Source organism: Streptomyces sp. NPDC059785 (assembly GCF_042732375.1).
Classification (GTDB): Bacteria; Actinomycetota; Actinomycetes; order Streptomycetales; family Streptomycetaceae; genus Streptomyces.
This window is the reverse complement of sequence record NZ_JBHWHV010000025.1, coordinates 1-54,640: the sequence shown is the minus strand read 5'-3', so window position 1 is coordinate 54,640 and position 54,640 is coordinate 1. Positions and strand designations below refer to the sequence as shown.

60 protein-coding genes and 5 pseudogenes (1 of these 65 cut by a window edge) are annotated in these 54,640 nt (G+C 69.3%); 37 read left to right on the top strand and 28 right to left on the bottom strand.

The genetic code is table 11. The features are described from left to right. From ACFV6E_RS20340 to ACFV6E_RS20330, 3 genes are all read right to left on the bottom strand, one after another. Positions 1–106, bottom strand: the 5' end (the start) of a protein-coding gene (locus ACFV6E_RS20340; RefSeq protein WP_385463272.1) for a hypothetical protein. Its footprint begins 3,161 nt before the window's first position; only the first 106 of its 3,267 coding nucleotides appear in the window; its start codon is at positions 104–106; its stop codon lies off the left edge, out of view. Next, positions 97–1,389: a hypothetical protein gene (locus ACFV6E_RS20335; protein ID WP_385463269.1), complete on the bottom strand. Its 1,293-nt coding sequence runs from the start codon at positions 1,387–1,389 to the stop codon at positions 97–99. The genes ACFV6E_RS20340 and ACFV6E_RS20335 overlap by 10 nt, the downstream gene beginning before the upstream one ends. Positions 1,390–1,454: 65 nt before the next feature. Continuing rightward, positions 1,455–2,162: a hypothetical protein gene (locus ACFV6E_RS20330; protein WP_385463267.1), complete on the bottom strand. Its 708-nt coding sequence runs from the start codon at positions 2,160–2,162 to the stop codon at positions 1,455–1,457. Positions 2,163–2,529: 367 nt separating this feature from the next. On the opposite strand from ACFV6E_RS20330, the gene ACFV6E_RS20325 reads away from it, so the two are divergent. Next, positions 2,530–3,465 (top strand): DUF5655 domain-containing protein, encoded by a 936-nt coding sequence (locus ACFV6E_RS20325; protein ID WP_385463264.1) that lies wholly within the window; start codon positions 2,530–2,532, stop codon positions 3,463–3,465. A gap of 96 nt (positions 3,466–3,561) precedes the next feature. Here the strand turns inward: ACFV6E_RS20325 and ACFV6E_RS20320 are convergent, their stop codons facing one another. Continuing rightward, a complete protein-coding gene (locus ACFV6E_RS20320) occupies positions 3,562–4,308 on the bottom strand; it encodes a DNA-methyltransferase (protein ID WP_385463261.1) in 747 nt (248 codons plus the stop codon). A gap of 579 nt (positions 4,309–4,887) precedes the next feature. On the opposite strand from ACFV6E_RS20320, the gene ACFV6E_RS20315 reads away from it, so the two are divergent. From ACFV6E_RS20315 to ACFV6E_RS20185, 27 genes and pseudogenes are all read left to right on the top strand, one after another. Next, positions 4,888–6,033 carry a C40 family peptidase gene (locus ACFV6E_RS20315; protein WP_385463258.1) on the top strand — a complete coding sequence of 382 codons (1,146 nt, stop codon included), beginning with the start codon at positions 4,888–4,890 and terminating at the stop codon, positions 6,031–6,033. Positions 6,034–6,119: 86 nt separating this feature from the next. Next, entirely contained in the window at positions 6,120–6,428 is a 309-nt protein-coding gene (locus ACFV6E_RS20310) for a DUF6112 family protein (protein WP_346158718.1), read from the top strand. Next, positions 6,428–7,108 (top strand): hypothetical protein, encoded by a 681-nt coding sequence (locus tag ACFV6E_RS20305; protein ID WP_385463255.1) that lies wholly within the window; start codon positions 6,428–6,430, stop codon positions 7,106–7,108. The genes ACFV6E_RS20310 and ACFV6E_RS20305 overlap by 1 nt, the downstream gene beginning before the upstream one ends. A 28-nt stretch (positions 7,109–7,136) precedes the next feature. Further along, entirely contained in the window at positions 7,137–8,546 is a 1,410-nt protein-coding gene (locus ACFV6E_RS20300) for an ATP-binding protein (protein WP_385463252.1), read from the top strand. A gap of 131 nt (positions 8,547–8,677) precedes the next feature. Continuing rightward, positions 8,678–10,144, top strand: a complete 1,467-nt coding sequence (locus ACFV6E_RS20295) for an SCO6880 family protein (RefSeq protein ID WP_385463249.1) — start codon at positions 8,678–8,680, stop codon at positions 10,142–10,144. A 25-nt stretch (positions 10,145–10,169) separates the two neighbouring features. Further along, positions 10,170–10,622, top strand: a complete 453-nt coding sequence (locus ACFV6E_RS20290; protein ID WP_151510112.1) for a DUF6238 family protein — start codon at positions 10,170–10,172, stop codon at positions 10,620–10,622. 26 nt (positions 10,623–10,648) lie between these two features. Continuing rightward, complete coding sequence (locus ACFV6E_RS20285; protein WP_385463246.1) at positions 10,649–12,154, top strand: ATP-binding protein; 1,506 nt, start codon at positions 10,649–10,651, stop codon at positions 12,152–12,154. Between the two features lie 32 nt (positions 12,155–12,186). After that, positions 12,187–12,882, top strand: a complete 696-nt coding sequence (locus ACFV6E_RS20280; RefSeq protein WP_385463243.1) for a hypothetical protein — start codon at positions 12,187–12,189, stop codon at positions 12,880–12,882. A gap of 118 nt (positions 12,883–13,000) precedes the next feature. Further along, positions 13,001–13,564 carry a hypothetical protein gene (locus ACFV6E_RS20275; protein ID WP_385463240.1) on the top strand — a complete coding sequence of 188 codons (564 nt, stop codon included), beginning with the start codon at positions 13,001–13,003 and terminating at the stop codon, positions 13,562–13,564. A gap of 97 nt (positions 13,565–13,661) precedes the next feature. Further along, positions 13,662–14,423 (top strand): hypothetical protein, encoded by a 762-nt coding sequence (locus tag ACFV6E_RS20270; protein ID WP_385463237.1) that lies wholly within the window; start codon positions 13,662–13,664, stop codon positions 14,421–14,423. A 288-nt stretch (positions 14,424–14,711) separates the two neighbouring features. Further along, positions 14,712–15,605 (top strand): HNH endonuclease signature motif containing protein, encoded by an 894-nt coding sequence (locus ACFV6E_RS20265; RefSeq protein WP_194546413.1) that lies wholly within the window; start codon positions 14,712–14,714, stop codon positions 15,603–15,605. Positions 15,606–15,832: 227 nt separating this feature from the next. Continuing rightward, positions 15,833–16,591 carry a HEPN domain-containing protein gene (locus ACFV6E_RS20260; protein WP_385463234.1) on the top strand — a complete coding sequence of 253 codons (759 nt, stop codon included), beginning with the start codon at positions 15,833–15,835 and terminating at the stop codon, positions 16,589–16,591. A gap of 121 nt (positions 16,592–16,712) precedes the next feature. After that, complete coding sequence (locus ACFV6E_RS20255; RefSeq protein WP_385463232.1) at positions 16,713–17,150, top strand: hypothetical protein; 438 nt, start codon at positions 16,713–16,715, stop codon at positions 17,148–17,150. A gap of 158 nt (positions 17,151–17,308) precedes the next feature. Then, entirely contained in the window at positions 17,309–18,034 is a 726-nt protein-coding gene (locus tag ACFV6E_RS20250) for a hypothetical protein (RefSeq protein WP_385463230.1), read from the top strand. 91 nt (positions 18,035–18,125) lie between these two features. After that, positions 18,126–18,791 carry a hypothetical protein gene (locus tag ACFV6E_RS20245; RefSeq protein WP_385463227.1) on the top strand — a complete coding sequence of 222 codons (666 nt, stop codon included), beginning with the start codon at positions 18,126–18,128 and terminating at the stop codon, positions 18,789–18,791. Between the two features lie 95 nt (positions 18,792–18,886). After that, positions 18,887–19,327 (top strand): hypothetical protein, encoded by a 441-nt coding sequence (locus ACFV6E_RS20240; protein WP_385463224.1) that lies wholly within the window; start codon positions 18,887–18,889, stop codon positions 19,325–19,327. 79 nt (positions 19,328–19,406) lie between these two features. Next, on the top strand, positions 19,407–20,675 hold the full coding sequence (locus ACFV6E_RS20235; protein WP_385463221.1) for a type IV secretory system conjugative DNA transfer family protein: 1,269 nt from the start codon (positions 19,407–19,409) through the stop codon (positions 20,673–20,675). Then, the gene (locus ACFV6E_RS20230) at positions 20,672–20,902 is read left to right on the top strand and encodes a hypothetical protein (protein WP_385463218.1); all 231 of its coding nucleotides are present in this window, start codon (positions 20,672–20,674) and stop codon (positions 20,900–20,902) included. Before ACFV6E_RS20235 ends, ACFV6E_RS20230 begins: the two co-directional genes overlap by 4 nt. Continuing rightward, positions 20,899–22,071, top strand: a complete 1,173-nt coding sequence (locus tag ACFV6E_RS20225; protein WP_385463215.1) for a DnaB-like helicase N-terminal domain-containing protein — start codon at positions 20,899–20,901, stop codon at positions 22,069–22,071. Before ACFV6E_RS20230 ends, ACFV6E_RS20225 begins: the two co-directional genes overlap by 4 nt. A gap of 53 nt (positions 22,072–22,124) precedes the next feature. Then, positions 22,125–22,334, top strand: a pseudogene (locus ACFV6E_RS20220) (hypothetical protein); the annotation flags it as partial. Between the two features lie 121 nt (positions 22,335–22,455). Beyond that, positions 22,456–22,689 (top strand): annotated as a pseudogene (locus ACFV6E_RS20215) (DNA cytosine methyltransferase); the annotation flags it as partial. Positions 22,690–23,444: 755 nt separating this feature from the next. Next, positions 23,445–24,044, top strand: a complete 600-nt coding sequence (locus tag ACFV6E_RS20210; RefSeq protein ID WP_385463212.1) for a DUF4913 domain-containing protein — start codon at positions 23,445–23,447, stop codon at positions 24,042–24,044. Then, on the top strand, positions 24,041–24,811 hold the full coding sequence (locus tag ACFV6E_RS20205; RefSeq protein ID WP_385463209.1) for a glycosyl hydrolase: 771 nt from the start codon (positions 24,041–24,043) through the stop codon (positions 24,809–24,811). Before ACFV6E_RS20210 ends, ACFV6E_RS20205 begins: the two co-directional genes overlap by 4 nt. Beyond that, positions 24,808–25,284, top strand: coding sequence for a hypothetical protein (locus tag ACFV6E_RS20200; protein WP_385463206.1), 477 nt, complete (start codon positions 24,808–24,810; stop codon positions 25,282–25,284). Before ACFV6E_RS20205 ends, ACFV6E_RS20200 begins: the two co-directional genes overlap by 4 nt. Then, entirely contained in the window at positions 25,281–25,946 is a 666-nt protein-coding gene (locus ACFV6E_RS20195) for a hypothetical protein (protein ID WP_385463203.1), read from the top strand. Before ACFV6E_RS20200 ends, ACFV6E_RS20195 begins: the two co-directional genes overlap by 4 nt. Beyond that, positions 25,943–26,770, top strand: coding sequence for a large ATP-binding protein (locus ACFV6E_RS20190; RefSeq protein WP_385463201.1), 828 nt, complete (start codon positions 25,943–25,945; stop codon positions 26,768–26,770). The genes ACFV6E_RS20195 and ACFV6E_RS20190 overlap by 4 nt, the downstream gene beginning before the upstream one ends. A 230-nt stretch (positions 26,771–27,000) precedes the next feature. After that, complete coding sequence (locus ACFV6E_RS20185; protein WP_385463198.1) at positions 27,001–27,645, top strand: winged helix-turn-helix transcriptional regulator; 645 nt, start codon at positions 27,001–27,003, stop codon at positions 27,643–27,645. Between the two features lie 118 nt (positions 27,646–27,763). Here ACFV6E_RS20185 and ACFV6E_RS20180 read toward each other — a convergent pair whose 3' ends face one another. Then, positions 27,764–28,078: a hypothetical protein gene (locus ACFV6E_RS20180; RefSeq protein ID WP_385463340.1), complete on the bottom strand. Its 315-nt coding sequence runs from the start codon at positions 28,076–28,078 to the stop codon at positions 27,764–27,766. Here ACFV6E_RS20180 and ACFV6E_RS20175 point away from each other — a divergent pair. The 4 genes and pseudogenes from ACFV6E_RS20175 (at position 27,969) to ACFV6E_RS20160 (ending at position 31,708) form a co-directional block, all read left to right on the top strand. Continuing rightward, a pseudogene (locus tag ACFV6E_RS20175) lies at positions 27,969–29,106 on the top strand (Cmx/CmrA family chloramphenicol efflux MFS transporter). The gene ACFV6E_RS20180 and the pseudogene ACFV6E_RS20175 overlap by 110 nt on opposite strands. After that, positions 29,103–30,113: an IS481 family transposase gene (locus tag ACFV6E_RS20170; RefSeq protein ID WP_385463195.1), complete on the top strand. Its 1,011-nt coding sequence runs from the start codon at positions 29,103–29,105 to the stop codon at positions 30,111–30,113. Before ACFV6E_RS20175 ends, ACFV6E_RS20170 begins: the two are co-directional and overlap by 4 nt. 99 nt (positions 30,114–30,212) lie before the next feature. After that, positions 30,213–31,162 (top strand): annotated as a pseudogene (locus tag ACFV6E_RS20165) (DUF317 domain-containing protein). 57 nt (positions 31,163–31,219) lie between these two features. After that, on the top strand, positions 31,220–31,708 hold the full coding sequence (locus ACFV6E_RS20160; RefSeq protein WP_385463192.1) for a hypothetical protein: 489 nt from the start codon (positions 31,220–31,222) through the stop codon (positions 31,706–31,708). Between the two features lie 4 nt (positions 31,709–31,712). Here ACFV6E_RS20160 and ACFV6E_RS20155 read toward each other — a convergent pair whose 3' ends face one another. Next, a complete protein-coding gene (locus ACFV6E_RS20155) occupies positions 31,713–31,976 on the bottom strand; it encodes a hypothetical protein (protein WP_385463189.1) in 264 nt (87 codons plus the stop codon). Between the two features lie 601 nt (positions 31,977–32,577). Here ACFV6E_RS20155 and ACFV6E_RS20150 point away from each other — a divergent pair. Both ACFV6E_RS20150 and ACFV6E_RS20145 read left to right on the top strand, forming a co-directional pair. Then, positions 32,578–32,790 (top strand): hypothetical protein, encoded by a 213-nt coding sequence (locus tag ACFV6E_RS20150; protein WP_385463186.1) that lies wholly within the window; start codon positions 32,578–32,580, stop codon positions 32,788–32,790. A gap of 273 nt (positions 32,791–33,063) precedes the next feature. Then, positions 33,064–33,207, top strand: coding sequence for a hypothetical protein (locus ACFV6E_RS20145; protein WP_385463183.1), 144 nt, complete (start codon positions 33,064–33,066; stop codon positions 33,205–33,207). Positions 33,208–33,547: 340 nt separating this feature from the next. Here ACFV6E_RS20145 and ACFV6E_RS20140 read toward each other — a convergent pair whose 3' ends face one another. Further along, complete coding sequence (locus ACFV6E_RS20140) at positions 33,548–33,904, bottom strand: hypothetical protein (RefSeq protein ID WP_385463180.1); 357 nt, start codon at positions 33,902–33,904, stop codon at positions 33,548–33,550. 317 nt (positions 33,905–34,221) lie between these two features. Between ACFV6E_RS20140 and ACFV6E_RS20135 the strand changes: the two genes are divergently transcribed. Continuing rightward, complete coding sequence (locus tag ACFV6E_RS20135; RefSeq protein ID WP_385463177.1) at positions 34,222–35,553, top strand: hypothetical protein; 1,332 nt, start codon at positions 34,222–34,224, stop codon at positions 35,551–35,553. Positions 35,554–35,610: 57 nt separating this feature from the next. Here ACFV6E_RS20135 and ACFV6E_RS20130 read toward each other — a convergent pair. Next, positions 35,611–35,808, bottom strand: a pseudogene (locus ACFV6E_RS20130) (GNAT family N-acetyltransferase); the annotation flags it as partial. Between the two features lie 73 nt (positions 35,809–35,881). Between ACFV6E_RS20130 and ACFV6E_RS20125 the strand changes: the two are divergent. After that, positions 35,882–36,166: a hypothetical protein gene (locus ACFV6E_RS20125; RefSeq protein ID WP_385463175.1), complete on the top strand. Its 285-nt coding sequence runs from the start codon at positions 35,882–35,884 to the stop codon at positions 36,164–36,166. On the opposite strand, the gene ACFV6E_RS20120 is transcribed toward ACFV6E_RS20125, so the two are convergent. The 9 genes from ACFV6E_RS20120 to ACFV6E_RS20080 form a co-directional block, all read right to left on the bottom strand. Continuing rightward, positions 36,154–36,558 (bottom strand): hypothetical protein, encoded by a 405-nt coding sequence (locus ACFV6E_RS20120; RefSeq protein WP_385463173.1) that lies wholly within the window; start codon positions 36,556–36,558, stop codon positions 36,154–36,156. The genes ACFV6E_RS20125 and ACFV6E_RS20120 overlap by 13 nt on opposite strands. A gap of 106 nt (positions 36,559–36,664) precedes the next feature. Further along, positions 36,665–38,425: a relaxase/mobilization nuclease domain-containing protein gene (locus tag ACFV6E_RS20115; RefSeq protein WP_385463337.1), complete on the bottom strand. Its 1,761-nt coding sequence runs from the start codon at positions 38,423–38,425 to the stop codon at positions 36,665–36,667. Then, a complete protein-coding gene (locus ACFV6E_RS20110) occupies positions 38,425–39,090 on the bottom strand; it encodes a plasmid mobilization protein (protein WP_385463170.1) in 666 nt (221 codons plus the stop codon). The genes ACFV6E_RS20115 and ACFV6E_RS20110 overlap by 1 nt, the downstream gene beginning before the upstream one ends. After that, positions 39,087–39,311, bottom strand: coding sequence for a hypothetical protein (locus tag ACFV6E_RS20105; protein WP_359550380.1), 225 nt, complete (start codon positions 39,309–39,311; stop codon positions 39,087–39,089). Before ACFV6E_RS20105 ends, ACFV6E_RS20110 begins: the two co-directional genes overlap by 4 nt. 102 nt (positions 39,312–39,413) lie before the next feature. After that, positions 39,414–40,481, bottom strand: coding sequence for a DUF2637 domain-containing protein (locus ACFV6E_RS20100; RefSeq protein WP_385463167.1), 1,068 nt, complete (start codon positions 40,479–40,481; stop codon positions 39,414–39,416). Then, positions 40,478–41,044 (bottom strand): WhiB family transcriptional regulator, encoded by a 567-nt coding sequence (locus tag ACFV6E_RS20095; RefSeq protein WP_385463164.1) that lies wholly within the window; start codon positions 41,042–41,044, stop codon positions 40,478–40,480. The genes ACFV6E_RS20100 and ACFV6E_RS20095 overlap by 4 nt, the downstream gene beginning before the upstream one ends. A 118-nt stretch (positions 41,045–41,162) precedes the next feature. Continuing rightward, the gene (locus ACFV6E_RS20090; protein ID WP_385463161.1) at positions 41,163–41,867 is read right to left on the bottom strand and encodes an ATP-binding protein; all 705 of its coding nucleotides are present in this window, start codon (positions 41,865–41,867) and stop codon (positions 41,163–41,165) included. Continuing rightward, positions 41,867–42,886, bottom strand: a complete 1,020-nt coding sequence (locus tag ACFV6E_RS20085) for a hypothetical protein (protein WP_385463158.1) — start codon at positions 42,884–42,886, stop codon at positions 41,867–41,869. Before ACFV6E_RS20085 ends, ACFV6E_RS20090 begins: the two co-directional genes overlap by 1 nt. Position 42,887: 1 nt before the next feature. After that, positions 42,888–43,214, bottom strand: coding sequence for a transcriptional regulator (locus ACFV6E_RS20080; protein WP_385463155.1), 327 nt, complete (start codon positions 43,212–43,214; stop codon positions 42,888–42,890). 555 nt (positions 43,215–43,769) lie between these two features. On the opposite strand from ACFV6E_RS20080, the gene ACFV6E_RS20075 reads away from it, so the two are divergent. Continuing rightward, complete coding sequence (locus ACFV6E_RS20075) at positions 43,770–44,642, top strand: helix-turn-helix domain-containing protein (protein WP_385463152.1); 873 nt, start codon at positions 43,770–43,772, stop codon at positions 44,640–44,642. Between the two features lie 199 nt (positions 44,643–44,841). On the opposite strand, the gene ACFV6E_RS20070 is transcribed toward ACFV6E_RS20075, so the two are convergent. The 11 genes from ACFV6E_RS20070 to ACFV6E_RS20020 form a co-directional block, all read right to left on the bottom strand. Further along, positions 44,842–45,468 carry an HAD-IA family hydrolase gene (locus tag ACFV6E_RS20070; protein WP_385463149.1) on the bottom strand — a complete coding sequence of 209 codons (627 nt, stop codon included), beginning with the start codon at positions 45,466–45,468 and terminating at the stop codon, positions 44,842–44,844. A gap of 281 nt (positions 45,469–45,749) precedes the next feature. Then, the gene (locus ACFV6E_RS20065) at positions 45,750–46,985 is read right to left on the bottom strand and encodes an MAB_1171c family putative transporter (RefSeq protein WP_385463146.1); all 1,236 of its coding nucleotides are present in this window, start codon (positions 46,983–46,985) and stop codon (positions 45,750–45,752) included. Positions 46,986–47,086: 101 nt separating this feature from the next. After that, positions 47,087–47,530 carry a hypothetical protein gene (locus ACFV6E_RS20060; RefSeq protein WP_385463143.1) on the bottom strand — a complete coding sequence of 148 codons (444 nt, stop codon included), beginning with the start codon at positions 47,528–47,530 and terminating at the stop codon, positions 47,087–47,089. Positions 47,531–47,976: 446 nt separating this feature from the next. Next, positions 47,977–48,741 carry a 3-deoxy-manno-octulosonate cytidylyltransferase gene (locus ACFV6E_RS20055; protein ID WP_385463140.1) on the bottom strand — a complete coding sequence of 255 codons (765 nt, stop codon included), beginning with the start codon at positions 48,739–48,741 and terminating at the stop codon, positions 47,977–47,979. A gap of 31 nt (positions 48,742–48,772) precedes the next feature. After that, the gene (locus ACFV6E_RS20050; protein WP_385463137.1) at positions 48,773–49,333 is read right to left on the bottom strand and encodes an NUDIX hydrolase; all 561 of its coding nucleotides are present in this window, start codon (positions 49,331–49,333) and stop codon (positions 48,773–48,775) included. Next, a complete protein-coding gene (locus ACFV6E_RS20045; RefSeq protein ID WP_385463135.1) occupies positions 49,330–50,451 on the bottom strand; it encodes an adenosylhomocysteinase in 1,122 nt (373 codons plus the stop codon). Before ACFV6E_RS20045 ends, ACFV6E_RS20050 begins: the two co-directional genes overlap by 4 nt. Before the next feature lie 31 nt (positions 50,452–50,482). Beyond that, entirely contained in the window at positions 50,483–51,481 is a 999-nt protein-coding gene (locus ACFV6E_RS20040; RefSeq protein ID WP_385463132.1) for an NAD-dependent epimerase/dehydratase family protein, read from the bottom strand. Positions 51,482–51,516: 35 nt separating this feature from the next. Beyond that, complete coding sequence (locus tag ACFV6E_RS20035) at positions 51,517–52,353, bottom strand: aminoglycoside phosphotransferase (protein WP_385463129.1); 837 nt, start codon at positions 52,351–52,353, stop codon at positions 51,517–51,519. After that, complete coding sequence (locus ACFV6E_RS20030; RefSeq protein WP_385463126.1) at positions 52,350–53,006, bottom strand: histidine phosphatase family protein; 657 nt, start codon at positions 53,004–53,006, stop codon at positions 52,350–52,352. Before ACFV6E_RS20030 ends, ACFV6E_RS20035 begins: the two co-directional genes overlap by 4 nt. Next, the gene (locus tag ACFV6E_RS20025) at positions 53,003–53,764 is read right to left on the bottom strand and encodes a phosphotransferase (RefSeq protein WP_385463123.1); all 762 of its coding nucleotides are present in this window, start codon (positions 53,762–53,764) and stop codon (positions 53,003–53,005) included. The genes ACFV6E_RS20030 and ACFV6E_RS20025 overlap by 4 nt, the downstream gene beginning before the upstream one ends. After that, positions 53,761–54,522 (bottom strand): class I SAM-dependent methyltransferase, encoded by a 762-nt coding sequence (locus tag ACFV6E_RS20020; RefSeq protein WP_385463120.1) that lies wholly within the window; start codon positions 54,520–54,522, stop codon positions 53,761–53,763. Before ACFV6E_RS20020 ends, ACFV6E_RS20025 begins: the two co-directional genes overlap by 4 nt. Positions 54,523–54,640: the final 118 nt, after the last annotated feature.

Below are 54,640 nucleotides of genomic sequence, written 5' to 3'. Positions count from 1 at the left end.
TGGGCTGCCCGTGCTCGTCGGGCGGACCGGGGAAATAGTGGGCGGCGAGGGCAAGCGCGCAGAAGACCGCCGCGTCGTCCTTGCGGAGCTTGCTCGTCAGGCCCATCGGAGTCCCGCCCTCCTGCAGATCTTCTCGCCCACGTCACCCGCGGTGGCGACGTTCAGGCCGAACTCCTCGCACACCCCGCGCAGCAGAGGAAGAGAGGCTTCACGGTGGTCGGGGACGACAATCCACTCCGCTCCACCCGCGTCGCCGCCGTCAGCCTGGATCTTCTTCGCCAGCAGCTTCTCCGAGGTGAAGTCCTTGATGTCGAGCAGGAAGGACTCCGTCTCGTCGTCGCGGTGCCACACATCCACGTGCAGGTCATAGGCATCCTGGTAGGGCCACACGGTGACCGCGCCGGGACAATCTGCCCCAACGCCCAGGGCACCAGGGCTCATGTAGGGCTCCGGGGCGGCGGCGAAACCGCGTGAGCGCAGCGCGTCATACAAGGCGATCTCGACGAGACCAGGAACGGTGGTGTAACGCCACGGTCCACGCGTCAGCGCGAGATACCCGGCGGCCGGCAACGGCTGCGGCACGGGCCCTCGCAGGTCGGGGGCCAGGACGGACGCCGCTCCAGCAGGGGCGGGGGGCGGGGCGCCCGGGATCAGCGACGGCGGCTTCCCGGCATCGGGGATCTTGAAAGTGTAGGAGGCTCCCATCAGCTCCGCGTGCGGCCGGTAGAAGCAGCGGACCCTGCCAGTGACCGTCTTGCGGGACCGGTGTTGGGTGACCTTCATCGGCCAGCGGCACACGGGGCAGGCGAACCACCACTGCTTGTAGAGCGCGGCGAAGCTGATGGGTCGGTAGAACTGACCGACAACGCTGGGGAGGTTCAGCCGCCGCACCTCCGTCTCGGTCCCGGCTGGCAGGCGAGACAGATCGGAACGGCCCTTGACGTATGCCTCTTGGGTGCCTCGCTTCCGTAACCCCTCATAGACGGTGACCTGATCCATCTCCTGTTCGAGGTCCGCGAGGGAGGTGGACCGCCCGTCCCGGGTCGCCTTGTGGACGGCTCGCGCGACCTCCCTCTGTTCATGGTCCAGATCGAACAGGTCCTCTTCGAACAGGCCGTCGTGATTGATGAGTTGGATGCCGGTCATCTCCTCCGGCGGCACCCCGTCGGGGAGGAGGAGGGCGAGTTCGCCAGTCAGCATCTGCAGGAAGGTGTCAAAGGGGAGCGGCTGGCCGGGTCCACGGGCGGCGAGAACCTCCCCGTGGCCCTCCATCAGAGTACGCAGGCGGCCTTCGGGAGCCTGCTCGGTGTTCGTGAAGGCTTCGGCCGACATGGCCGCCGCCCGCATCACCATCTGCCGGATTACGTCATGACTGATCGGCTCGGTCATGGAAGTGAACATCACGCTCGGCAACATAGACCAGGGGTCTGACAATCGAGCGGCGATCGGGGTCGTTACAGCGAATCCGGGACGTCGACCTGGACTTTTGGATACGCAGTCTGATATGCGGCGCGGTACGCGTGGATGTGTCGCCTTCCAGCCTCGGTGACCCGCCACCGGTACTCCAGGACGAACGTCCCTCGCCCCTTCTCGGTACGAACGGCGAAACAATCGATGTAACCCCGACTCGGTTTACCGTTGGGGCGGTAGTCGGTACCGAGGTAGTACTTGGCCTTGCCTCCCATCACGTCCTCCGGCAGCCCGTCCGAACCGGCGGCGGCGACCCTGACCAGGTTGCCCCACAGCCACTCCGACAACAGATACTTGGGACGGCGCCGCGCAGGGGCGATGCCTAGTCCGGCACGTGCACATGCCCGGCCCGCACGGGTCAGTTCCACCAGAATGCGGGTAACGAGACCGACCTCCGGAACGTCGATCCGGTCCTCAGTGATCTTCAGAAGTCCTCTGCGGGCAAGAGCGTGCAAGGTGGCTCCGGCTCCGGCGTCGAGGCAGCCCTCGTCTCGGAGGCGTCTCTGAATTACGGTGTAGTCCGCGAATGGAAGCTCGGCTTTGATCGAAAACGGCAGCTTGCGCCACGCGGAGGCCGGCCCTGGGTCCTGATAGGTGGACCGAGCCGCCCTGGCTCGGCGCTCCGCTTCCTGGTCCTCACGAAAGCAGGCGAGCAGGTAGCTACGCTGACGGCTATTCAAACCACCCCACATCGCGTCGGCCTCCTTCCGCAGGGTGCATCGCAGGCAGAGCCATCGTCCGACGACCACCCCAGTGGCTGGCAGCGCTCAGGCGATGTTCCTGTGTCCCAGAGCCATGCCAAACTCACCCCCCGCCGCCTTTCGGCCGCGCGGGGGCGGCGTAGCAGCATGCCAGTCAGGCTACGGCAGCCCAGTGACAGCCCTCGGGCATCGGGTCCCGCGAGACGTTGCTCAAGCGGGTGAATCAAGGACGCATCGGCTCCGACGTCCTACCAGGGGACGCTGGCAGGGGCAGCCACCGGTTCCGTGCCTGCAGGAATAGATCGCTTCCCTGACGGATTCTCCTGTAGTTGATTCGCGCGCAATAGGGAGACCGCTGGTGAGCGACCTGAAGCTGTTTCGGCTCGACGCCGCCGGCCGGGACGTCGAGCTACACGGTTCGACGGTGGCGTTGGAGGTCGAGCTGCAGCGCCGGATTGAGGCCGGCATGGAGGCCATGCTTGGCATCCGCTTCCTCGCGTCCGAGTACCCGACCGGGCCGTGGCACCGAGGGCGGATCGACACTCTGGGGTTGGACGAGAACGGCAGCCCGGTGGTGATCGAGTTCAAGAAGGGCTCGGACAGCGGGGTGATGTCGCAGGCAATCTCGTACCTGTCCTGGCTGGAGTCGGCGCAGCACGAGTTCGAGGCGCTCGTGCGGAAGGTGCTGGGCGCGGAGGCCGCCGAGGCGATCGACTGGCCTCGTCCGCGGATGGTCTGCATCGCGGCCGGCTTCTCCCACCACGACCGCGTGGCCGTGCAGCGGTTGCCCGAGCGGATCGACCTTGTGCGCTACCGCGTCTTCGAGGGTGGCCTGCTGAGCCTGCTGCTCGTCGACTCCTCGCCCGGCTCACCGACCGTCGCTTCGTCTCGGCGGAACCGGGAGCGGGGCGCGGCGGTCGACAGCGCGCCGGCGGCACTGGTGGCTCCTTCGCCGACGAGTGTCGGCCTCGTTCCCAAGTGTCTTCGGGACCTGTACACGGAACTGGACGAGGCGCTCACGGCATGGGGCGAGGTGGAGGTGGCGTCGCTGCGGCACTACATCGCCTACCGGCGGTTGGTAAACGTGGCGTCGGTGATCTTCCGTCCGAAGCACGAGGCGATCCTGGTGTACCTCAGACTCGACCCGGACACGGTCGAGCTGGAGGAAGGCTTCACCCGGGACATGCGCGGCATCGGACACCTCGGGACGGGCGACCTGGAGGTCCGCGTCGTCTCGGCGGCCGACCTGGAGAAGGCGGCGCCGCTGATCCGGCGGGCGTTCGAGGCAGCCTGACGTAACAGGAGGGGCGGCTGGTGCATCGGTTAGTCGATGCACCAGTCGCCCCTTTTGCGTCTGTGGGCCGCCGGCCCCGGGCTCTCCGCTCTCATGTCATGCCTCCGGTCCAGCCAGCTCGAAGTCGTCCTTCGTCAGTTCGGCCCGCAGCCGCTCCTCGGCGACGTCGGCGTAGTGCGCGGACAGCTCGACGCCCACGAAGCGGCGTCCTTCGCGCAGGGCCGCGACCCCCGTGGAGCCGCTCCCGGTGAAGGGGTCGAGCACGGTGCCGCCCTCGGGGCAGATCTGGACGAGCTGCTGCATGATCTCGACGGGCTTCTGGGTGATGTGGACCCGGCCCTTGCGGGGCTGGGAGGCGATGTAGTGGCCGGGCAGGTAGAGGTCGCGGGTGTTGTCGAGGGAGCCCTTGACGCCCCAGATGATGAACTCGGAGTCCTGCTTCGGTCCGCCCTTGCGGGGCCGGCTGGACGGCTTGATCCACGGGATGGTGCCGCTCCAGGTCCACCCGGCCATCTGCAGGGCGTCGGAGGTGGTCGGCTCCTGGCGCCAGTCGGTGAAGACCATGGCGACCGCGTGCTCGGTCGAGGCCCGGTACGCCTCGGTGAGCAGTTCGGTCAGCCAGGAGCGGTAGGAGCGCTGGTCGCGGTTCTCGCCGGGAAAGTTGGCAAGGTCGTGGGCACTGTTGCTGGTGACGTACTTGGCGCGCGCGGTGCGGCCGGTGCGGTCGGAGCTGGTGCGGCCTCCGGAGTTGTACGGCGGATCGGTGATCACCGCCTGGACGCTCTCGTCCGGGAGGGACTTCAGGACGGTCAGGGCATCGCCTCGGTGCAGCGTGTAGCTCATGGGAGTGCCTCTCTTCGGGTGCGGCGGAGTCTGGACCCGCTCCGGACAGCGCTCAACGGCGTGCATCCGGCGCGAGGTTGCAGCGGAGGTTAACGGCGAATTCCGGCCACACCTAACGAGGCGGCTCCCCGCTTCGGACCCGGGACGGCAGTCGTTTGGTGCGGCCGGAATCCCGGTCTACTGTCTCGCCGTGCCACCGGCAAGGAGCACTGCTCCACCCCCGTTGAGCTGTGCTTATCCGTGCCGTCTCGTCCAATCGAGCAGCGTCGGAGGCATGTTGCCCATCTGCCCGCGAGCGCCGTGAGGAGGCCCCTGTGCACCGCCCTGAGATTACGAGCGCGGCTGGCTGCCGCGCGTGACCTGAAACCGGCGTCCGGGAGCTACCAACTCCTCTGACGTTGGCCCGCCGAGAGGCGGATGCACATCGGCGCGGTGCCGACGGCTTTGCACGAGAAGTCGGCACCGCGTCTCCTTCGAACACCGAGGAGCCGCTGCGATGCAGCATGCCCTGACACACCCGCGCCCCGACCCACCTCCGTCGTCTGGTCCGCGCCGCCGTCGCGCTGAACGGCGGCGGTCGTGAAGAAGACGACGGGAGCCCTCGTCGGTCTGTGCGCCACCGGACCACTCCTGCTGGCACTGCCGATCCTTGGCATCGGTGCCGGGACCGCCTCGGCTTCGTGCTCGACCGACGGTGCACAGGGTGTGGACGCCTCCGCCGTCGCCAAGCAAGTGAAGGCCATCCTGGACGGCGGCGACAAGGGCTCGGTCTCCGTGCCGGGCCTGGACGCGCCTGCCGACCAGGTGCCCAACGCCAAAACGATCCAGGCCACGGGCGTCGCGATGAACATCCCCGCCCGAGGGCAGGTCGTCGCCCTGGCGACCGCGCTGCAGGAGAGCGGCCTGCGGAACCTGACCTACGGCGACCGCGATTCGCTGGGTCTCTTCCAGCAGCGGCCGTCGATGGGCTGGGGCTCGGCCAGCCAGATCCTTGACCCGGTGCACGCCTCGACGAAGTTCTACGAGGGGCTCAAGAAGGTCTCCGGCTGGCAGTCCCTCTCTGTCGCCCAGGCCGCCCAGGCGGTGCAGAAGTCGGGCTTCCCCGAGGCGTACGCCAAATGGGAGCCGCTGGCCACCGCCCTGCAGAAGGCCATCGAGCCCCTGCTGCAGAAGGCCGACGGTGCATCGCCGAGCCCGTCGCCGTCCGGCTCTGCCGACACCGGCAGCCCCTCTCCAGATTCCGCGGGCGGCTGCTCGGCGGACGGCGACGGGACGGACTTCGGCACCATCCCGGCCGGCGCTCTGCCGGACGAGTACAAGATCCCCGCCTCCACGCCGCCGAAGGTGCAGACGGCGATCCGGTGGGCGCTCGGCCAGCTCGGCACCCCGTATCAGTGGGGCGGCACCTGCACCGACTCCCACGGCAAGAACCCGATGGGCCGCTGCGACTGCTCTTCCCTGATACAGGGCGCGTACAAGGCCGCCGGGGTCACCCTGACGCGGACCACGTACACGCAAGTCAAGGACGGCAAGGCCGTCTCGGTCGATGCCCTCAAGCCGGGCGACCTCCTCTTCACCGAGGGGACGGCCGCCGTACCGGAACACGTCGGGATGGCGATCGGGCAGGGCCTGATCGTCCACGCCCCGCACACCGGTGACGTGGTGCGGATCACGACCGTCGCGTCCTGGAAATCGCGGATTCTCGCCGCCCGCCGAGTCGTCTGACCGGCGCTCCCCCTCCTCACCTCTTCTCCCACCGCTGCTTCGCCCTTCCGGGCTCTGGTGTGCGCGCAATCGAACTGGAGTTCTCTATGTATCTCGCTGACCAGGTCATTCAGCTCGCCTACGACCCCGGCATCAAGCCGAACGAAGGCGGGCTGCCGGGCCTCGACGTCCTGAAGCAGGTGATGGGCTCGATCAACCTCTTCGGGCTCGTCGCCGTGGTCGGCGCCCTCGCCGTCAGCGCCGGCGTGTGGGCTTGGGGTCATCACTCGGGCGGTCACCAGGCCGAGGCGAACGGGAAGAAGGGCGTGCTGGTCAGCGCGGGCGCGGCCCTTCTTCTCGGTGCGGCCAACGGTGTGGTGGCGTTCTTCTCGACGCTCGGGACGCAGGTCCACTGATGGCTCAGCACTCCACCCACCCCGGCGGCGCATCTCGCGTGCGCCGCCGGGCGCTGCTCGGCACTGCCGTCCTGGCGGTGCTCGTCGCCCTCTCCGGCCTGGCCGCCTACCTCACCCGCGAGGGCCGAAGCCCCTCCGATACTGCTTCCCCACCGCCGAGTTCGCCCACGGCATCCTCGTCGACCGCGGCGCCGTCCGGGCCGCACACCCGGCCCCGCGCTCTGCCCGTTCCGCCGAAAACCCACGACCCGATCACGTACGGGAAGGCCGCCGCCGCAGCGCTGTGGTCGTACGACACCCGTGCGTACTCGCAGCCAGAGCTGCGCAAGGCGCTGCGCGGCTGGCTGACCACGGAGTCGAAGTACGCCGACCCGGCCTCCGTCGACAAGGCGGTCCCCTCGGCCGTGCTGTGGAAGGAGATGGCGGCCAACAAGCAGGTCGCCACCGCCAAGATCAACGAGGGGCACTTCCCGAACGCCTTTACCCAGGCCCTCCAGGACGACCCCGGGGCGATCACCGAGGCGTACGTCTACGCCGTCACGGTCTCCGGCAAGCAGTCGATTCGCTGGAACGGCTCGGCTGCCGGCGGCGCGGAGAGCCGGTCCACCACCCTCGCGGTCCAGTGCCGGCCCAACCGCTCCTGCGCCCTGGTCGGCGTCATGCCGTCCGTCGCGCCCTGACCCTCGCCCCAGAACGGAGGTACGACCCATGGGAGTCTGCGACTTCCCGCTGATGGACAAGGTGTGCGGCGCTGTCGACTTCGCCACCAACCCCGCCGGCACCGTCACCGACGGTCTCGGCGCGTGGATCGCGAAGTCGGCGGGCGAGCTGGCGTCCAGCGCGGCCGACCTGGCCGCCAAGGCCGTCAACAAGACGACGGCCATCGACCTCAACGCCGGGTGGTTCCGCGACAACTATGAGCTGCTGCTGCCCATCGGTCTCGCCCTGACCGTCGGCATCTTCTGCATCCAGCTCATGACCGCGGCTTGGCGCCGTGACGAACGTGCCCTCGCCAAGGCGGCGTTCGGCACCATGACCGGAGTCCTCTTCAGCTTCTCCGCCATCGCTTTCACGACCGTCGCCATCACCGTGGTGGACGCGCTGTCCGACGGCCTCTTCAAAGCCGCCAACACCTCGATCGACGACGCGATCCGTCGTGTGATCAAGGTTGATCAGATGGGGGCCATGTACGGCCTCGGCTGGGGTGTGCCCGCGCTGGTGGCCTTCGGGTGCGCGATCGGTGCCTTCCTCTACTGGGGTGTGATGGTGGCCCGCAAGGTCGGCGTCCTGATCATGGTCTCGCTCGCCGTGTTCGCCGGGGCCGGCGGCGGCTGGGAAGTCGCCAAGCGGTGGCGGCGCGGCTGGATCGAGGCCACCGGCACCCTGATCGTCTCCAAACTGTTGATGACCGTCGTCTTCCTCATCGGCGTCTCCGCCATGGGCAAGAGCGACGCCAGCGACGGAATGGCGGCCCTGTCCGATGCGATGGCCGGCATCGTCGTGATGGTCCTGGTGCTGCTCTGCCCTTACGCGACGTACAAGTTCGTCCACTGGGCCAGCGACGGTGGCGGCCACGACGACATGCACCGTACCGGCGTCGCCGGCATGGCGGTCGCCGCCGGAGCGGCGAAGACCGCGGGCAGCCTCGCGCTGCGGGCCGGCACCGGCGCCCCTGCCCCGCAGGGCCCGAACCAGGTCCCCGGTGCCGGGACCGACGGCGTCGCCTCCGGTATCAACCCCTCCGGCGGCAGCCTCAGCAAGGAGGGCATCGACGCCGGCCCGCCCCAGCAGCAGACCCGCTTCCGGTACGGCGAAGACCCGGACGCGAGCGGCGACAAGGGCCGGGCTCTAATCCAGCGCCCCGGGATCCCGCCGCTGATCACACGTCCTGGCGAGGACGAACCGGAAGGGTCCGAATCGGCTGCCCAAGGCGTTGCGGGCGGCTCCGGTCACCTCGCAGCCGCATCGGCTCCGGGCGGCGACATGACCTCAATGCCGCCAGCCGACCCCGGACCTTCGGCCTCGGGCACTCCGGCGTCCGCGTCCGGACCGTCGGCCACCGGCTCCGCGACGCCGACGAACTGGGTGTATCCCACCCAGCCGCCGTCGGGTTCCTGACCCACATCCCCGGGGGCGGGCCGCACTCCACGGCCCGCCCCCGCCCCCCACCAGCAGGAAGGTTTCGCCATGACGTCCAGAAGAGCGCCGCGCGCCCCGTCCTCCGCCCGCTCTCACCGTCTGGAACCACCATGTCCGGCAAGCACCAGTCCTCCACGCCCACCGTGAAGTTCCCGCACCGCAGCAGGCGCGGCGTCCTGCTCGGCCTGTCCGTCCCGCAGTTGGTCGTCGCCGGGCTCACCGGCCTTCTCCTTCTCGCCGTGATCCTCGCCCGCGGTGTGGTCGGCGCCCTCCAGCTCATCCCGCTGTGGGCCGTGATCGCCCTGCTCGTCTTCGTCCGCCACCGAGGCCGTGCTCTGGCGGACTGGGCCCCGATCGTCGTCCGGTACGCGCTGCGCCGGATGCGAGGCCAGCTCGTCTGGCTCACCCGGCCCTCTCGCCGGCCGACCCGCGAGGGACTGCTCCACCTTCCCGGCACCGCTGCCAGCCTGCGCGTGACCACTGCTCCCGACGGCAAGTACGGCGCCGTCCACAACCCGCACACCGGGACGCTGACCGCGGTGGTCAAGGTCTCCTCCTGCGCCTACGCCCTGCTCGACCCCGGCACCCAGCAGGCCAACGTCGGCGGCTGGGGACGCGCGCTGGCAGCTCTCGCCCGTACCGGGCAGATCGCCCGCATCCAGGTGATCGAGCGCACCATCCCCGACTCCGGCGACGCGCTGCGCCGCTACTGGGAAGAGCACGGCCGCCCCGACACCCCGATGGCCGGCGCGATCTACAACGAGCTGATCCAGAGCGCCGGTCCCGCAGCCGCCCCGCACGAGGCGTACGTCGCGGTGTCCCTGGACACCAAGGCGGCCCGTCGGCTGATCAACCAGGCTGGCGGCGGTCTCACCGGTGCCTTCAGCGTCCTCGCCCAGCTCACCTCCACGTTCGACCAGGCGGCGCGGACCGCCGGTCTCACCCCGACGGGCTGGCTCACCGCCCGCGAGATCGCCGCCGTGGTGCGCACTTCCTATGACCCGAAGGCGCTGGCGACACTCGACCGCTGGTCCACGGCCGGTCGCCCCGAGGCCGAGCCCGCCGCCGCCGGACCCGTCGTGGTCGTCGAGAAGGCGGACCACATCGCCACCGACTCCGCCGTGCACGCCACCTACTGGGTGGAGAACTGGCCGCGCACCGAGACCAGCGCCGGCTTCCTGCACCAGCTCCTGTTCACCGGCGGGGTGCGGCGCACGCTGTCGCTCTCCTACGAGCCGAGGAACCTCGACGCCGCCCTGCGCGACGTGCAGCGCAAGAAGTCCAGCGTGATCGCCGACGCCGCCGAACGGGCCCGGCGCGGCCAGGTCGACTCCGAGGCGGACTCGATCGAGTACCAGGACATCAAGTCCCGCGAACGCCAGCTCATCGCCGGGCACGCCGATGTCGCCCTGACCGGTCTGCTGACCGTCTCGGCCGACACCGAGGACGAGCTGCGCACCGCCTGCGCCGTCGTGGAGACCGCCGCTGTCGGCGCCCAGCTCGATCTCCGGCCGCTGACCTGGCAGCAGGCCGAGGCGTTCACCGCCGCCGCCCTGCCGCTCGCGCTCGCTGCCTGACCCTTCCCTTCGAAAGAGCACCCTCATGTCCCGCACCGCCAGCCCGACCGCGCAGGACTTCGTGCCCTTCGCCACCGCCGCGCTCGACTTCCACCGGGCGCTCAACATCCCGGGCGGCCCGCTGGTCACCAGCCGGGCCGAGCTGGACGCCCTGCACGCCCACCTCGTCGCGCTGTACGGGCTGCTCGACGCCCACACCGGTCGCACCGGGCAGCTCGTCGCGGTCGAGGGCGACCAGCTCCGTACCGCCCGCACCCGCATCTGGCAGGCCGCCGAGCACCTCCACGCCGCCTACCACGCGGCGCCCCGGCCGGACTCCGGCGAGATCCCCGCACCAGAGGCGTGCCAGGCCGGCCTTCCGGAGGGAGCGCCGGGCCTGACCATCTGCCAGCGCCACCAGCGCACCGCTCATCTCGTCCGGCGGCGCACCACCCCGGCCGACCTGCACGCCCCGTTCACCGGCCTCGTCCGCCGCTGACCCACCCCTCACCTGGAGAAACGCTCATGCCTCGTACCCGCGCCAGCGCCTCCCCTCTGTTCGTGCCCCGTAAGACGACACGCGCCGAGCAGCGGGCCGCCCGAGCCGGTTTCACCGAAGCCCGCCGCCAGGCACGCCTCGCCGGAAACCCGCCCAAGCACCGCGCCGAGCAGACCCTCGACCCGGATCTGCGGCCCACCTACCCGCTCGCCGGTCGCCCCGGTCCGGCCTCCGCCCGCGGCGGCAAGCTCGCCCTGCCCGCCCACCGGATGACCACCGCCACAGCCAGCGGCGCGTACCCGTTCGTGGCCGAGGGCGGCCTGGGCGCCGATGGGGTGTTCATCGGCCGCGATGTGCACGCGGAGGCGGCTTTCTGCTTCGACCCGTTCTCGCTCTACAACAGCGGCAGGGTGGAGGGCTTCACCAACCCCAACGCGGTCCTGGCCGGGATCATCGGCATGGGCAAGTCGGCGCTGGCGAAGTCGATCGCCACCCGGTCGATCGCCCACGGCTACCGGATCTACATCCCCTGCGATCCCAAGGGGGAGTGGACCGGTGTCTCGCAGGCCCTCGGCGGATACAGCATCGCCCTGGGCCCGGGGCTCCCTGGACGGTTGAATCCGCTGGACGCCCCGGCTCGCCCCGCCTCCGTGAGCGAGGAGGACTGGTTCACGGAGGTTCGCAAGCGCCGTCTGCTGCTGCTGGCCAGCCTCGCCCGCACCGTGCTGAAGCGCGACCTGCTACCGATGGAGCACACCGCCCTCGACCTGGCCCTGGATCTGGTCGTCGCTGACGCCGCCGCCCGGGGCACGGTGCCGCTGCTCGGCGAGATCGCCCACGTACTCGGCTCCCCCGAACGCCTCGACCAGGCCCTCGGCCACCAGGCGGGGCACCTCGGTTCAGCCGCCCAGGACCTCGCCCATGCCTTGCGACGTCTCGTGCACGGCGACTTGAGCGGCATGTTCGACGCGCCGAGCACCGTGTCGTTCGACCCAACCACACCGATGCTGTCCATCGATCTCTCCCGTCTCGGCGGCTCCGGTGACGACACGGCACTGGTACTCGCGATGACGTGCGCGAGCGCGTGGATGGAGTCAGCCCTCAGTGATCCCGATGGCGGTCGGCGCTGGGTGATCTACGACGAGGCGTGGCGGCTGATGCGGCACGTCGGGCTGCTGGAGCGGATGCAAAGCCAGTGGAAGCTCTCCCGAGGGCTGGGCATCGCGAACCTGATGGTGATCCACCGCCTCAGCGATTTGCTCTCGGCGGGCGACGCCGGGTCGCGCGGCCGGGTCCTTGCCGAGGGGCTCCTCGCGGACTGCAGCACGCGCATCATCTACCGCCAGGAGCCCGACCAGCTCGCCGCCGCTGCATCTCTGCTCGGCCTGACCGGCGTCGAGGCCCAGGCGGTGTCCGCTCTGACCAAGGGCCGGGGTCTGTGGAAGGTCGCCGACCGCTCGTTCATCACCCAGCACATCCTCCACCCGGCCGAGCGGGAGCTGTTCGACACAGACGCCCGCATGGCCGCCTAGCCCAACGACCGGCACAGCAATGGGAATCGATCATGTCTGCTTCTTCCACTCCTTCCTCCGGTGACAACCAGCCGTCGCAGGCCACCGACCCTTTGGCGTGGCGACGGCACCTCCCGGCACTGGCCTCGGCCGCCGCCGGGATCAACGAGGCGTGCGACGCCTGGGACGCGGTTTCGGACTCTCTCTGCGACGCGGACGGCTGGCCGCTGGACGACAAGGTCTACGGGGACGGGAAGGTCAAGCGGGACGCCGAAGCGTGGAAGCACGCCGAAGTGTTCCTCGACCACGGACCCGAGGTGCTGGCCGGGGTCCGCGCCGCCGCCGACGGCCCCGACTACGTCGAGGGGCCGATCAGTGACGACCTCCGTCGGATACGCGGGATCGACACCATCCTGTTCCGGGCGGAGGAGCTGCGGCACGAATGGGACGGCGTCATGGCGCTTATGGACGGTTCTCAGCCGAGCGTGCTCCACCTCTACCAGGAGCGTGCCGAGGAGCACCGCAACACCGAAGGCTGGCACTACTCACACGAACTGGGCTCCAAGGGAGCGGCGTTGGTGCGCGTCGGCGAATATCTAGCTCACCGGGCGGACACCGAACGGTCGGCGCAGACCGAGCGGGCTCGCGTCGCCCTGACCCGCTCGACGCACAACACCCCTGCCGTATCAGCCCCTTCGCCCCAGGTCCCGTCGGCATCGCATCCGCCGGCTCCCGGTCGCTCGCGGTGATCCCTAGCACGCAGTCACGGCAGCGCCAAACTGCCCGATCACCGGATCCTCATGGACCACCGCACTCCTTCCAGCTGCACGCCCCCGGCGGCTCCCGCCGTGCGGCGGGACGTTCGCAATGCACCACGAAACCTCGCCCCCGACCGCCACATCCGATCCGCGTCGCATTCAGGCTGCCCTCTGTTCCGCGCTCGGGCAGCGCGGCCTGGAGGGCACCGTCGAGTACGGCCTCAGCGACTACATCGTCCACGCCGAGCTTCCCGACGGCAGTTCGCTGATCATCTCGCCGCCGCAGGAGCCACCCTCCGAGCACCCCGAGACCCCGGAAAGCTGGATGGTCACCCGCCACCGGTCCGCCGAGCCTGCGATCTACGAGGTGATCTACGACTCCGAGCCGGACGGTCCGCATACGCGCCACGGCGGCAGCGTGCCGGAACTCCTCTCCGCTGTCGACGCCCGCCTGGACCAGCTTGGCGTACCGACACGCCAGGAGCAGGAACGTTCCGGCAAGGCGCGCGCCGTCACCGTGCTCCCGCCCGACTCCGCTCCATCCCGGGCGAGGGTCGCTCTCGCCTCTTCGCCGTCGGTCGGCCAGCGCGTGCTCCCGACCGGTCCGCCGCCGGAGTCTTCCGCGCGGGCCGCGCCGCCGCCGGCCAGTTCCTCATCCGCTCCCCGGCTCTGACCGACCGCGATCCAGGAGTCCTCCGTGCACCGCACCCTCAGAACTGATCCGCCCGTCGCCCGCACCTGTAACCGCACCCGCCTCGGATGGATCTGCCATGCCCAGCCACTACGACGTGCTGCCCGACCTGGCCTTCGGCCACCACCCCGTCCACGGCATCGTCGCCGCGAACCCGAAGAACCTCGCGGCCAGCACCTGGATGCTCAGGGGATTCGACTTCCATCCCGTCCCCGACCAGCCGACGTTGTACGCGCTGGCCGACCAGAACCGTGACGGGCACGGCCGTACGAGCCGGGCCATCGAGCTGCTGCGCAAGGCCGGCTACCAGGTCGATGTGGACGTCGCCCTTGACCCTGCGCTGGCGCCCGAAACGGCACAGGTACGCGACCGCGGTCCGCTCGGTGAACCAGACGTCGCCTTCGCCGATCACCCGCAGCTCGGCATCGTCGCAGCCCTCGACGACCGTGTCTCCGGCCTCAGCGGGCTCGCGCTGGTGGCGGACGGCTGGCGGCACAACTCGAGCCTGGACATCTACACGCTCCCCGCGACCACCGATCGCGTCGAGGCGCTGGGGAAAGTCGCCGACGCCACGGTGGCCCTGCACCGTTCGGGGCTCCAGGTCGCAGTGCAGCCCCGCCTCGCTCAAGAGGTGACGGCTCGGCCCCGCCCTGCTGCCACGCCGGCCGTCGGCCCTGAGCGCGGCCGTGGTCCCGCCCGCGCGTCTCCGTTGAGCGCCGCCGCGCTCGCCGCCAGCCCGGCCCGTGCCGGTATCCCGGGCAGGGCGCCGGTCCCCACCGCCGTCACCACACCGGCGGTCCGGCCGGTTGACCCCCGCGTCGCGTACTTCCGCGACCGCTGATCCAACTCCTCAAGGAGGCCCTTCCATGGCCGTGAAGACGATCTGGCCTATCGACCACACCTTCTTGGGACAGCTCCGATCCGTCTCATGGCGTGTCACTCGGTCTGATGAGTGGGCCCGTGCGCCCATTGGCCTGCTGCTATCTCTCGTGTCCCGCGTTGTCTCACAGGGAGATGGACATGCTCCGGACGGACCCCCGGCACAGCTGGCGCCACGACCAAAGTCCCACCGCGGGTGCTTACTCAAACAGGCCCGCCGCTGTCGGTGGGTCCTCATACCCTAAAGTACGTGAGTGACTTCAGCCCCACCCCGAGGCTCTGCAAGGTGCTGTTCGGACGCGCATCCCACTGCGCCTACCCGGAGTGCGAGGAAGTGCTCATCGAGGAGCATCGTGAGCAGATCAGCGTCAACGTGGAGATCGCGCACATCCGCGCGGAAAAGCCCGGCGGCGCGAGGTACGACCCCGCTTTCGAAGGCAAGCGGGGAAACGCGGAAGATAACCTGCTTCTGCTGTGCACCAAGCACCACAAGTGGGTGGACGACTTCGAGGACGACTACCCCGCCGAGGAGCTACTTGCCTGGAAGGCCGAGCAAGTGGCTCAGGGGCGGCGTGGCGGCCTCACCGAGAACCAGGTCGAGCAGATTTTCCTGGCCTTCACGACGCCGAGGGCAGAGGTAGAGGTCGTAGGCATCATCCGGGCCCGCGGCGAGAACGTCGTATCCAAGATCGAAAATCTCAAGAGCCTCAAGCTCCTCAGCGATCGCATGGAGGAGCAATTCCTTGGAGTGCGCGTCTCGAACGTGGGAGCTCTCGGCTTCGGTGTCGATGGCGTTGGCCTTGAGATCGATATCGACGGGCCCGGTCCGATGGTGTACCTGTTTCCGGCAGAACACATCCTTCACAGGCCGCTTAGGCGTCTGGAGCCGCAGGCGAATAGCGTCTGGCTCGCGAACCCCCTCAGCGTCGGCACAGGCATCCGCCTTGAAGGAATCCCGAAAGGGTATGTACCTCTACGATTCCGTGCGTTTGCGGACTTGGGGTCGGGCAGTCGAACGCTGGGTGCATGGGTGTCGGCTGTACACCTGCCGATCTGGGAGGCCCACGTCACGCAGAAGTGGCTTGACGACTTTGCCGCGCTAGGCAGGCGGGCGCGTGACCAGATGGGCGGGGGCGCTCGGTGAGCAATGAAGAGGCACCACCCGAAGGACCTCGATCCGCCGCATGCTCGGCCCGGCGGTGTCGGCAACCCTGGCAGCTGCCGGCGGGTGATCGTGCTGCCATGCGGGGCTCGTCTATCCGCGCGAGGCGATGTGAGCGTTCACTTCATTCGTTCCGGGAAACACATGGACGATCAGCAGGCCGAGGGGCACTCTGATCAACATCACAACTGAGACCCCGGAGAGCACACATGGGCGCGCCCCCGAAGCTGACGGCACGTGAAGCGTTCGACCTCAATATCGAAGACGCTGAGATCCTGGTAGACCTTGCCAAGACCCTTGTCAACAACCGGCAGCGCAGGATGCGACGTGAGAAGCGGGAAAGACTCGGCGACGCTCTCTCCCTGCCGCAGAAGTACTGGGATGAGCTGGAGTGCCTGGAGAACGACCGGGTTTTCGTGACCTTCAAGCCAGGCCATGCCACTTTGCGAGAGAAGCTCCAGGAACCTAACCTCAGGCCTCTCCTTAGGCAGGCCCTCGTGGCCGCCTGCGCGGCCATAGAGACCTTCTGCGCAGACCGAGTCATGGAGCGCTACAGCACTGCCATTGCCTCCACCCCACCTCCAGGGGGGTTGCTTGAGCTGTCTATGACAGTGGGGGATTACCTCGCGATCCAGGAGAAGTACGAGAAACGAGGCTGGGGGATTCGACAAGTCGTTGAAATGGAGATCCGGATGCGGGCCAGCCCCGCGCCTGCCCAGATCGGTCAGCTGTTCAGTCTCGTGGGCGAGAAGAAGCTCATGACCCGTGTCGACAAGCGGCGCAAGGTCGCTGTCAACGAGTCCACAACAGAGTTGGACCGGATTGTGGCTCGCCGCAACCTGATCGCCCACACCGGCGACCGCAGCGGACGCGGGCGCGCGACGATCACCGTCGACGAGGTCGAAGCAGATCTGGCAACGATCGTGTCGATTATCGATGCCCTAGATCACGAGACCAAGCCCTCCTGACCACTCAGAGGATGCGGCCGTCGGCTCAGCCGATTCGTCGATGCCGACGGCCGCGCCTTGCTGGCTCCTGAGACGAGTGAATCGCGAAAAACACGCCTGCGGCCACCATGCCGACCGCGACTTGTCCAACCAAACGGCCGACGGCCGCGCAGGCTTCGCCGAGTGGCTCGCCAGGCAGGAGTGCACGGACTGCTGGCGCGCCTCGAACGAGGGCGACGAGCAAGACAAGGCCGCCTGGCTCAAGGCGAAGCGCGCCGAGGAGCAGACGGCGTCCGAAGCCTGGTCCGAGCAGTACCGGATGCCTCCCCTGGAGGGGACCGAGCGGGCCGTTCCCTGGGGCGTGCGCTGTCGTCACCAGATCCTGACCAACGCCTACACCACACTGGTCACCGAGGGCACGACCAGCGAAGCGGAGTGGGCGGAGATCGAGGAGAACGCTCGTACGGTGACCCGTGCCGGGTGGTGGATAGACCAGAGGTCGTCCGAGCCCGAAGACCTCACCGAACTGCTCCGAACCGCCACCGGGGCCGACCGGCCGACGGAGAATCCCTTCTTCTGACCGACCGGGTGCCCTGCTGCGGCGGGGCACCCGGCTGACCGCCACCGTGCGGCCTCTACCAACGATTCTCGGCCGGACCAAACCCCAGATTTGCCGGACCCTCTGCCCACTGGCCCACCTCCAACAGGTCCTTCGCTCCCTCTGCCCCGGAGACTTCCGTGCCTACCTCGATCACCATCACGTCCGAGTTCAGCGGCAGCGTCGTTGCCAAGGGCGCTACTGATGACCTCTCCGCGCAGCTCCTCCGTCACGCCGGTTTCAAGCAGATCGACGACTGGCACGGCCGACGCCATCGCCTGCCCACCACCACTCCGCTCGCCGACCAGGTCGCCATCGCCAGCCATGCGGCCGAGATGCTTCGAGCCGCTCGCTATGACGTCACCCTTCCGCCGTCTCTCGACACGGCTCGGATGAGCCCTCCGGTGCATGCGCTGGGGCCCTACGCCGCCGGAGCCGAACTTCTCAGCATCACGGACCAGATCCGTGCGGCCGAAGACGGAGCCGGCCTTCAGCGGGCAGTTGACCACCTCCTTCACCCCGAGCACGGTGCGCTGGAGCGTGTCCGGGAGGCACTGGAAGCAGCGGGAGAACAGGTCAACGACCTGGACGACGACGCGTATGCGCTCGCCGACCGGTTCGGCTTCGCCTCGGAGTTCGTCAGCTCGGCCCAGTCCGAACTCGTCGATTCCGAGGCCGAGCTACGCCGCGTCGGCGCCGCTTCGACGAGCTACTCCGCAGCACGGACCGTCCGTGATCACCGTGGTGCCGCTCTGGCCACTTCTCCTGCGGCGAACCAGGCCAAGGTCTCCTCGGCGTCCAGTTCCGCGCCGGCACCTTGCTCTGCGACGGGTCACCCACCGCGCGCCTCAACCCCCCGACGGTGACCCCGGCCGCTCTCTCCGCCGTCGGCCTCCAGTATGTCGCGCGCCCCCGCTCGACTCACCCGCCAAGGACCACTCACCCGAAGAGGCAAACGTGCCCGAGTACTACTCCAGCATCGGCGAGGCCGTCGGTGCGGCCATGCAGCACAACATCCGGCTCGCCCACCGCAGCACGGCACCGGGCTCCGACAAGCCGCTGCAGGTCAGGCACCTGCCCAGCGCTTCCGCCGATCCGTACTCGGTCCGCGGCATGATTTCTCGCCTCCACGAGGGCGCCTCGCCCGATGAGGTGGCGGGCATCACCGAGGAGGTCAACGGCGCACTGGCCGGGGCTCTGCCCGAGCTGACCGAACTCGTCGCCTCTGCCGCCGACTGGACTCGCGCCCGTCTCGACTTCGACGACCCGCATCACAGTCCGACTTTCGAGACGTGGACCCGACTGGCAGCCGCGTACGGGATGCTCCAGGACGTCCGTGAGCAGTTGGAAGTCGCCGAGGACGGTCTCGCTGCCTGTCCCGCAGAGCGCACGGACCCCCGGCACCACCAGATGGTCAACGTCTTGCACAGCCGGGAGTTGCTCGACGATGTCCTCGGTGCAGAGGCTGCTCCTGTGCCGTTCGCTGCCCGGAACGTCCATTCAGACCGGCAGCGAGCGGCTCGCGCCTCCTCGCCGCGCGCCGGAACATCGCCGTCGACCGGCGGTCCGCCGGCCACCGCAGCACCTCCGCCCGCGCCTCGTTCTGCCGGCCGACCCCGCTGAAACGTTCCGCCTCAGACGTCCAGGAGTACCCCCATGAGCTGCACGAGAGCCGAGCGCGCCCCGCCCCTGCCCGCTCGCACACCCAAGGAACCGCCATGCCTTCCCCGCGCACCAGCGCGCCCTCGACCACCACCGGGTCGGACGCGCTCCTCTACCTCCTGTTCGGCATCCTCGGCGCCGCCATGGCCTTCGGCTCCCTGGCCTGGCTGACCGGAAATCTCACCAACACCATCGTCGGGAACGGGACATGGGCCCCCTTCCGCGTAACGGACGCGCTGCTGCACCCGGAGGTGCTGTGGCCGGCCTTGAGCACCAGCATGCTGATGCTCGGCGCCCGCGTCGTCCCCGCCCTGTTCACCGTTGCCCTGGTCGTCACCGCTGCCGTGCTGTGGATGCGCTGGCGTGCCGGGTCCAAGTCCGGCCTCGCCCGCAAGGCGGACCTGGCGCCGCTGCTGGACAAGGAGATCGTCGCCAAGGCGAAGAGCCTGCGCCCGAACCTGGGCGGCCGGGAGAGTAAAAGAGGTCCTGCCCGCTGACCGCGGCATCCTGCTCGGCACCCTCGATCCTGGTCGTGCGGAGGTCCGCGCGTCCTGGGAGGACGTGATCGTCGCAATCATGGCCCCGCGTTCCGGCAAGACGTCCGGGCTGGCGATCCCCGCGATCCTCTCGGCACCGGGCCCGGTCCTGCTCACCAGCAACAAAGCCGCGAACGACGCCTTCACCACCACGGTGGACGCCCGTGCCGAGGTCGGCACGATCTGGACCCTCGATCCGCAGCAGATCGCCCACCACCCGCGCGAGATGTGGTGGGACATCCTCGCTGACGCCCGCGACCTCGCCGGGGCTAAGAGGTTGGCGGGGCACTTCGTGACCGCGAGCGTGGACGAGTCCAGCGGCTCCGACTTCTGGTCCACCGCCGCGAGCAACACCCTCGGTGCCCTCTTCCTCGCCGCCGCGTCCCACCGGCGACCGATCACCGACGTCCTGGCCTGGCTCGCGATGCCGGCCGACCGCACCCCGGTTGACCTGCTCACCGACGCCGGCCACCATGCGGTCGCCGCCCAGCTCCAGGGCACCGTCTCCGGCGCGACCGAAACGCGCGACGGCATCTATGAGACCGCGAGGCAGTACGCGAGCTGCCTGCTCGACCCGGACGTCGCCGCCTGGGTCACCCCCAACGACGACCTTCCCGAGTTCCAGCCGTTCGCCTTCGCCACGTCCCGCGACACCTTGTACCTGCTGAGCAAGGACGGCGGCGGCAGCGCGTCCGCGATCATCGCGGCAGCGGCCGACGCCGTGATGCGCGCGGCCGTGATCGTGGCCGAGCGCTCCGGCGGGCGACTCGACCCGCCCGCCCTGTGCGTCCTCGACGAGGCAGCGAACGTCTGCCGCATCTCGGACCTCCCTGATCTCTACAGCCACCTGGGCAGCCGAGGCGTCATCCCGATGACGATCCTGCAGTCCTACCGTCAGGGCCAGCGGTGCTGGGGCGAGGCCGGTATGGACGCCCTGTACTCCGCCGCCACCATCAAGATCATCGGATCGGGCATCGACGACGCGGACTTCGCCGACCGGCTCAGCCGTCAGATCGGCGACCACGACGTCCAGACCACCTCAGTGTCGACGAGCGAGGGCGGCAAGTCCACCTCGGTGAGCATGCGCACCGAACGGATCCTGCCGCCGGACGCCATCCGCGCCCTGCCCAAGGGCAAGGTGCTGCTGCTGGCCACCGGCATCCGGGTCGCCATGCTCAACCTCAAGCCCTGGTACAAGGAGCCCTCCGCCAAGGTAATCGGCCCAGCTTCCGCTCGCGCCACGAAGGCCATCACCGAGCGTGCTCTCGCGAAGAGCATCGGTCAGGACGATCTTGGACTGTCGGCATGAGCGCGCCCACACCACCGCAGGGGCGGTTGGCCCACGCTCCGGTCGTCCTGCGTGGTGGCCGGTGGTGGCTTGACGGTGGGGCAGGCTCGGTTCCCGCCTCCGATCCCGCCTTCACCGCCGTCCTGGACGACTTCGCGCTGTCGATGGCCGCTGCCGACCAGGCAGTCGCCAACCTCCTCATCCGGCAGGACGAGGCGTCCTGCGTTGATCCCGGCGGCCGGCGGTGAACCCGCTGATGAGTGCCGAGCAGGCGGTCCTCGGTGCCGCACTCCTCGACCCCGAGCAGCTCTCGCACCTGGAGTGGCTCGCTGCGGACCACTTCTATCGGCCCGTCCACCAGGCGCTGTTCGCCGCGCTCCGCAAGCTGCGCAACGACGGGCATCCCGCGCTCTCGGCCGCTGGTCCGTTGCCGCTGTCGTGGGTGACCGACGCGGTTGAGGAGGCCGGACAGCACGTGCGCGGGCTGACCGCGGCGTACGCCCACACCCTGATCCAGGCGTGTCCCCGAACAGAGCACGCCCCCGTGTACGGACGCATGGTGCTGGAGGGGGCGATTCACCGCACCGTCGCCCAGCACGCGATCCGTCTCCACCAGGCGGCTCGAGCCGACGCCGTCCAGGGCGAGGTCGAGGGAGCCTTGCGCACGGCGGACGTCCTGACCGGCGTACTTACCGACCTTGCACGACGCTGGGGAACCGACCCTCGACCGGTCCCACCCACCGCTGGGCCCTCTGCCGCCACGGACATCCCGCCTCCGGCGCAGAGCGGCCAAGTCGCCGAGGACGAGCAGTTCCTCTTGGCCGTCCTCGCCGAACAGCCGGGAGCCATGGGCGAGGTGGTGGCCTGGCTGCGGCCGGGAGACTTCGCCGACCCGGCCCACGGGCAGCTCTACCGGTGCCTGGGCGCGCTGCACCACCGGGGCGAACCCATCGACCGGATCACCCTGCTCTGGGAGGCCCAGCGACGCGGCCTGCTGGCCGACGGCACCGTGTCGAGCGAGCAGCTGACCGCCGTCTGCGAAGGCATGGTCCCCGGAAGCGCTGACTGGTTCGGACAGCGAGTGATGCGCTCCTCCGTCACCCGCACCGCCGCCGCCTCCGCGCGAGCCATCCGGACCCTGGCCCAGGACGAGGTTCTGGGGCCCGGCCGGCTGATCAACCACGCCCTGCACGCGCTCGGTCCGCTCGACGAGGTACGTGCCCGCTGGGCCACCGCGAACAGCAGTCCGGCTCCGAAGCCCACGGCATCCACTCCGCCGGCGGCCGAGCCGCCGCCCGACCGAGTGAAGGCCGCCCGCGCCCGAAGCACACCCCGCCCAGGCGCGTCACCCCCAGCCCCGGCCAGCCGTCTCCCCACGCTGTCGACAGCCCGACCACCCTCGCGCGGCCACCCGTGAGACCCCCTCCCCACCAGCCTCTTCTGCCCCTGGAACTCGTCTTGATCTACCCCATGTCCGCAGCCGCGCCGGACCTACGCGTCACGGCCCCGAGCCTCGCCACCCCGTTGATCGGGTCTCTCTGCTCGGGGTACGGCGGCCTCGACCTGGGCGTGCAGTCCGCGCTCGGCGGCGCGCTCGCCTGGCACGCCGAGGTCGACCCGAACGCCTCACGCATCCTGGCCCGCCACTGGCCCGGCGTCCCGAACCTGGGCGATATCACCGCCGTCGACTGGCGCACCGTCCCCCGGGTGTGCGTCCTGACGGCCGGCTTCCCCTGTCAAAGACGTCTCGGTCGCCGGCCGCCGGGCCGGACTCAACGCCCAGACCCGCTCCGGGCTCTGGCTGCACGTCGCCCGTGCGGTCGCAGCCCTCCGACCCTGCCTGGTTGTGATCGAGAATGTGCGCGGCCTCCTCACCTCCCCCGCCGGTTCCCCTGGCGACGTGGAACCCTGCCCGTGGTGTCTGGGAGACACCGCAGGTCAGCCTGCTCTGCGGGCACTCGGTGCCGTACTCGGATCCCTGGCCGACCTCGGGTACGACGCGAAGTGGCTCGTGCTTCGCGCCTCCGACGTCGGGGCCCCGCACCGCCGCGAGCGGACCTTCCTCGCCGCATGGCCCGCCGGGCACCCTGCTGAAGACGCCGACCAGCAACATCGGGAAGAACGGCGGCAGCCAGCATCCTTCGAAGCGGAAGAGCGGGGGCACGGTCCGAACCTGGCCGACGAGGTCGAGTGGCTGCTGCTGCCGACCCCGAAGGCGTCGGACGGAATCAAGGGCTCGCCGAACCAGCGGCACGGCAATGGCGACATGACCCTGCCCAGCGCGGCTGCGTCGTTGTTGCCAACGCCGAGGGCCAGCGACACGGGCACCCCGAGCCGCCGCCCCGGGAAGGGATGGCGGCCTCCCTTGTCGGCGGTGGTCCTGCCCCTCTGGGCGGAGGAGACGCCGGAGGCGGAGGCGCGGACCGGCGATGGGGAGCGTACGGATCCGCCATCACCCGATGGGAGAGCCTCACCCGCCCGGCCCCGGCCCCCACGGACGCGGCCGGTCGGCTCCGCGCGGACTTCGTGGAGTGGATGCAGGGCCTCGACGCCGGCTGGGTCACCGCGACTCCGGGGCTCGGACGTCCAGCGCAGCTCACCGCGCTCGGCAACGGCGTCGTCCCACAACAGGCTGCGCACGCCTTGCAGTTGCTGGCACCACCCTTCCCCCGCTGTCCCCGCTGCGCCGACCGATAGCGCTCCACTACCGCGTTCTTCCGGCCGGACCAAACCGCTGATTCTCCGGATCCTCTCGGGCATGTCGCCGTCTCACAGATGGAGCACACTCCCATGGCCGACACCAGCCCGACCTCCCCCGGCCCCGAGCCGTACCGCGTCCCCGACGCAGACCTCGACGACCTCGCCAGCACCCTCGCCAAGACCATGGCCGAGGTCAGGCAGCACGGCGTCATCCTCGACCGCCTCGGCTCCGAGCCCGAATCCGGCGCCATCCAGCCGCCGGACAGCACTCCGGAAGCCGAGGCGGCTGACGGCAAGAAGCCCGACGGCCCCGCCTCGGTGTTCATTCTCGCCCTGGGCGGCAAGGAATATGCCGTCGAACTCGCTGCCCTCAGCGACTGGGTGAACTACCTCTTCCTGCCGGTGTACGGCCGGGAGATCAGCACGAGCCGTCCCTGGTGCGCGCACTGGCACGAACACCCCGAGGCTGTCGCCCGGCTCCACGCACTCTGGCTCGCCTGGCAGCAGTTCACCGACGCGGAGGCCGGCCTGTCCGGCCCCTCGACCTGGCACCGCGATCACCTGGACCAGACCCTGGCGCACCTGCGTGCGCCCGACGGACCCTTCGCGGCCTGCACGACCAGCGCAACTCGCCCCAATCACCGGGTGCTGGCCACCCCGGCGCCCGAGCAGGCGGGGGTGGCGGCGTGAACGACATTCTCGACTTCGGCCTCGACGATCTCTCGCCGGTCGACGACGACTCCGAGGAGGCAATGGAGGCTCTCTGGGCTGGCGACTTGACGGTGCTGTCCCAGCACCACACCACGCCCAATGGTTCGCACAGCTTCGTCCTCGCCCACGACCGATCGGTCACCTGGGGGACACCCGGCGAGCCACAGCTCGTTGCGATCGCGGTCGCTCGGGATCTGCGGCAGTCCACGTTCACGTTCGAGACGAGTCACCACGCCACGGCGTCTTTCGCACAGAACTGGCTGGCAGAACGCGGCTGCCCGCTCGAACGGATCGCACTGCGCGGTGGCGACCACATCGAGCCCGCCGACGACCTCACCCTCCAGGTGGAACAGCAGATCCAGAAGTCGGGCACCCGCTACGAGGTCCTCGACACCTACACCTCTGACGACAACCCCAGCGAGGCGTGGACACTCGTCAACGACTCCCAGGCCACCCAGGCACCGGTTCGCCTCTTCTACGAGGAGTGGAACCACGGTGCCGGCACGTACACGATGCGCGAGGGCGCCTTCCCCGACGTCGGCGTCGCCCAGACCTGGCTGGACGAGCGCAGCGAACCGCTGCCCGAGCCTCCGGAGTACAGCGACCACAACGGTGCTGTCGTCCGGGCCCGCATCGCCCTTTCCCGGTCCGCCGGAACCTCTCCGACACCGCAGACCGGGCTCGACGCGCCCCGCGCGACAGCGGCGGTACCGGTCCAGCGCGCGGTCCAGGGGAGGCTGCTGTGAGCCGCGCCCGCTTCGCCTTCGCCGCGCACCCTGACGCCATCGCCGACCTGCGGGAACTCCCGGCCGAGATGCGCGATTTGGCCTTGCTGGAGCTGCAGAACCTGGTCCACGGAAGCAACGACTGCTTGCCGTTGAAGGGCCGTCTCGCCGGCTTCCACAAGGTGTACGTCGACCCGGAAGTCTCTTACCGGCTGGTCATCCAGTTCCGCCAAGCGCCACCGACCTCGACCCACAAGCGCGAGATCTACCTCGTGGCGGCTGGCAGCCGGAAGGACTACGCGGTCTACCGCGCGGCCCACCTGCGGACCGGCCCCCAGCAAGAGGTCGGCCCCGACTCTGCCACGGAGGCCCGTGTGCAGGCCGCCCGGTCTCGCTCGACGCTCACCGCCGAACGGCCGACAACGGGCCGCGCGACTGCCCCGTCAACAGCGCCGCCCTCGGTCACCGCCCCCCGAAAGGCCGCCCAGCGATGATCAACGACCGTACTGAGCTGACCCGTTCAGAGCTGGCGGATCTCCTCACAGAGGCCGCTCAGAACGTCGGCGGCATCCCTGCCGCCGAGTATCCGACGGCTGCCGCCCGCTCCTACCTGCATCCCGTCTTGGGGCCGCTGGCCGCTGGGCCCCGCGTGATCACCGAGCTGAACGACCGGTTCGAGGGCTTCGTGGCCATAGAGCCACGCCCCGCCGGGTCGGCGGGCCTGTTCGCTCTGGCCTCCTACGCCTCCGCGCTGGGGTGGCTCACCGAGTCGTTCGCCGAGCTGACCTCCTCGGTCGACGAGATCTGTACCCGCGTGGGCATCCCTACGGAGCCTTGCGCTCCGATCGCCGCCACGTCCGGCGGAACCGAGCGGGACGACGAATTCGACTTCGCCTTCAACGCACTTGAGTTGGAGGCGGTCCGCAACGCAGCCGAGGCCGCCGGCCTCGCGCCGGACGACTACGTCGAGGTTCTCTCCCAGTCGCTGCTCGCCGCCGCCCGGATCACCGACGCCTGCATGGAGATCTCCAGTGGCCTGCTCGATGACGCCGATCTCCTCAGCGAAGTGAGCGACCGCCCTCGGCTCGACAACGATCCCGGGAGCCTGCCCGCTCTGGTCCGCTCCCTGCTCGCCCGGATGGAGGCAACGGAGTGAACCCGTACGACGCAGACACACACCCTGGGCCTTATCTCGTCGTCGAAGTGCTCGGTGTCGGGGATGTCAGCGTGCACGCCCTCGCGCATGGTCCGGAGGAGCCGCTGCACCAGGCCGCTACACGCGTCATCGAAGCCACAGCGGCGTTGGACGAGCGACACGAGAGCGTGCTCGACGCGGTCCAGCGCGCTCAGCGGCTGCTCGAAGGCATCGGTCGCGGTGAAGTCGGCCGAGCCCAGGTCTCGTACGCGCTGCTGCGGACAGCTCTCCCGGACCTCGGAGACGGCCTGGCGCAGCAGGACCGGGCATACAGCCAGCTCGTCGAGTCCCTGTCCGCCTGCCGCCGGCTTCTTTCCTCGCCCGAGCCTGCTCAACGCGCGATCAACAAGGGCCACGGGCAGGGCCAGAAGACGAGGCCCCACCGAGACGACGACTGGGCCGTCGCCGGGGAGCGCGGGCTGGTAGCCCTCGAAGCGGTTGCGGCCGGAGGTGTTCGCTTTCGCCGCAACGCGATCGGCGAGGACCCGTACATCTCGAGGGAGAAGGCCCAGTGGCAGGACCCGGCGGTCTTCCCGCAGACCGTGCAGCGGCTGGTCGCCGATGGGCTGCTGCATCAGGACATCACCGAGAACGTGTACCGGCCTGGCCAGCTCCTCTCGCTCACTTCGCAGGGGGAAGCCGCCCTGCGTGATGGTCGCGCGACGACCTCACGGGTGTCCGCCGCCCTCGGCCGCACCACCACGCAGACCACGTCGGGCGCGCTCGGCGGCTCGGCCGCCGCGCCCGTCGTCAGGACCTCCCTCGCGGCCCCCCGCTCACGCTGACCTCATCCCGATAAGGACCCCACCGTGCCTGCCCCCGGCCTGCCTCCCACCTTCTCGTCGCTTCCATCAATGCCCAGCGCGTCGAGGAGGCTCTCGCCCGGATCGGGCCCAAGTGGACCACCTGGACCGCGATGACCCTGGCCCAGGTGAACGGCCCCGTGCGCGTCCGCGGCGTTGCTGCGTAGCTCCCCTTCGTCAGTGAGCAGTTCGTCGGCAAACGGCTGTGCACGATGCACGCTGACGGACTGGTGATCCGCGATGACGACCGGCGGGAAGCGCCGTACCGACTCAGCGCGCTCGGCACGTCTCTGGGCCCCGTGCTCCGCACGGTGTCGGACTGGTCTCGCACCCACCTGACACAGGAACCGATGGCCGAAGCCGAGCGTGTCGAGGACGCGCTGCGCCGGTTGCATCTTCGGTATTCGACTGCCGTGATTCAGGCCCTCGACTCGGCTGACGGCCAGATGCGGTTCGTTCACATCGCCGAGGCGGCGCGCCTGGACAACGGCCTCGCACGGCAGCGACTTGTCCGGCTTCAGGCCGATGGCCTGGTCACGCGGACGGGCTCCCGGTACGGAGACCCGTACGTGCTCACCGATGCCGGCCAAGCGTTGGGGGCCGTCTACGCGAGTGTCGAGCACTGGAGCCAGCCCTTCGCGCTGCGAAGCGGAACAGCGACATCGCGGCCGGCAGCGGCAGCAACGCGCACCCACGTCGGTATTTCGCTGGGGGCGGGGGCCGACAGCGCCCGGACCGCGGCGGCCCTACGACGGAGCGCCGCCGCGTCGAACGTCATGTTCAGCCACGCGCCTCAGCCGGAACCGCGGGTGCCGGCGGCCGTGACCGCTCAGTCGGCACCGGGCCGGGGCCGTTGACGGGGGTGAGAACTAGATGTTGCGGGACAGGACGTTGGTGACGCAGGCGATGCCTGTGAAACCAAGATGCTCCGACGGGCATCGGTCGGGTAGCGTGCGAGCCATGTCGAGTCCTGAGTCAGACAAGGTGGGGGCTTTCGGTCACGCCGTCAGCCCCCTGCACCACTGAGCTCGTAGCCCTGTCGTCGCGCCGCTTTCTGCGGTGGGACGAGTGTTGTGCTCGGGCTGGCCGCGGTGACGAGATGACCTTCTCGTGCTTCTCCTCACCTCGGAGCCACTCGATGCCTCTCTCGCTGTACCTGCTTGCCCTGGCAGTCTTCGCCATGGGCACCTCGGAGTTCATTCTCGCCGGCCTCCTGCCGGACATCGCCTCGGATTTCGACGTCACCGTCGGGACAGCAGGCGTGCTCACCTCGGCCTTCGCGATCGGCATGGTCGTCGGCGCACCCCTGGTGGCGGCGCTTGCCCGCAACTGGCCCAGGCGCCCGGCCCTTCTCGGGTTCGTCCTCGTATTCGCGGCAGCTCACGCCGTGGGAGCCGTCACGACAAGCTTCCCTATCCTGTTCGCCACCCGAGTCGTCGCCGCGCTCGCGAACGCAGGGTTCCTTGCCGTCGCTCTGACGGCTGCGGCCGTGCTGGTCTCACCCGACAGGAAGGGACGCGCGCTGGCCGTGCTGCTGTCGGGCACGACGGTGGCTACGATCGCCGGTGTCCCCGGTGGGTCGGTGCTCGGCACGGCACTCGGCTGGCGAGCCACCTTCTGGACTGTCGCCGCTCTCTGCCTGCCTGCCGCTCTCGGCATCCTGAAAGGCATCCCAGCAGGACGTGACAAGGATGAGGCCACGGGCAGGCCGGCGTTGCGAGCGGAGCTCGCCCAGCTCGCCAGGCCGCGGTTGATCCTGGTGATGCTGCTCGGCGCGCTGGTGAATGCGGCAACCTTCGCAAGCCTCAGCTTCCTTGCCCCCCGTGGTGACCGACAGCGCCGGGCTGGGCGAGTTGTGGATCTCTGTCGCTCTGGTGCTTTTCGGTGCCGGTTCCTTCGTGGGTGTCACCGTCGCCGGACGGCTGTCCGACCGAAGTCCCGGTCCGGTCATCGCGGTCGCTGGTCCGTCGCTGCTCATCGGCTGGTCGGCCCTGGCGGTGCTGGCCAGCGAGCCGGCCGCCCTGTTCATCCTCGTGTTCGTGCTGGGCGCGCTGTCGTTCGCACTGGGCAGCACACTGATCACGCGGGTCCTCTACGAGGCCCCGGGAGCCCCTACGATGGCCGGCTCGTATGCGACGGCGGCGCTCAACGTGGGCGCCGCCGCCGGCCCCGTGGTCGCTGCGGCCACGCTCGGCACCGAAGCCGGGGCCCTCGGGCCGCTCTGGGCGAGTGGGCTTCTCGTCGCGGTCGCGCTGCTCATCGCGTTCCCCCTCCTGACCGTCATCACAGCCGACCGGAACACCGAGGTGCTGCGGTGACCCATGCGAACGCCCCCTCGAACATCGAGGGACGCCGACGGCTCGTGGAGCGCTGCCGCACCCGTCCGATCGCGCACGTCGCCGCCGAGGCCGGTGTCTCCCGCGCCTGCCTGTCCAAGTGGAAGAACCGGTACGACACGCACGGCGAAGCCGGGCTGCGGGACCGCCCGAGCGTCCCGCAGTCTTCACCGACCCAGACCCCGCCCGATGTCGTCGAACGGATCGAGCAGCTGCGGCGGGACAACAAGTGGTCCGCCCGCCGGATCACTCTGGAACTCGCGAGCCAAGGCGTTCGGATCAGCGAGCGCACCGTAGGCCGGTGGCTGGCGCGCCTGGGCATCAACCAGCGCCGCTTCCTCGACCCAGACGGCTCGACCAACAGGCGTCCGTCGACACGGATCGTGGCCCGCTACCTGGGCCACATGGTCCACCTGGACGTCAAGAAGGTCGGGCGCATCCCCGACGGCGGTGGGTGGCGAGCCCACGGACGCGGCTCCGAGCAGGCCAGGGCCGCACAGCGCGCAAAGTCCGGTGGCGCCAAGGGCGGGTACGTCTACCTGCACTCCGCCATCGACGGATTCTCCCGCTCGGCCTACACCGAGCCCCTTTCCGACGAGAAGGCCACCACCACCGTGGCGTTCCTCAGCCGCGCCCGCGCGTTCTTCGCCGCCCACGGCATCCACCGGGTCGTACGCGTGGTCACCGACAACGGCGCGAACTACCGCGCCGCGGCCTTCATGCGCTCCGTGATCTCGTGGGCCTCCCGCCACCAGCGGACCAAGCCCTACACGCCCCGGCACAACGGCAAGGTCGAGCGCTACCAGCGCATCCTCGCCGAAGAACTCCTGTATGCCAGGCAGTGGGCCTCTGAAGCAGAACGAGCGCGGGCGATCGCGGTCTGGAACGTCCACTACAACTACCACCGGCCTCACACCGCCGCCGGTAACCGTCCTCCAGCCTCACGCCTCCGCGTGAGCGTCACCAACGTCATGGCCAGCAACAACTAGAGGCCACTCGCCGCCGCTACGGCATCCGCATTCGCTCCAGCGGCTCCCGCCGCTGCCCACGCGGATCCGTTCTCCTCCTTCGCTTCCGGAGACTCGACCATGTACGCCCCTGATGACCCGACCCGGTACCAAGAGGTACTGGTCAGCCCCATGTACCTGGCTGGTTCCAACGGGACCGGCGAGGCCGGCTTCGCGCCCGTCGCCCACTGGCCTCATCAGTACCTCGATCAGGGCCCCTGCCAACTCCTCGTAACCTCTCCCGACCAACGGATTCGGATCGGCTGGTTCGGCGACGACTTCGAACTGTGGAGATCAGCGCAGCCGAGGACGCCTTCTCAGCGCCTCGCTGGACGGCGACGTTCAACCACGTCACCCCGGCCGAGATGGTCGCCGGCCTCACCGCGTCACTGGTCCAGGACTACGACGAAGCCATCGCTTCCGATACCCTCGGCCGCTTCTTGACAGGGCCAACCGTCCCCTGGAGGGACACCGTCCGGCCGCTGACCGATGCCGGCTGGAACCTTGACGGAGCTGCTGAACTCGGCACCGTCGAGATCATCGCTCCTGACGACCAAGCGGGCATCCTTATCGATCGGCGCGGCTACGGCTCCGACCGCAGGACCGTCGAGCTGTGGGCTGGCCCGCCGGGCTGGGGCACTCGTGCCGAAGCAACGTTCACGGCCCGCACCCCGTCCCACTTGATCGCCGCAACCGCCGCTGTGATGGCGAAGTCGACCCCGGTGGTCCGCGAACGCCACCAAGTCGACCGGCGTATGCAGCACCTGGTCACCATGACCCCTGTCGCTTCGGCCACGCCGATCGCCGAGGCTCAGGTCTCGCGCGCTCCGACTCCGCTGGACGTACGCCGCACCGCGGTCGCCCAGGCCGTACACCGTGCCGCGCGGGCACCACGCACAGCAGCCGACCTCCGAGTGATGGCCGCTCAGAGCCGCTCCACGGGGGCGGCGCAGAAACGGACGGGACACCCCGCGCCCGCGACCTCTGCCCGGCTGCCGGCCAGCTCGCCGGCGCCCCGGCGCGGACGCTGACTCCCGCCCCAAGCCGCAGTCCACCCGCGACCGACCTTGCCCAACAGGAGTTCCACCATGCCCACCACCACCATGCTCGACCAGGCCACGGCAATGATCGAGAACGCCTGGAGCCAGCCCATCGAAGCTCTTGAGGTCCTCGGGGTCCGCCGCCCTAGCGACGACCCGCTCCTGCGCTGCGCCATGCACACCCGTACGGCCCTGGCCGTCACGGACAATGCGGTAAGCGTTTACCAGGACAGTCTTCACACCCTGTCCCGGCATGGGTACGTGCCTGACTTCTACGAACTCGACCGGATCACCGAAACGGCGGTCAGCCTCCGCGTCGCCCACGCGGAGAGCCGTGCGTACCTCCAGGCGATCCGGCGCGTGGTGGAGGCTCGGGAGGCCGCCGCACCCGAGGTTGAGGCACCGGCGGTTCGGCTGGCACAGGCCGCTGTCGCCCGCTCCGGGCAGACGCGGCAAGCCCCGGGGGGCTTGCCCGAACCGTCCTCTCCGGCGGCTGTCGTAGGGCCGTCGGCGCCCGCAACGGGGCCCCGACGTTGAACGCTTAGCTCCGATCCTCGTCGCGGTGACCCTCTTCGGCCCGGAGGCCCACCGAGCGGGCCAGCTCCTCCACCGTCAGCTCCACTCGCCGGCCTTCGGCGATCCGGCGCTCGACCGTCTCCTCGTCCGGCCACTGGTCGGGCTGTGCGCCGACTCCCCACTGGCCATCGGCGACCATCGCGATGTCGCCCACGGTCCACGGCCGCCCGGCCGCGCGGATCTTGCGCTCCAACCCGGCGCCGTCCCAGTGTCTGCTCGCCTCGGCCATCGTTGTCCCCCTTCTCTCGCCTGCGGCCCGTCACCGCAACCCATGTAGGACAACCGCGGTGGCCTGTCCATTCCCCGGTCTCCCGTGACCTGCCGATGTCCCCCAGTTCGCCCACGGCAGACGCCCCTGCCGGGAAACAACTACGCACTTCGGCATGATCCATGCCAACGTACGGATGTCGGAAAGACCGCAGGTCAACGAAGGGATCCATCTACCCGTGAGCACCTCTGCCACCTTCCTTCCGGCCGTTGTCCGTCCCACGGCGACGCTCTCAACTGGCTCGTCGACACCCCCGAGGCCAACGTCCACGCGACCGACCCCGACGGCTGTGTCTACGTCGGCTGGCTCCCGAAAGACCCGTCGGCCTGGCAGCGCAACATCGTCTGGCATGTCCGGGTGCAGCCCGCCGATGGCGACGCATGAGTCCAGGAGTTCGGTGTCCACACCCCCTCCGAAGCCGTTGCCGGATTCCTCGCCCTCTTGGTCACCAGTTCCTCGTGCTGACTGCCGATCAGGCTCCGCTCTCAAATCCACCTACGGCCCGTCGACTCCCCGTCGGGCCGACCAGCCCCGTCAGTGTCCACCGTTCACGGAGACTCTCTTGCCCCAGTACCTGACCGTCGGCCACCTGCTCCACCAGCTCCAGGAACTCGACCCCAACCTGCCGGTCCGTCTCGCCGTCAACCCTGACTTCCCCTTCGCCCACTTCGTGGGAGCCGAAGTCGTCGTCCGCGACGGCAAGGCGTACATCGCCGACGACGGCCAGGAGGACTACCTCCCGGTGGGGGCGCGCGACACCCTCACCTGGGACTGATCGCTTCCCTACCCACACGGAGCCTTCCATCTCGTCGCTCTCGCGCCCCACGCCCCTCCTCGCGCTGCACACTGTCGCGGCGCGCCCCATGCCGCACGGTGTACACAGCGCGCTTCTCCAGCGCATCTCCATCCGCCCCGACGGCCCCCTCGACATCACCTGGCTCGCTGCCGAAACCCCCAACTTCCCCTCGGGCGCATCCGACTGCGCTGGGAGCCTGCCTCGCGCAGCGGCTGGGACGTCACGGCGTACCTGGGGCTGACCACGGCCGAGGTGCTCCTCGGTTCCTGGCCCGCCGCCCCGGACGACTGGCCGCGCCTGGTCCGTCCGACGCTGTACGAGGTGACCGGCCTGTGCGCCGCCCTCTCTTTCGCGACCGATGCCCTCGACCTCTCCAACCGGCTCTCCGGAGTCTGACCGAGGACCACCGAAGGCCGCCCCACGCCGCTCAGGCAGGGGCGGCCGCGTCGTGCGTCCACCCGTTCGTTGCGTACGCTCGACCCGGCGAAGGAGGACACCATGGCCGACGACCAGAGGCTCTGGAGATACCCGGAGGGCGCCGCCCACTTGCGTACGTGTCGCTGGCCTGGCGCAGGAAGTTCACCCCCCGCCCAGCAGCAGCGCCCCACCGCCGCGCGCATCGCTGCTCCACTCGAACCTCGCGGGGCAGCACGCCTGGGGCTCCCTCACAGGTTCTCCCCGCCACGCGCTCCTTGACGCCCGGCCGACAGCGCCCTCGGGTGCAGTCGGCCAGGCGTCAGCCCTGGTTGCCCAGCGGCATGTTCGCAGCTGCCCGGTGGATGCAGGCTGCTGCTGCTTGGGCTTCGCGAGCCCGGTCGGCGGCCTCGTCTCGCACATGGGCGGGGACCGGTACCGGCTCGCCGCGCTCATTCAGTAGGAAGCCGGCCTTGTGCGGCAGGGGACGCTGCTGCGCGGCGTCGTAGCAGTCCTGCCAGGAGACCGTATGGCCGCTCGGCGGGCAGCAGAAGTCCGCGTGGACGGCGGCCAAGAGATGGTGCAGGGCCTCGGGGTCCGGGCCGCCGAGCTGTGCCTCGTACGGGCCGGGGAGTATCCGGGCGATGAACTGCGCTGCGGTGATGCGGGGATGACTCATGGCACCTCATTTTTTTCTGTCAGGCCCCGCGCCGTGAACACAGCCTACGGCGCCGCACCGTCATTCATCCCCCTGGTCGCACGGCCCTCGGCGGCCGTGCCGTGTCGCCTTTCGGGCCAAGGGGAGCAGCCGGTATCTCAGCGATGTGTGCCCGACCCCGCCCGGTTGCGGTGCCGGGCCCTGCGCGGGTTCGTCACCGTCACCGGCTTCGGCCGTGCCCGGCCCGCGAAGCGATCCGCCGAAACGCCCGGCTCCTGCTCCGGAATTCGAGGCACGTGCCTGGCACCGGCCGCCAGGTATGGCGTGTAATGAGCGCCATGACCGAAACGCCCTCACCGGCCCTGTGGCGCCTCGTCGACGAGGACGACGCCGCGTCGTTGACGCTGATCGTCGAAACGCCGAACGGCCCCCACCTGCGGCGCATACCTCCGGCGCTGCCCCTGTCGGCGCACATCGAGCACGGTACGGCCGCCGAGGAAGCCGCCCACACCGCGGCGGCCACGTGGGGTCTGCCGGACTTCGTCTTCCAGCAGGTAGCGAACGCGGCGAAGGGCTCGGGTTCGCGTGAGCAGGGCGACCGGATCCTGATCGCCGGCCACCGCGGTGCGGTGGTGCAGGTCAAGGCCCGCACGATTGCGCCCAAGGCCGACGCGCTGGAGGCCAACTGGATCCAGAAGGTCGCGGCCAAGGCGATGAGCCAGGCCAAGGGCAGTGTGCGGCAACTGCGCATGCTGCCCGCCGACATGGTCAACGGACGAGGCCGCGTCCTACACGTGGATGGCAACGACTACGAGTGGGTCTCGGTGTTCCTCCTGGACCACCCCGGCGTACCGGAAGGGATCACTGCAACGTGGCAGCCGACCGGCATGCCCTCCATCGCCCTGACCCGACGCGACTGGGACTTCCTGTTCAACCAGCTGCGCTCGACCACCGCCGTACTCGACTACCTCTTCCGAGCCGCGAAGGAACCGGCCGTCCCCCTCGGTGAGGAACCGGTCCGCTACTACGAACTCGCCGCGGCCGACGCCGACACCCCGCCCGGCGATATCGACACTGACCTCGTCGGAGAAGACGGCGTGCTGTACTCCGTTCCGCAGCTGCCCCAGGCGCCCGCCGGAGACGACGGCACCCGCGCCCACCTCATGATCCGCTTCATGCTCGAGGACATCGCCCTCAGCCCCCTCGCCGACCCGCTGACCGAAGCCAACCGCCACACCATGCTCGGCGACCTCGACCGGCTCCCCGTCGCAGCGCGCACCGAATGGGGTCGCCTCCTGCTCGACATGCTCGACGATGTCCCCAAGGTCCCCACCGAACACACGAAATGGCGCTTCAGACGCCAGCTCGACGCGGACGGAACCCGCCAGCTCATCGTGGGCGCCGCCACCCGCTTCGACAACACCATCCGGACCGCCTTCACCTCCTACGTACAGCTGCGCCACCACGAGGTGACCTCCCGCACCGGCAAGGCAGGAGAATCCTCTGCACTCGGCATCCTGCTAACCCCCCGCCACGACGGGCTGCGCCCCTGGGACACCAGCACCGTCCGCGTCCACGGCCATCTGGAGCTGCCGGAGGAAGACCTGCGCATCTACCGCAGCCTGTGGAACCACACCGCCGAGGACGGCTCGCCCGTCACCCAGGACTGAGGCCACCACCCTCCTCCGGCCCGCGGCCATGGGTCCAGCCTCCGGAGCAGGGCCAGCTCACACCACAGTGAGGCTGCGGCGCTCGACGAGCACCACGTCCCGCCACACGCCGTGGTGACGGCCGATCCGCTCCCAGGTGCCGATCACGCGGAATCCGGCCCGCGCCTGGACGGCGAGGCTGACGGTGTTCTCGGGGAAGATCCCTGCCTGGATCGTCCAGATCCCCGCCGCCTCGGTGGAATCGACCAGCGTCTTGGCCACGTCCGTCGGGGTGATCGGCGCGCCGAGCTGGCCCGCCGACCGCCCAGGGGCCGGTAGTCACTGCTGTGTGATCAGAAACCTGCTGCACGCCTCATGCGCCTTCGCCCTGGCCGCCCTCCCCCTAACGATGGCCGCCCCCGCCGCGGCCTCCGCCTCTGCCGCTCCTGTCGCTCCGGTGCGTGCGGCGGCGACGCTGCCGCCGGACGCCATCGGCCAGCTCACCGGGGCGGTCGAGGACCGCACCGGCTACGACCGCTACGCCTTCAAGCACCGGAAGCTGCGCGTCGGGCGGCGGCCCGCGCGTTCTTCAGCCAGATCCCCACCGCCGCCGGTGCTCTCCTACTCCAGGTAAATGCCGGCGAATACGCCGTCGAACCCGAGCGCGGTCAAGCCCGCCTCAACACTTGGGTACGTTGTCCCGTGCGGGCCGCCGACCAGGGCGTCGAAGTCGGCGCGGCTGATCTCGGGCTCGAGCCACTGGTTGCCGCACCGGCAGCGGACCCAGACGTTGCGCCCGTGGTTGATGAGCAGCCAGTCGCGTCGGGCACGGCAGGCGGAGCACATCACGGGGATGCCCCCGAGGGCGAGATCGCGTGAGTGGCCGACGCAGCGAATCGCCCCGGGGCCGTCGGCCGGCCGCGTCCCGGCCTTGAGTTGCAGCAGAGGGTCGGTGCCAGTGGGGACGACGGGCAGCGCGGGTGCCGGCTCCGTGGTGCGGGTGGTGGTTCTGAGCACAAGCGTCATCTCCCGGTTGTCGGTCCTGTGTTCATCCGTAACAGCCAGTGGAACCGGCTGTCCATACATTTCGCGGCGTCCGCTCGGTCGGTGACCGGCTGCCGGTTCGACCTGGTCAGCGGCGTGGCGAGCGGCGGTTGGGGTCTTGGATGGGCCCGAGCGTCGCGGTTGCCGTCGCGTTTCGTTCACTGGTGCGGCTGCTCGGCGCGGTGGCCTGGCGGGTGGCGGCCTGCGGACGACGGGCGCCGTCACCCGGGTGTGCCGGGAGCTGGGCGATGCGCCGCAGGCGCCAGACCAGGACGTCGCTCACGTCATCGGCGCTGTCTAGTTCGCGCATGTCGATGGCCTGGCGCAGGAGGGCTTCGGAGTCGTGGCCCGCCCCCTCGGCCTGGGCGAGGGTGGCGACCAAGGCGTCGGTCCTCGCTTCCATGCCCCCTGCCCGTACGACCTTCTCCGGCAGGACGGCGCGAAGAGTGGCCTCGTGCGTGCGGCGCTGGGCTTCTGGAAGAGCCCGACCTTGGTCGCGCAGCACTCGCATCGGGGTGGCAGCGGCCTGCCGGTAGGCGGTGCGCAGGTGCGCGGCAGCTTGTCGGGAGGCGTGGGCCTGCTGAGCGTGTCCACGCGCGGAGTGCCAGCGGGCGGCGGCGAGGGTGACCAGGACGAGGGTGGAGACGAGCATGGCGGTGGTGCCGCCGTCCTCGCCTCGGCCGAGCGCCCCGCCGGCCTGGACAATGCCTCGGGCGGCCGAGCGGAGGGCCCGGGTGTCGGCGCGTTCGGCGCGGACATGACTGCGGGTCGCCCGCTCGAAGGCGCGAGCTGCGGCGGCCAGCTCGGTGCGGGTGGTGGCCGGTGAGGTCTGGGCCACTGCGTCGAGGAGTTCTCCGACGCCGACGAGCTGGGGGGCGGCCTCGCCGTCCTCGTCGCGTTCCAGGAGCGTGGCCGAGCGCTCTGCGATGACGGTGGCGTTGCGTCGTTGACGGGCGGGCGGTGACCAGTTGGTCCGGTCAGCGCCGACCGCGGGCGTGCTCGGCTCGGCGGCCCCGTCGGTGAGGCGTAGTCGGATCTTCGGAAGGGAGAGGTCGGGGGCCAGTTTGGAGCCGGGGTACCAGACCGGGTCTCCGTCGCGGTTGCGGTCGCCGGGCAGGGCAACGTTGTAGCCGAGCGCGTCACCGGACGGTGCGTGCCGCAGCTTCACCCGTACCCCCGCTTCTCGGAGCCGCGTGAAGAACTCCTCTTCCGAATCCGCTCCCGCCACGGCTCGACGAACGGCCTCGCGGAGCGTCTCGCGCGAGGTCTCCGGGCGGCCGGTGCGCTCGGCCTTGAACTTCTCGGCGCTGCTGGGATTCTTCGCTGCGGTTCCGTCGCCCGCGTTCAGGCGCCGCAGGCCCATCTCCTTCTCGATGCGGCGGCATTCGGCCTGGGCCTTGTTGAAGTCGTAGTTCAGGCGCGGGTTGCGCAGGTCGCCGCGTACGAGGGTGGCGACGATGTGGATGTGGTCTTCCGCGTGGCGGACGGCGATCCACCGGCAGCCGTCGGGGTCTCCATCCGGGGCGATGCCGGTGGCGTGGACGATGCGCTGGGCGACGGCGTTCCACTCCTCGTCGTCCAGCCGCCGGTCCCCGGGGGCGGTGCGGACCGAGCAGTGCCAGACGTGCTTGGCGGGTGCGCGGTCGCCGGCCTGCTTGACCCGCAGGTCAAGGGCGGCGGTGAGCCGGGCGAGGGTGACCTTCGGGTCGGGGTCGAGGCCGGGGTCGGGGGCGAAGCCGTCCCAGGAGCCGACGAGGTGTGCGTCGGTGTGCTCCTCGCGCCGTCCGGGGCCGTACAAGTAGACGAGCAGGCCGTGGGTGCGGGAGCCGCGTCCGATGTCGGGAACCATCACAGCCGCCAGGTCACCAGGCCGTTCGCCGCGTCATCGACGCGGGCGAGAAGTCCGGTCAGCGCGCCCAGCGCGTGTTCGAGTTCACCGGCACGCGGGTGGCCACCGCTGTTGAGGACGAAGGCGATCTGGTTGATGTTGTTGCCGATCCGAGCCAGCGCGGTGCGTAGGGCGACGAGTTCGTCGATGGCGGTGTCGAGCTGGTCGTTGCTGTGCACGGCGGCATGTCCGCGGGCGGCGCTCAGGCCGGCGGTGGCGAGGAAGCGGGCGACGGTGACGCCGCGCTGGGTGGCGGCGTCGGTGATCTCGGCTTTCTCGGTGTCGGAAAGGCGGGTGGTCGTCTTGCGGGCGCGCTCGCGCGGGTTGCGGCTGCGGCGGCGCGGGGTGCGGTCGGGGAAGGCGGGCGTGCTCGGGCTCGGCTGCTCGCGGTCGGCAGTATCATCTGCTTCTCCCCCGGTGACCGGCGCCCCCTGGTGCCGGTTGCCCGGCTGGTCCCCGTGCGCCCTCGCTCGGGGACCAGCCGGGCTTCCCCCGCCCTCCTGGGCGGGGACAAGTGCGTACGTCGGGCCGTAGGACCGTCGTACGCGATAGCTTGCTCCGCCAGGAGCCGTGGTGAGGTCACGGTGCTGTCCAGCGGGGGTGGCCGCCGGGTCGTTGGTGTTCACCGGCTCGTCTCCGGGTCCTGCTGCTGGATTTCGCGGACGAGTTCCTCGATCCAGTCCATGGCCAGGACGGGGTGGTGCAGGGTCCAGGGCCGGTCGTGCTGCTCGCGCTGCACGATCCAGGTGGTGTCGGGGCCGGACTGGGCGCGGTGGAGGTGTCCGTGCTGGTGCAGGACGGACAGCCAGGAGTCGACTTCGGCGGGCGTGGCCGGGTGAGTGCGCATCGGGTGCTCTCCGCTTCTGCTGTGGCGGGGTGTGTCGGTGACATGCGGAGTGGGTGACCGGCCGGGGTGACCGGTTCGGTCACCCACTCCGTGTAGGTTCGGTCAGGGCCGGGAGGAAGTGACCGGCTGGCGGTGCTGCTCGCGTAGCTGGGCCATCAGCGCGGTCAGGGTGTCGCTGGACAGCGGGATCTGCTGACCTCGGATCGCCTGGGCGACCACTTTGCGGGTCAGTTTGTCCTCGGCCCTGACCGCCGACCGGGCGATCGCCAGCAGCTCCTCGGTGTCCGGGTCAGGACGCCGGTCACCAGTCGGCCGAGCGGCCCGGTCAGTGACCGGCGGCGAGGTGACCGGCGGGGCACTGACCGCCGCCGGGCTGTCCTGGTCATCACCGACCGAGGCCGCACTGCTGGGGCGGTCAGTGACCGTCCGACCCTTGTCCGCCTGTCCCGGCAGGTCAAAGGCACCGTGGCTGCGGTTGTGGTGGTCGGTGACCGACTGGCCGCTGGTCGCCGGGGTCGAGTCTCCGGTCACTGACCGGGCGGCGGTGTCCTCGTCGGTCGGGGACAGCGGCAGCCGGTCGGTCAGAGCGGTGACCGACTGACCGGACCTGACCTGACCGGCCGCTGACCGCTGCTCACCGGCTCGGTCGGTCCGGGTGACCTCGATGGCGTCGCTCCGGTCGGTCCCACCGAGGTGACCGGGCTGACCGAGGTTCTGCCGACCAGAGTCCTCGACCGGGCCCCGGGCAATGAGGATGTAGAGGTGGACCGCTCCGGCCAGTGCGAGCGGGGCGATGGTGGAGAGCACCGCGACCACCGCGTCACCGAGCTGGAGGCCGGTGCCGGCGACCGTGTCCTGGTTGATGCGCACCGCGTGGAGTGCGTTGGCCCAGATGCTGGCGGCGGTGGCCGTGCCGAAGAGCGCCCAGACGTAGAGCCGGGCGCGCAGTGGTGCGTTGCGCAGGACCAGGAGGGCTCGGATGCCGTAGGCGATGAACCCGTCGATCACCAGGGGGAACAGGTAGGTAAGGAAGCCTCGGATGTGGATGGCCACGGCCATCTGCTGCAGGGCGTCGTACGACAGTGCGCACCCCGCGCCCCCGAGCGCCACGACAGCCGCGCGGTCCCAACCGGATATGTGCGCCGTCTTCGACGCGCTTGCGATGTTCATGCCGCCGTCCCGAAGTCGTCGCGGATCAGGCGCTCGCCGCTGGTCTCGGGGGGTGTGGTGTTCGTGGTGGGCTGGTTCAGGGTTCGGTTGCGCTCGGCCCGGCGGATCTCGCGGTATCGCTTCTTGGCGTGCTCCTCGGTGACCTTCAGAAGCCAGGCCAGACGCTGCTCGCTCACCCCGTGGCGGTAGGCCGCGTACTCGACCGCGCGGCGCTCCGTATGGGTGAGGTGCACGTCGCGTCCGGCGATGGTGGCATTGACGCGGCTGTAGTCGAGGCGGCTGGCGAGCTTGTCGTGCAGCGGCCCGCGCTCCTCTTCCGTCAGGCCGCCACGGATCCCGTCGGTGTCACCCCCTTCGAGAGCGGCGTCCAGGCAGGAGCGGCGGACCGGGCACTGGCCGCACAGGGCCTTGGCCGTGGCGATCTTGGCGGTCTCGTCGGGTTCGGGGAAGAAGACTTCGGGGTCCACCGGGTTGTACTCGGTGCTCTGGCAGACGGCGTCGGCCTGCCAGGTCTGGTCGCCGAGCTGACGGTGCTGGGCGGGGCCGTTCATCGTGCTGGTCATGCGGGGTGCTCCGATCGCTCTCCGCGCGCAGGGGCGTCGGCGGAGAGGTGCGCTGGCGGTAGGTACCCGGGGGGACGGCGCTGCGAGGGCGCGGTCCGGCGGGGTGGCCTGTGGAGGGTCAGGCGACGGCGCTGTGGCGTCTGCGGTCGACGGCCTCGAACTCGACTCGGGTGGTCATCTGCGCGAGCCTGCTGGCGACTCGGTCCCCGAGGTAGGAACGCAGGTCCTTGATCGCCAGGTTGGTCGTGATCAGCGTGGGGAGTTCGTAGTTGTACCGCCGGTTGATCAGCCGGTACGTGATCTCCTCGACCCACTCGCTCGCCTTGGCCGCGCCGAGGTCGTCGATGATCAGCAGTGGGCAGCGGCTGACCGCCGCCAGTTCCCGCTCGCTGTCGACCCCGGGCCGGGGGCGGAGATCGGCGTAGAGGTCGGCAGCGGTGGTCGCGCGCCAGCGAACACCGACCCCGCTGCTGACCAGCGCTCGGACTGCGCCGTACGCCTGGTGTGTCTTGCCCGCCCCGACGACCCCGGCCATCAGCAGGCTAGGTCCGGTGGTGACCTGTCGTCGGGCTCCTCGGCTGGGAGCGACGGCCGCGTCGGTGACCCTCCGGACCCACTCCAGGACCGTGGGGTGGTCGGCGACAGCCGCCTGATAGCGCGGGGGCATCCCGGCGAGCAGGGCGTCCAGCGGCGAAAAGGGCTCGGCGTCGTCCGGCAGCGCGGCGTCGGCCGGGTCGATGTTGCGGGCGGCCAGGATCCTGGCCATGCGCTCCAGCGTGGCTTCGTTGCCGAGGAGCTGCGGTTCGCGGTGACGGGTGTGCATCACAGCTCCTCGGCGTAGGCGGCAGACGCGTTGGCCGGGTTGGTCCACGCCTGGTGGGCGGGCACGGTAGGCCGGATTCCCGGCCGCGCCAAACCGCCGGGGCGAGCGTTCATCGCCTCGTTGACCATGCTGGTCAGCACGCTCGGGTGCTTGGGGTTGGCCGTGAAGTTCGCCAGCCCGGCTCGGATGTGCTCCGGTGCGATGCCCTCGTCCAGGAGCTTCTTGATGATCCGTCCGAGGTGCCCGATCACGTCGCTCGGGGGGCGCTGGTCGCACCCGGCGACGTACTCCCCGACGAGGTCCTTGGCGGAGATGCCGGCTGCGGGCGCTGTGCGCCCCGTAGGGACAAGAGATCCAGGATCCAAGATCCTAGATCCAGGCGCCGAGCCTTCGAGGAGGCTCCGGGGAAGGTTCGGGGAGCCGTCGGGGGCAACCCTTTGACCTGCACTTTTAACTCCAGTCCGCCCGGGTGCGCTGCTGGCTCCGTCGGCGGCCTCCTGCCGGCCGGCGGCTAGCTCGTCTGCCTGTTCCGGCACCGTCGAGGAGGGTGCGGCAGGCAGATCGAGGGCTCGGGGTGCCCTCGCCGAGGTCTCGGCGAGTCCTCGGGGAGTGGTGGGCGAGCCCTTCTCCCTCCGGGAGCAGGAGCCCTTGCAGGGGGCGCACCGGTCGGCAGCCTGGTGCTCCGGGCACGAGGGCAGGCGCGACTGGCTCGGCTTGTCGATCTTCTGGTGCTCGGACCAGGTCACGATGTGGAGGTAGAGGCGGCCGTCGCATCCGGTGTACCGGCAGATCAGTCCGGCGTTCGCGAGCTGGTGGAGGTCGTCCTCGACGTGGACAGAGGTGTGCTCGGCGCGCAGAGGCCAGAGAAGCCCAGCGATGATCGCGGCGTTGTCCCGGTGACGGCCGTGGTCGTCCGCCTGGGTGAGCAGGCCGAAGAAGGTCCTCTCGGCCGTCACGGTCACTTCGGCGAGTGACTCGGAGGTGAATGCCTCCGGCTTGACGGTTCGGATCCGGGCCATGTCAGCGGCCCCGCTCGGCGGCGGCCAGGTCGCTGCGGGTGAGGGTGGCGTCGGCAAGGCAGAAGGTGTGCGAGCGCATCCAGTCCACCGCCGGCCAGACCCGCAGGATCCAGCGTGCCGTGACCCTGGCGGTCGGGCGCCCCAGCACCATGGTCTTCCCGGCCTCGTCCTTGACGACGGCGTGGAGATGAGGCCACGTCTGTGTCGGGTCGGTGAGACTGACCCGGATCGTGGACGCCCCCGGGATCATGTCGGCGAGCTGGGCGGCGAGGCGGCGCGGACGGCCGTCGTCCGCGCAGGCCGGGCTACCGCTCGGCGTGGCGAGCATGCGATACTCCGTTGTTCGTAGGAGCGCGGTGCGGCGGTCTCGTGCAAGAAGCCCTGCCGCCCGCGTGATGTGTAATTGGCGCCCCTCGGAGCGCCAGCCCGGCGCTGGGGAGTTGGTAGCTCCTCGGCGCCGGTTTCAGTTTCCGGGCCAGATCACGGGTCGTATGCCGGCATCCGTCCCGCCTCCTTTCCGCTGGTCATCGGCCCCTCTCCGGCGCCCTGCCCGGCGTGGGACGACGAACATACGTAGACCCCGCGGGCAAGTCCATCCCGTTGTCCGGAAGATCGTTTGCGGTCGCCTTACTCCGTGTCGGCCGCTCTCAGGAGGGCGATGCCGACGTGGATCCGCGCCGCCCGGCAAGCGCTGCAAGCGCTTGTCGCGTGAGCGGTTTTGGCATAGGAATATGCACAGAGGTCCCCCAGGGCTCGGCACCGTAGAATTGGGCCTGATCAACAGGTGCGATACGGAAACGTACGTCAGTTTCGAAAATGCATCAACCTGGCTTACAGTTGAGCCCGACACCGAGCCCATCGCCACCTCGCACCAGGAGTCCCAGTGCCCCCTCGTCAGTTCGACGGCAGCCGCGTGCGTGCCGTCCGCCGACGCAGGGACATGCACCAGAGGCAGCTGGGCGAACTGGTGGGCGTCAGCGGCGCCACTGTCGCACGATGGGAATCCGGGAAGGATTTCCCCAAGGGCGAGAAGCTGCCGGCGATCGCCACGGCGCTCAACGAACCACTCGACGAACTGTTCCCCCACGAGGGGCCGCCAGACCTACAGCTCCTACGCTGTGACGCCGGTCTCAGCGTGGCGGAGGCCACCGAAATCATCGGCGCAAGCCGGGGACCGGTGAGCAACGCCGAGTCCGGGCGGCGCAGGCTCAACGCCAGCTATGTGAAGCCGCTGGCGGCGGCGTACGGGGTGACCGAGGAGGAGCTGCTCGCGGCGCAGGATCGCTCGTTCGGCATTCGCACCAACTCCCCGCGTGACGATCAAGAAGCCGCGCCTCGCACGATCGGAGAAAAGATCAATTTTCTCCTGCAGTACGGCTCCACCGGCGAGGAGACGCTCTCCGACTCGGAGATTGCGCAGCTCGTCAACCAGCATGCGCCGACGGCAGCCGTCACCGCCGAGGGCATCGGCGAGCTGCGCGAAGGAACGGCAACCGCGGCATCGAATGAAGTGCGCGCCGGCCTGGCCCACGCCTTCCAGGTTCCCCCCTGGCTGTTCGGCGATGACGCCGAGCTGAGCCCCATGATCCAGGAGTTCCTGGAGGCTGTTCGTTTCATCGGCTCGATCCACCAGGGACAGGTCCTCGGCCTAGCCGCACGCGGCAGCGAGATCCTCTCCCTGAGAACGATGGCCGACATCAACAGGCTCGTGGGAGAGCTGCGGCACAAGCTGTCCGAGGTTCAGGACAAGGAGTGACCCCGCCAGTAGCGGGCGGGTGCAGATCGTTCGCGGCACTACCGCCTTGCAGGCACGTCCGAGGACCCGTAACCGCCCATCGCTGATCGGCCCTGGGGCCACCATAGATCTCGGACCGGAAGCACGAAGGCGCTACGGCTCGGCCTCCCCGGAGGCCGAGCCGTAGCGCCTTCGTGCAGACGAAGTCGACGCCGATCTATCAAGCGGCCAGGTCGACACCGAGAAGCTCGGACAGGGTTGCGACCGTCTGCTTCGGGTCCTGGTTGTGCACTCCGGCGAGGCCGAGCTGCTCCGCTGCCTGCACGTACGCCTCGGTGTCATCGACGAAGATGCACTCTTCGGCGGGCAGGCCCAGAAGCTTGAGCGTGGCCTCGAAGAGCTGGGAGTCAGGCTTGCGCATCATGTGGTGCTCGCTGATTACGACGACGTCGTACAGCTTCTCCAGCTCGTAGCCGTCGTACAGGTCCCACGGCGCCAAGCCCACCGAGTTGGACAGGATGCCGACCTTGATCCCGGCCCGGCGTGCTGCGGCGGCTGCGTCGATCAGCAACGGCTCGGGACGGAGGTCACCGAAGATCCTCCCCATCAGTCCGTCTGCTGGCACGTTCAGCATCCTGCCGGCGAACTCGTTCCACTCGCTCTGGGACACCACTCCGCGCTCCAGATCACTGGTGATCCGGACGCCCTCCGGGTCCTTGTACAGGGCGGTGAGGCAGGCACCCTGGGGAAGCCCTTCACGCTGCTCGAACGCCAACACAGCGGGCAGCAGGGGGGTGGTGAGAACGCCTCCGAAATCAAGAATGAGGCCGGTACGGCGGTTGGACATGCGGGGAACTCCGATGCTGAGATTTCGGACGCCTATCCAGACCGGACAGCGTCGCGGACCCGGCGTACATGGCGGACGCAGAAACTGCGCATCGCAGGCCAGGAAGTGCACTTACAGGGCGGGGCAAAACCTCTTTGTCCGCCTAGCCCACGGTACCAGTCGCGACCACACGCCCGAGGGTGCCGAATCTCACGCAAGCCGCACAAGATCGCATCTCTAAGTGACAGGGCGTGTACGCCGAAAACACAGTTACGGTAATAGCCGTACGCCCCGCCCAAGAGCTACTGCCGAGAATCCGATTCCAACTTCTCGGAGTTATCAAGAACTTCTCGCGCTTCATCACCAGTGATCTGCTTATAAACCGTGCCGACTCGCACGTACCACGCAGCTTCACTTTCGGTGTCGACGAACGGCTTATCTCTCATGAGAGTGGCCGAGGACGGTCTAACGGATTCGGCGTTAGCGGCGAGGAGGCCAGCCCTTATCCAGTACGCCTCCGCAGCGGGCTCGGGATCGGACTGTAGGGATGCCATGTCTTCCGCAGCAAACATCAAGTCGCACGGAACGTAGTAGCGCAGCTTCTCGCAGGCGTCGGAGATATCTTGCGTCCATCGGTCCAAGCGGACGTCGATGGGGACGCGGAATTGCAGTAGTTCCGTAATGCGCCGACCGGGCGGGTACAGGCTTGTTCCGGGAAACGACTCGACCAGATCGAACCAGAGCGGATAGATCAGGTTCAAGGTTCGGAATGTCTTCAAACGTGCAGCAGCCGCGCGGGTTGTCGGAATGCTTGCCCCTACGGCGACGATAACGAAAAGAAGGTTCATCCAGATCGCAGTGGCATCGACAAGGAACCGCACCGTCGATTGGCTAAGAGGAAATACTACGGCGCTCCACAGGATGGTAATCCTGGCTATCGTATGGATGAGCCCCATCCACATCGCGAAACCCATCAAACCGAGCCCGATGCGCATGCTCGTGCTCTCAGCTCGGCGTGCCGCCCTCGTCCACTGATAGCCGCATACGGCGGTGGTAACTAGCGGAAAGAAATAGAACACGGTCATGTAGACCGCGACGCCCCATTGCCCAGCATGGTCAATGAGAAAATCCTCGCTCGGCCGGTCTCGTTGGACAACGGTGAAGAACAGGATCGCGAGCAGAACCACGCCTACGGCTCCGGCTTTGTACGACGCTCGGGCGATCCACCGTGAGAACTCTACGTGCCTGGGCACGACCGCCTCAGCGGTCTTGCCGTAGCTGGTGGCGACGTAGGTCAGGGCTGCCATGATCGCCGCCGTGCTGGCAAAGTGCCGGAGCAGGGCGCTGAGATCGACTATAGGAATGCGGTCGACTGCGTCCATTGCCGCTGGGGTGTAGAGACACAGAGCCACTGCAAATCCGGCGTAGCCTCCCCAGAGCGCCCTGCGGTGCGCATCGCCATACCTGACGGCCGGGAAACGCCAGATGGATATCAGCGTCATGACTGCCGCAGTGAAGTATTTGAAAAAGTCGAACACGGGATCAGTCGATCTATACGTGCCGCACCTGCCGCTCACGGGCCCTGCAGAGTGCAGACTGATTACTAGGGGCTCATTGCGAGAATTGAGGGCGGGTGGAGCTACCGCCGACGCCGCGGTGGGGCGACCGGATGCGACAACGAGTACTCCAACAGGCTGATTACATCGTCTCCGGTAGCAGACTGGCGACGCGCCAGCCGCTTGATCAATGACGCTGAAAGCTCAGCCTGCTTCTCCTCGTGGCTGTCGAAATCGACGCGCGCTTGAATCAGTGCCGACGGGTAGCGCCGAAGCACTTCCTGCCGGATGCGCTCCGGGACGTAACGCTCGATTTCGACAGCCGTCAGAGAGGTGCCGTGATCCATCCATTCATGCGCGATTTCATGGAGGATGATGTGTTCCGTTTGATTCCTGCTTGACCGGCGGCGGTAGAGAATTATGGTCACTTCGGGAGTTTTCACCCGCAGGCCGCACGCTGTCCCCAGGCCCCCGTCGGGATCTTCCAGCGGAACCAACTGAATTTGACGCCCCAATACTTCTTCCATATTTCCCACCAGCGTCTCGACGCTGAAGGGGGTCGGTATAGGGAGATCAGCGAGCTTCCTCTCGCATTCCCTCACGAGGGCACGACGTGAAGGGTCCCTACGCCAACGCATAGCCGCTCCATTCATGCTCACTGCAAGCCCCATACCTGAACGCGCGTACGCGAGGCGCTGGCAGGCTGGAGCCTGTGTTCGATGCGCACGGCTTTCGACCGGCACGCGCTGTCCGCGCCTAAGCGTACAAGGGAGATTAAGCGATCATGAGAGAGGGATGTGTTGCAAAGGTCACCCGAGTGCGGCAGATCACTACAACTACCCAAGACCGAAAGGCCAGTACACCTTGACTTCAGTTCGAGGACTGCCGCTAACCCGTCACTGCATTTGCGTAGTTGATGGTCAGGAAATTGAACGAGTCGCCCAACAAGCACGGTTGAGCTCGGGCGGATGCCTCAGTTGCGCCGGTAGAGAAGGCCCTCGGCTCGCGCCAGATCCTCGGGGGTGTCTACTGCCACCCCGTCGTCCAGGACGGGGACCATCCGCACGGCGTGACCGTGTTCGACGAAGCGCAGCATCTCTACTCCTTCGGCACGCTCCAGGGGCCCCTGCTGGAGCTGACGGAAGCGCTGGAGAGCCTCGCCTGTGAAGCCGTAGAGGCCCAGTTGGCGCAGGTACTTCGGCCGGTCGCCCTTGGGGTACGGGATGGGCTGGCGCGAGAACATGAGGGCCTCGCTGCGGGCTGCGACGACGACCTTGACGACGTTGTGGTCTAGGACGGCGCCGACATCGACCAGCTCGGTGTAGGCGTTCACTGCGAAGGTGTCCGGCGGCGAGTACTCCAGGGCCTCGGAGACGTCGTTGATGGCGGTCGGCGATATGAACGGCTCGTCGCCCTGGAGGTTGATGTATCCGTCGGCCGGCAGGCGTTCGGCGACCTCCGCGACGCGGTCGGTGCCGGTGAGGTGCTCCCCGGTGCGGATGCAGTCGATGCCGAGTTCGCGGCACGCCGCTTCGATGCGTTCGTCGTCCGTGGCGACGATGGCCCCGTCGAGGCGCTTGGCTTCCAGGCAGCGCTGGTGGACGTGCCAGAGCAGCGGCTTGTCGCCGAGGAGTGCCAGTGGTTTGCCGGGGAAGCGGGAGGCACCCCAGCGGCACGGTATGACGGCGATGTGTCGGCGCCGTTGGGCGTCGGTCTGTCGGGCTGTGGTGGCGGCCACGGCATCCTCCTGATGGTCGGGTTCGGGGGCTTCAGGTGAGCTGGGCGAGCTTGGCGCGGACGGTGGGTGAGGAGGTGGTCGCGAACGGCCGCCACTGGTAGCCGTCGACCTCCTCCTCCTGCAGCGTTACCGTGTGATCGGCCCGGAGGTGGAAGGCCCAGCGGAAGTCCACGTGGTGGTGGGCCGGCTCGTTCTTCGACGGGTTCGCGTCGATCGCGTGCACGTCGATGTCGAGGGGGATGTCCTTGTGGCCAGCGAGGGGGACGACGGCGCTGGGCGGGATGCCGGCCTCCTCGTGTAGTTCACGCAGGGCTGCGTCGCGCAGGAGCTGGTCGGACGGTTCGTTGTGCCCGCCGGGCGCCAGCAGTTTCCCGGACGCCTTGTGCAGGATGTGGAGCACGTGCCGTTCACCGTTGATGAGGATGGCGCTGCAGGTCACGTGGGCGGGGAAAGTCTTGCGGCTGGTGGGGTCTTCCGCGCCAGCGAGCACGGCGAACAGCATCGTCAGGGAGGTGCGCTCGTCCGGGTGGCGGGCGAGGTACGCCTCCGTGACGGCGCGGATGTGGTCGGTGGAGGGTGGCAACGAGGTCACCTTTCGAAGTGGCGGAGCCAGGTTCTGGCGATGGTGTCGCGGTCGGCCGCCGGTATCTCGTGCAGTCCGGGCTGGAGTCGCGCGTGGCTGAGTGCGGCGGTGGCGGCGAGTATCTCGGCCTGGACGAGGTGGATGTAGGTGCCGACGGCGGCGCCGTGCACGAAGTTGACGGCACCGCCGTCGGCGAGGACGTAGAAGTAGTGGCCGGTGACCTCGTACCGGGTCAACTGGGGTCCGACGGGTTGGCGTTCGTAGAGGTCGTCGAGGCTGCCGAGTTCGAGCTCGTCCTCGGAGGAGGTCACCGATCCGAGGTACGCGCCGTTGCGCAGGGCGGCGAAATCCTCGTGCCGGAGGGCGAGATTGCCGGTGGCACACAGGACGAGTTCCGCGTCATGGACGGCCTCGGTGGTGGACGCGCTGGTGCGGAAGCCGAGGGCGTGCGCCTGTACCCGCTTGACCGGATCGTTGTCGTACACGGTGACGCGCAGGTCCTGGGCGCGCAGGGTCTGCGCAATGGAGCGGCCGATCTTGCCGAAGCCGATGACGCAGGCGCTGCGGCTCGTGAGGATGTCCCCGCGGGCGCGGACGAGGGCGTCGGTGGAGAAAACCATGGACCGGCCGACGAGGTGGTCCTCGCAGTCCTTGAGCGGGGAACGGGCCACAGATACAACCGGGCACGGGAGGGAGCCGAGAGCCGAGTACCGCTGGTGTCCGTTCTCGGTGTCCTCGACGACGCCGAGGATGCGGCCGGAGAACTTGTTCACGAGGGTGTCGAGGCTGGCCGCGAAGTACCCGCCGATGTCGACCAGCACGACGTCCCGGCCGCCGGCCGTGTCCTCCAGATAGTGCAGCGCCTGGGCCTCGTCGGTGAACCGCTCCCGGCTCAGGTCGTGGACCGGCAGGGTGCGGCGGACGGTGTCGAGGGTCGGCTGGTGGATCGACCGGGGCTTGGGGAGGACGGCGCCGATCGTGGACACCGCGGCCATGGCGCGCAAGAAAGCGGGGCGTTCCGAGAGCAGGTGGGTGATGACCAGCGTTGTGATCGCCTGACCGGCGGGAAACTGCGCAGTGATCCTCCTGAAGAAGGCGTCCAGCCGTGCTCGCTCGGGGGTTTCCATGGGCACTCCTCTCGGGTTCCGAGGCGTAGGGCTACGCGGCCCGGCTGAAGTCCGGTACCGGGGCGGCCAGAGCCTGCATGTGAGCGCGCAGCCCGCTGTGGAGGTCGACGCGCGGCTGCCAGCCGAGGACCTCTCCCGCGCGGCTGGGGTCGGCACGCGTGAGGAGGACGTCCCCGTTGCGCACGTGGTCCTGGTGGAGCTGGATCTCGCGGCCGGTGAGGCTGTTGGCGATGTTGATCACGTCCAGCAGCGATGCGTTCGATCCGCCGCCGACGTTGATGGCGCCGTGAGCGGTCGGGACGACGGCGGCAGCGATCGTGGCGGCGACCACGTCGTCGATGTAGGTGAAGTCGCGGCGCTGGTGGCCGTCTCCGTACAGACGCAGGGGCTGTCCGGTCAGGGCGGAGTACAGGGCGCGGTGGGTGAACATGTCGGCGCGCTGCCGGGGGCCGTAGACGGTGAAGTACCGCAGGGCGACGACGCTGGGGCCGATGGGGCGCTCGGCGTAGGCGAGGCAGAGCTGCTCCTCGGCCAGCTTGGTCACGGCGTATGGGGAGGCGGGCTTCGGGCGGTCGGTCTCTAGGCTCGCGTCGCCGTCGGTCGGACCGTAGACGCTGGAGGAGGAGGCGACGACCAGTCGAGGGACGCCGATCTGGGTGGAGGCTTCGAGGACACGGTGGGTGGCCAGCACGTTGGACGCGAGGTAGTCACCGAACTGCGGTCCCCAGGAGGGCCGTACACCGGGGATGCCGGCGAGGTGGAAGACCGCGTCGGCGTCGATCAGGAGCGGGTCGATCGCGCAGTGGAGGAGGTCGGCCGTGACGTGGTGGTATCCCTGGCGGCCTCGCAGCGCGGCGAGGTTGGCGGCGGCCGTCGGGTCGGTGGACGGGTCTCGGCGGTCCACGCCGATCACGGTGGTGCCGGCCTGGATGAGGGCGTGGGCAAGGTGGGAGCCGATGAATCCGGCGGAGCCGGTCACCACGGCCCGTCGGGGGGCAGCGTTGGTCGGGGGCTGCTCGTGCTGTGGCACGGGGATCTCCAGAGAGGTGTCGTCGATGGGGTAGGTCAGGTGAGCCGGGACAGGACGGTTCTGCCGTGCGCGCTGAGGGGGGCGTCGTTCTCCTGGTGGCCCTTGACCAGGGCTGTGGTCGCCTCGATGGCGCCGAAGGACTCCAGGAGGCGTCGTTCGGTGTCGTTCGGCGGGCGCCCGTAGCCGTCGAAGAAGGCGGTGCGGAGGTGCGGTGCGGCTTGCCAGCGTCGGAATTCGAGCCGGGCGAAGTCGCGGACCCGGGCGTCGCGTCGCATGTGCTCGAAGTCGTAGATGCCGAAGGTGTCGCCGAGCAGCCAGTTGCGCGGCTGGTAGTCGAGGTGGCAGATCGCGCTGTCCATGTGGCTGGCGCCCAGGATCACCGCGTGATGCTTCAGCAGGTTCTCCTCGGCCGCGTCAAGCAGGTCGGCGTGGACGGCCCGGTCGATCCACCGCTGGAACCGCTCGGCGAGCGAGGCGCCGACGGCACCACCCTGGGGCATGGCGGTGGCTCGGTGCAGCTTGCCCAGCACGTGCCCGGCCTCGTGGTGGGCCAGTTCCTCCCCGGGCGAGCCCGGAGCGACGGTGTCCGCGCGGTCGCCTGCGAGTGCGGTGAGAAGCAGGGTGCGGGTGGCATCATCTCGACCGACCAACTCCGGCGCATGGCCAGTCAGATGGCTGACCCATGCCCCGTAGGCGTGGAGTTCTCCGGCGTACCGGCCTCGCTCCGCGTGCTGCTTCGCGATGAACTGACGCCCGTCGTCGGCCACCAGGCGTACGACGCGGGGCGGGAGCGCGGGGTCCGCTGCGATGTCGACTGCGCCAAGGAGGTGGTGCGCCAGGTGTATCCGGGGGTCGCGCGAGGTCGCGATCACGGGGTCGGCTCCGGCGTGAGGAGACTGAGGTGCTCGGTGTCGTTGTGCCGGTCGAGCATCCAGCGGGTCTGGCCCAGGCGGTTGCGGTGGTGCTGCCAGCGGGTGATGGAGGCGTGATTGTGGGTGAATCCGGCCGGCGAGCCGATCGGGACGCCGAGCAGCAGGGTGTGCGCGGTGATCACCGTCTCCCCGTGGGCCGCGAAAACGACGCGCTTGCCATGGTTCTCCTCGATGAGCTGGCTCAGGTTCTTGCTGGCGCGCTTCAGGAATCCGTTCCAGGTGTCGGAGCCGTTGGCCCAGGGCGTGTCGGGGTGGGCGTGCGGCCCGCCGTCGGCGGCCGTCTTCATCGCGTCCCAGGGCTGGCCGTCCGCGTCGCCGTGGACCGGGCCGTCGAGTCGGTCGTCGTGGTGCACGGGGATTTGGAGTGTCTGGGCGATGACCTCGCCGGTCTGGACGAGGCGGATTCGCGGGCCGGTGTAGACCACGTCGAAGGGGTTCTTCAGATGCTCGGTGGCCAGGCGGCGTGCGGCCTGTTCGGCTTGGGCGTATCCGAGGTTGGTCAGGCCGGTGCAGGTACGCGGGCCCCCGACGAGACCGTCGGCGTTGCACTGAGCCTGGCCGTGCCGGACGAAGACGAGTTCGGTGGTGATCATGAGGCTCCTCGGTGGCTGAAACGGAGGGGCAGGCCGTAGCGGTAGCCGTTGCGGCCGACGTACGGGGCGGTGAGCACGGCGTGCAGGCGCAGGAAGTTGTCGAGCCGGCCTCGGTCCGTCCTGCCCAGCCGGGCGTCGTGGCGTCGGGCCGCCGCGTTGTACGCGAACAGGGCGGTGGTGACGGCTTGGTCCGTGAGCGGTCCGTAGGTCAGGTGAAGCGTCGCGATGAGCTTGGCGAGGTCGTAGCCCATCGGGGCGAGGGACAGGTCGTCGGTGTCGACTGCGACGATGTCCTGCGTGCTGGTGATGACGAAGTTCCGCGGATTGCTGTCCTTGTAGAAGGCGCAGGGTCCCTCGGTGGTCGCTTCCAGCAGGCCGAGCATCGCGTGCAGGGCTGTCTTGTTCGGCAGGTAGCCCTGCTCGTGGCGTCGCCGTAGGGCGAGCTTCCGTGGGCCGAGGTAGTCGTCGAAGACCGTGCCGTCCTGGAAGTGGTGCGGGGTGTCCAGCGACGCGGAGTGCAGGTCGCTGGCCCAGGCGGCACCGTGGGCATGGCCCAGCAGTTCCGCCACGCGCGGAAGGTCCTCGGGACGTACGGGGCGGCCCTCGATTCGTTCGAACGTCAGGAACCGCGGTCCGGCGGTGTGGAGGGCTGGCTGCCACAGCGGCTTGGCGTGCGCGGTGAGCCACCGGTAGTGGCGCACCGCCCCCGCCGCACGCTCTGGTTCCGCGTAGTACTTGGTGAACGGGGTGAGGCTCATGCCGGCGCCCCTCCTTCCTTCGGCTGGGCGACGACGAAGGTGATCCGGGACCGGGTGGTCAGGGGCTGGTCGGGAAGGAATTCGTGCTGGGTCGCCGCTAGGGCCCCGGGGTTGCCGTACAAGCCGGGCGCCAGGTTGTACTTGGGATTGGTGGCCAGGTACTGCGCCGTGTGGTCGTGGCCGTCGAAGGTGAAGACGTGCTCCTCGTCCACGACGGCGATCACGTCGAGCGAGGAGGCGGCCACGTCGGCGAGGTTGCCGCTGTGGGCTGAGGTGTAGAGGCTCTCGTGCTGGGCGGCACGCGGATCGAGGCCGGCGGAGACGACCAGATGGTCCATCTCCTGGTAGCTGTCGAGGCCCTTGGTAACGAGTACGACCAGACCCCCGGGGGCGAGGACCCTGGCGATCTGCGCGACGACGTCCTCGGGGTGCGGCGAGTGGTAGAGGCAGAACGCCGCGACGACAATGTCGCTCGACCCGTCGGGCAGGGGGAGGTCGTGGAAGTCGCCTTCGACGAAGTCCATCGTGCTGTCGGGCAGGCCCTTGGCGCGCTCGCGGGCCTGGGCGAGCAGGGAGGGGGCGGCGTCCAGGCCCGCGACGCGCTGGGGCCGGAGCCGCTCGGCGATGACGAGGCTGCTCGTGCCGCGACCGCAGCCGATGTCGAGCACCACGCCGAGCCGGTCGGGCCGGGCGTGGTGGGTCTGTACCAGGCTGACGATCGTCTCGGGCACCGGGTGTCCGGCGGTCTTGGCGCGCATCAGGGCGCTCGTGCGTGAAGCTTCCCCGTGATCTTGGACACTTGATGGTTATGCCGCGAGGGCGTGTCGGTGTCGCCGTCGGGTCTCGGCCGGGGTGAGGTAGCCGAAGGCCTTGTGT

Bases quoted from the DNA above. Each gene is read 5' to 3' on its own strand.
- ACFV6E_RS20070 (WP_385463149.1), bottom strand. From the start codon at position 45,468: ATGTCCAACCGCCGTACCGGCCTCATTCTTGATTTCGGAGGCGTTCTC.
- ACFV6E_RS20330 (WP_385463267.1), bottom strand. From the start codon at position 2,162: ATGTGGGGTGGTTTGAATAGCCGTCAGCGTAGCTACCTGCTCGCCTGC.
- ACFV6E_RS20180 (WP_385463340.1), bottom strand. From the start codon at position 28,078: ATGCCGATCGCGAAGGCCGAGGTGAGCACGCCTGCTGTCCCGACGGTG.
- ACFV6E_RS20320 (WP_385463261.1), bottom strand. From the start codon at position 4,308: ATGAGCTACACGCTGCACCGAGGCGATGCCCTGACCGTCCTGAAGTCC.
- ACFV6E_RS20160 (WP_385463192.1), top strand. From the start codon at position 31,220: ATGCCCACCACCACCATGCTCGACCAGGCCACGGCAATGATCGAGAAC.
- ACFV6E_RS20280 (WP_385463243.1), top strand. From the start codon at position 12,187: ATGTCTGCTTCTTCCACTCCTTCCTCCGGTGACAACCAGCCGTCGCAG.
- ACFV6E_RS20105 (WP_359550380.1), bottom strand. From the start codon at position 39,311: ATGCGCACTCACCCGGCCACGCCCGCCGAAGTCGACTCCTGGCTGTCC.
- ACFV6E_RS20285 (WP_385463246.1), top strand. From the start codon at position 10,649: ATGCCTCGTACCCGCGCCAGCGCCTCCCCTCTGTTCGTGCCCCGTAAG.
- ACFV6E_RS20135 (WP_385463177.1), top strand. From the start codon at position 34,222: ATGACCGAAACGCCCTCACCGGCCCTGTGGCGCCTCGTCGACGAGGAC.
- ACFV6E_RS20195 (WP_385463203.1), top strand. From the start codon at position 25,281: ATGATCAACGACCGTACTGAGCTGACCCGTTCAGAGCTGGCGGATCTC.
- ACFV6E_RS20310 (WP_346158718.1), top strand. From the start codon at position 6,120: ATGTATCTCGCTGACCAGGTCATTCAGCTCGCCTACGACCCCGGCATC.
- ACFV6E_RS20335 (WP_385463269.1), bottom strand. From the start codon at position 1,389: ATGACCGAGCCGATCAGTCATGACGTAATCCGGCAGATGGTGATGCGG.
- ACFV6E_RS20300 (WP_385463252.1), top strand. From the start codon at position 7,137: ATGGGAGTCTGCGACTTCCCGCTGATGGACAAGGTGTGCGGCGCTGTC.
- ACFV6E_RS20305 (WP_385463255.1), top strand. From the start codon at position 6,428: ATGGCTCAGCACTCCACCCACCCCGGCGGCGCATCTCGCGTGCGCCGC.
- ACFV6E_RS20080 (WP_385463155.1), bottom strand. From the start codon at position 43,214: ATGCTCGCCACGCCGAGCGGTAGCCCGGCCTGCGCGGACGACGGCCGT.
- ACFV6E_RS20085 (WP_385463158.1), bottom strand. From the start codon at position 42,886: ATGGCCCGGATCCGAACCGTCAAGCCGGAGGCATTCACCTCCGAGTCA.
- ACFV6E_RS20290 (WP_151510112.1), top strand. From the start codon at position 10,170: ATGTCCCGCACCGCCAGCCCGACCGCGCAGGACTTCGTGCCCTTCGCC.
- ACFV6E_RS20185 (WP_385463198.1), top strand. From the start codon at position 27,001: ATGCACGCTGACGGACTGGTGATCCGCGATGACGACCGGCGGGAAGCG.
- ACFV6E_RS20270 (WP_385463237.1), top strand. From the start codon at position 13,662: ATGCCCAGCCACTACGACGTGCTGCCCGACCTGGCCTTCGGCCACCAC.
- ACFV6E_RS20025 (WP_385463123.1), bottom strand. From the start codon at position 53,764: ATGAGCCTCACCCCGTTCACCAAGTACTACGCGGAACCAGAGCGTGCG.
- ACFV6E_RS20090 (WP_385463161.1), bottom strand. From the start codon at position 41,867: ATGCACACCCGTCACCGCGAACCGCAGCTCCTCGGCAACGAAGCCACG.
- ACFV6E_RS20120 (WP_385463173.1), bottom strand. From the start codon at position 36,558: ATGACGCTTGTGCTCAGAACCACCACCCGCACCACGGAGCCGGCACCC.
- ACFV6E_RS20260 (WP_385463234.1), top strand. From the start codon at position 15,833: ATGGGCGCGCCCCCGAAGCTGACGGCACGTGAAGCGTTCGACCTCAAT.
- ACFV6E_RS20060 (WP_385463143.1), bottom strand. From the start codon at position 47,530: ATGGAAGAAGTATTGGGGCGTCAAATTCAGTTGGTTCCGCTGGAAGAT.
- ACFV6E_RS20100 (WP_385463167.1), bottom strand. From the start codon at position 40,481: ATGAACATCGCAAGCGCGTCGAAGACGGCGCACATATCCGGTTGGGAC.
- ACFV6E_RS20140 (WP_385463180.1), bottom strand. From the start codon at position 33,904: ATGAGTCATCCCCGCATCACCGCAGCGCAGTTCATCGCCCGGATACTC.
- ACFV6E_RS20275 (WP_385463240.1), top strand. From the start codon at position 13,001: ATGCACCACGAAACCTCGCCCCCGACCGCCACATCCGATCCGCGTCGC.
- ACFV6E_RS20235 (WP_385463221.1), top strand. From the start codon at position 19,407: ATGGCCCCGCGTTCCGGCAAGACGTCCGGGCTGGCGATCCCCGCGATC.
- ACFV6E_RS20210 (WP_385463212.1), top strand. From the start codon at position 23,445: ATGGCCGACACCAGCCCGACCTCCCCCGGCCCCGAGCCGTACCGCGTC.
- ACFV6E_RS20155 (WP_385463189.1), bottom strand. From the start codon at position 31,976: ATGGCCGAGGCGAGCAGACACTGGGACGGCGCCGGGTTGGAGCGCAAG.
- ACFV6E_RS20115 (WP_385463337.1), bottom strand. From the start codon at position 38,425: ATGGTTCCCGACATCGGACGCGGCTCCCGCACCCACGGCCTGCTCGTC.
- ACFV6E_RS20240 (WP_385463224.1), top strand. From the start codon at position 18,887: ATGCCTTCCCCGCGCACCAGCGCGCCCTCGACCACCACCGGGTCGGAC.
- ACFV6E_RS20030 (WP_385463126.1), bottom strand. From the start codon at position 53,006: ATGATCACCACCGAACTCGTCTTCGTCCGGCACGGCCAGGCTCAGTGC.
- ACFV6E_RS20045 (WP_385463135.1), bottom strand. From the start codon at position 50,451: ATGGAAACCCCCGAGCGAGCACGGCTGGACGCCTTCTTCAGGAGGATC.
- ACFV6E_RS20230 (WP_385463218.1), top strand. From the start codon at position 20,672: ATGAGCGCGCCCACACCACCGCAGGGGCGGTTGGCCCACGCTCCGGTC.
- ACFV6E_RS20095 (WP_385463164.1), bottom strand. From the start codon at position 41,044: ATGACCAGCACGATGAACGGCCCCGCCCAGCACCGTCAGCTCGGCGAC.
- ACFV6E_RS20295 (WP_385463249.1), top strand. From the start codon at position 8,678: ATGTCCGGCAAGCACCAGTCCTCCACGCCCACCGTGAAGTTCCCGCAC.
- ACFV6E_RS20020 (WP_385463120.1), bottom strand. From the start codon at position 54,522: ATGCGCGCCAAGACCGCCGGACACCCGGTGCCCGAGACGATCGTCAGC.